The organism is Chryseobacterium sp. PMSZPI, from assembly GCF_002835665.1.
GTDB lineage: Bacteria > Bacteroidota > Bacteroidia > Flavobacteriales > Weeksellaceae > Chryseobacterium.
In genome coordinates this window covers 1-57671 of record NZ_PIZV01000055.1, presented here as the reverse complement: position 1 = coordinate 57671, position 57671 = coordinate 1, and the positions used below count along the sequence as shown (strand labels likewise).

At 34.9% G+C, this 57671-nt stretch carries 44 protein-coding genes (1 of these 44 running past the window's edge); 12 read left to right on the top strand and 32 right to left on the bottom strand.

Features of this window, described 5'->3' with window-relative positions:
• From CW752_RS11035 to CW752_RS11020, 4 genes are all read right to left on the bottom strand, one after another.
• Positions 1–334, bottom strand: partial view of a RagB/SusD family nutrient uptake outer membrane protein gene (locus tag CW752_RS11035; protein ID WP_101239768.1) — the beginning only. Its footprint begins 989 nt before the window's first position; the window shows 334 of its 1323 coding nt (coding positions 1–334); the start codon lies at positions 332–334; the stop codon falls past the left edge of the window.
• Positions 335–346: 12 nt separating this feature from the next.
• On the bottom strand, positions 347–3676 hold the full coding sequence (locus tag CW752_RS11030; protein WP_101239767.1) for a SusC/RagA family TonB-linked outer membrane protein: 3330 nt from the start codon (positions 3674–3676) through the stop codon (positions 347–349).
• Positions 3677–3682: 6 nt separating this feature from the next.
• Positions 3683–6268 carry a zinc-dependent metalloprotease gene (locus CW752_RS11025; RefSeq protein WP_101239766.1) on the bottom strand — a complete coding sequence of 862 codons (2586 nt, stop codon included), beginning with the start codon at positions 6266–6268 and terminating at the stop codon, positions 3683–3685.
• A 113-nt stretch (positions 6269–6381) separates the two neighbouring features.
• Positions 6382–7977, bottom strand: a complete 1596-nt coding sequence (locus tag CW752_RS11020) for a histidine kinase (RefSeq protein ID WP_228401711.1) — start codon at positions 7975–7977, stop codon at positions 6382–6384.
• 295 nt (positions 7978–8272) lie between these two features.
• Here CW752_RS11020 and CW752_RS11015 point away from each other — a divergent pair, with 295 nt between their 5' ends.
• The 3 genes from CW752_RS11015 to CW752_RS11005 are packed head-to-tail and all read left to right on the top strand — an operon-like array spanning position 8273 to position 10302.
• A complete protein-coding gene (locus CW752_RS11015) occupies positions 8273–9448 on the top strand; it encodes a thioredoxin family protein (RefSeq protein WP_101239765.1) in 1176 nt (391 codons plus the stop codon).
• Positions 9449–9455: 7 nt separating this feature from the next.
• Positions 9456–10091: a DUF3575 domain-containing protein gene (locus CW752_RS11010; protein WP_101239764.1), complete on the top strand. Its 636-nt coding sequence runs from the start codon at positions 9456–9458 to the stop codon at positions 10089–10091.
• Between the two features lie 4 nt (positions 10092–10095).
• Entirely contained in the window at positions 10096–10302 is a 207-nt protein-coding gene (locus CW752_RS11005) for a hypothetical protein (RefSeq protein WP_101239763.1), read from the top strand.
• Here CW752_RS11005 and CW752_RS11000 read toward each other — a convergent pair whose 3' ends face one another.
• A complete protein-coding gene (locus tag CW752_RS11000; protein ID WP_101239810.1) occupies positions 10303–11499 on the bottom strand; it encodes an exo-beta-N-acetylmuramidase NamZ domain-containing protein in 1197 nt (398 codons plus the stop codon).
• A 4-nt stretch (positions 11500–11503) separates the two neighbouring features.
• On the opposite strand from CW752_RS11000, the gene CW752_RS10995 reads away from it, so the two are divergent.
• A complete protein-coding gene (locus CW752_RS10995; RefSeq protein ID WP_101239762.1) occupies positions 11504–12733 on the top strand; it encodes an ABC transporter permease in 1230 nt (409 codons plus the stop codon).
• A 107-nt stretch (positions 12734–12840) separates the two neighbouring features.
• Positions 12841–13833 (top strand): PLP-dependent cysteine synthase family protein, encoded by a 993-nt coding sequence (locus tag CW752_RS10990; protein WP_101239761.1) that lies wholly within the window; start codon positions 12841–12843, stop codon positions 13831–13833.
• A 64-nt stretch (positions 13834–13897) separates the two neighbouring features.
• Here CW752_RS10990 and CW752_RS10985 read toward each other — a convergent pair whose 3' ends face one another.
• From CW752_RS10985 to CW752_RS10975, 3 genes are read right to left on the bottom strand one after another with little or no spacing between them, the layout of a single operon-like run.
• A complete protein-coding gene (locus CW752_RS10985) occupies positions 13898–14428 on the bottom strand; it encodes a hypothetical protein (RefSeq protein WP_101239760.1) in 531 nt (176 codons plus the stop codon).
• 34 nt (positions 14429–14462) lie between these two features.
• The gene (locus CW752_RS10980) at positions 14463–14765 is read right to left on the bottom strand and encodes a chaperone modulator CbpM (RefSeq protein WP_101239759.1); all 303 of its coding nucleotides are present in this window, start codon (positions 14763–14765) and stop codon (positions 14463–14465) included.
• A gap of 3 nt (positions 14766–14768) precedes the next feature.
• Positions 14769–15677 (bottom strand): DnaJ C-terminal domain-containing protein, encoded by a 909-nt coding sequence (locus tag CW752_RS10975; protein ID WP_101239758.1) that lies wholly within the window; start codon positions 15675–15677, stop codon positions 14769–14771.
• Between the two features lie 93 nt (positions 15678–15770).
• Between CW752_RS10975 and CW752_RS10970 the strand changes: the two genes are divergently transcribed.
• On the top strand, positions 15771–16976 hold the full coding sequence (locus tag CW752_RS10970) for a dicarboxylate/amino acid:cation symporter (RefSeq protein WP_101239757.1): 1206 nt from the start codon (positions 15771–15773) through the stop codon (positions 16974–16976).
• Positions 16977–17020: 44 nt separating this feature from the next.
• Here the strand turns inward: CW752_RS10970 and CW752_RS10965 are convergent, their stop codons facing one another.
• Positions 17021–17404: a DUF779 domain-containing protein gene (locus CW752_RS10965; RefSeq protein ID WP_101239756.1), complete on the bottom strand. Its 384-nt coding sequence runs from the start codon at positions 17402–17404 to the stop codon at positions 17021–17023.
• A gap of 226 nt (positions 17405–17630) precedes the next feature.
• Complete coding sequence (locus CW752_RS10960; protein ID WP_101239755.1) at positions 17631–19160, bottom strand: aldehyde dehydrogenase family protein; 1530 nt, start codon at positions 19158–19160, stop codon at positions 17631–17633.
• 174 nt (positions 19161–19334) lie between these two features.
• On the opposite strand from CW752_RS10960, the gene CW752_RS10955 reads away from it, so the two are divergent.
• Positions 19335–20261, top strand: a complete 927-nt coding sequence (locus CW752_RS10955) for a helix-turn-helix transcriptional regulator (protein WP_101239754.1) — start codon at positions 19335–19337, stop codon at positions 20259–20261.
• Positions 20262–20336: 75 nt separating this feature from the next.
• Here CW752_RS10955 and CW752_RS10950 read toward each other — a convergent pair whose 3' ends face one another.
• From CW752_RS10950 to CW752_RS10885, 14 genes are all read right to left on the bottom strand, one after another.
• On the bottom strand, positions 20337–21953 hold the full coding sequence (locus CW752_RS10950; RefSeq protein ID WP_101239753.1) for a RagB/SusD family nutrient uptake outer membrane protein: 1617 nt from the start codon (positions 21951–21953) through the stop codon (positions 20337–20339).
• 12 nt (positions 21954–21965) lie between these two features.
• Positions 21966–24812 carry a SusC/RagA family TonB-linked outer membrane protein gene (locus CW752_RS10945; RefSeq protein WP_101239752.1) on the bottom strand — a complete coding sequence of 949 codons (2847 nt, stop codon included), beginning with the start codon at positions 24810–24812 and terminating at the stop codon, positions 21966–21968.
• Positions 24813–25545: 733 nt separating this feature from the next.
• The gene (locus CW752_RS10940) at positions 25546–26994 is read right to left on the bottom strand and encodes a RagB/SusD family nutrient uptake outer membrane protein (RefSeq protein WP_101239751.1); all 1449 of its coding nucleotides are present in this window, start codon (positions 26992–26994) and stop codon (positions 25546–25548) included.
• Between the two features lie 10 nt (positions 26995–27004).
• Positions 27005–29851, bottom strand: coding sequence for a SusC/RagA family TonB-linked outer membrane protein (locus tag CW752_RS10935; RefSeq protein WP_101239750.1), 2847 nt, complete (start codon positions 29849–29851; stop codon positions 27005–27007).
• Positions 29852–30270: 419 nt separating this feature from the next.
• Complete coding sequence (locus tag CW752_RS10930; RefSeq protein ID WP_101239749.1) at positions 30271–31599, bottom strand: hydroxymethylglutaryl-CoA synthase family protein; 1329 nt, start codon at positions 31597–31599, stop codon at positions 30271–30273.
• A gap of 162 nt (positions 31600–31761) precedes the next feature.
• On the bottom strand, positions 31762–34272 hold the full coding sequence (locus tag CW752_RS10925) for a M1 family metallopeptidase (RefSeq protein WP_101239748.1): 2511 nt from the start codon (positions 34270–34272) through the stop codon (positions 31762–31764).
• A gap of 25 nt (positions 34273–34297) precedes the next feature.
• A complete protein-coding gene (locus CW752_RS10920) occupies positions 34298–34516 on the bottom strand; it encodes a hypothetical protein (protein WP_101239747.1) in 219 nt (72 codons plus the stop codon).
• Between the two features lie 83 nt (positions 34517–34599).
• Entirely contained in the window at positions 34600–35394 is a 795-nt protein-coding gene (locus CW752_RS10915) for a thymidylate synthase (RefSeq protein WP_101239746.1), read from the bottom strand.
• A gap of 154 nt (positions 35395–35548) precedes the next feature.
• On the bottom strand, positions 35549–36199 hold the full coding sequence (locus CW752_RS10910; RefSeq protein WP_101239745.1) for a hypothetical protein: 651 nt from the start codon (positions 36197–36199) through the stop codon (positions 35549–35551).
• 20 nt (positions 36200–36219) lie between these two features.
• Positions 36220–36660, bottom strand: coding sequence for a hypothetical protein (locus CW752_RS10905; RefSeq protein WP_101239744.1), 441 nt, complete (start codon positions 36658–36660; stop codon positions 36220–36222).
• Between the two features lie 115 nt (positions 36661–36775).
• A complete protein-coding gene (locus CW752_RS10900; RefSeq protein WP_101239743.1) occupies positions 36776–38125 on the bottom strand; it encodes an alpha-amylase family glycosyl hydrolase in 1350 nt (449 codons plus the stop codon).
• A gap of 307 nt (positions 38126–38432) precedes the next feature.
• Positions 38433–39029: an IS1096 element passenger TnpR family protein gene (locus tag CW752_RS10895; RefSeq protein ID WP_101239742.1), complete on the bottom strand. Its 597-nt coding sequence runs from the start codon at positions 39027–39029 to the stop codon at positions 38433–38435.
• A 134-nt stretch (positions 39030–39163) separates the two neighbouring features.
• The gene (locus tag CW752_RS10890; protein WP_101239741.1) at positions 39164–40195 is read right to left on the bottom strand and encodes a sensor histidine kinase; all 1032 of its coding nucleotides are present in this window, start codon (positions 40193–40195) and stop codon (positions 39164–39166) included.
• A gap of 51 nt (positions 40196–40246) precedes the next feature.
• Entirely contained in the window at positions 40247–40921 is a 675-nt protein-coding gene (locus CW752_RS10885) for a response regulator (protein ID WP_101239740.1), read from the bottom strand.
• 324 nt (positions 40922–41245) lie between these two features.
• Here CW752_RS10885 and CW752_RS10880 point away from each other — a divergent pair, with 324 nt between their 5' ends.
• Positions 41246–44035 (top strand): TonB-dependent receptor, encoded by a 2790-nt coding sequence (locus tag CW752_RS10880; RefSeq protein ID WP_101239739.1) that lies wholly within the window; start codon positions 41246–41248, stop codon positions 44033–44035.
• 46 nt (positions 44036–44081) lie between these two features.
• Positions 44082–45488 (top strand): hypothetical protein, encoded by a 1407-nt coding sequence (locus tag CW752_RS10875; protein ID WP_101239738.1) that lies wholly within the window; start codon positions 44082–44084, stop codon positions 45486–45488.
• Positions 45489–45804: 316 nt separating this feature from the next.
• Here CW752_RS10875 and CW752_RS10870 read toward each other — a convergent pair whose 3' ends face one another.
• The 4 genes from CW752_RS10870 to CW752_RS10855 all read right to left on the bottom strand — a co-directional run bounded on the left by CW752_RS10870 (position 45805) and on the right by CW752_RS10855 (position 50270).
• A complete protein-coding gene (locus CW752_RS10870; protein ID WP_101239737.1) occupies positions 45805–47043 on the bottom strand; it encodes an amidohydrolase in 1239 nt (412 codons plus the stop codon).
• Between the two features lie 79 nt (positions 47044–47122).
• Positions 47123–47968 carry an AraC family transcriptional regulator gene (locus CW752_RS10865; RefSeq protein WP_101239736.1) on the bottom strand — a complete coding sequence of 282 codons (846 nt, stop codon included), beginning with the start codon at positions 47966–47968 and terminating at the stop codon, positions 47123–47125.
• 281 nt (positions 47969–48249) lie between these two features.
• The gene (locus CW752_RS10860; protein WP_101239735.1) at positions 48250–48924 is read right to left on the bottom strand and encodes an ankyrin repeat domain-containing protein; all 675 of its coding nucleotides are present in this window, start codon (positions 48922–48924) and stop codon (positions 48250–48252) included.
• A gap of 11 nt (positions 48925–48935) precedes the next feature.
• Positions 48936–50270, bottom strand: a complete 1335-nt coding sequence (locus tag CW752_RS10855; RefSeq protein ID WP_101239734.1) for an amidohydrolase — start codon at positions 50268–50270, stop codon at positions 48936–48938.
• A gap of 609 nt (positions 50271–50879) precedes the next feature.
• Here CW752_RS10855 and CW752_RS10850 point away from each other — a divergent pair.
• A complete protein-coding gene (locus tag CW752_RS10850; protein WP_101239733.1) occupies positions 50880–52592 on the top strand; it encodes a T9SS type A sorting domain-containing protein in 1713 nt (570 codons plus the stop codon).
• Positions 52593–52652: 60 nt separating this feature from the next.
• Here the strand turns inward: CW752_RS10850 and hemL are convergent, their stop codons facing one another.
• From hemL to CW752_RS17035, 4 genes are all read right to left on the bottom strand, one after another.
• On the bottom strand, positions 52653–53942 hold the full coding sequence (gene hemL / locus CW752_RS10845) for a glutamate-1-semialdehyde 2,1-aminomutase (RefSeq protein ID WP_101239732.1): 1290 nt from the start codon (positions 53940–53942) through the stop codon (positions 52653–52655).
• A 71-nt stretch (positions 53943–54013) separates the two neighbouring features.
• On the bottom strand, positions 54014–55072 hold the full coding sequence (locus CW752_RS10840; RefSeq protein ID WP_101239731.1) for a glucosaminidase domain-containing protein: 1059 nt from the start codon (positions 55070–55072) through the stop codon (positions 54014–54016).
• 15 nt (positions 55073–55087) lie between these two features.
• Entirely contained in the window at positions 55088–55996 is a 909-nt protein-coding gene (locus CW752_RS10835) for a 1-aminocyclopropane-1-carboxylate deaminase/D-cysteine desulfhydrase (RefSeq protein WP_101239730.1), read from the bottom strand.
• 399 nt (positions 55997–56395) lie between these two features.
• The gene (locus CW752_RS17035; protein WP_101239728.1) at positions 56396–56722 is read right to left on the bottom strand and encodes a hypothetical protein; all 327 of its coding nucleotides are present in this window, start codon (positions 56720–56722) and stop codon (positions 56396–56398) included.
• 40 nt (positions 56723–56762) lie between these two features.
• On the opposite strand from CW752_RS17035, the gene CW752_RS10820 reads away from it, so the two are divergent.
• Together CW752_RS10820 and CW752_RS10815 are read left to right on the top strand one after the other, a co-directional pair.
• Complete coding sequence (locus tag CW752_RS10820) at positions 56763–56945, top strand: DUF5522 domain-containing protein (RefSeq protein WP_101239727.1); 183 nt, start codon at positions 56763–56765, stop codon at positions 56943–56945.
• Position 56946: 1 nt separating this feature from the next.
• Positions 56947–57474: a DUF4136 domain-containing protein gene (locus tag CW752_RS10815; protein ID WP_101239726.1), complete on the top strand. Its 528-nt coding sequence runs from the start codon at positions 56947–56949 to the stop codon at positions 57472–57474.
• The last annotated feature ends 197 nt before the right edge of the window (positions 57475–57671 follow it).

The following is a 57671-nucleotide window of genomic DNA, read 5'->3' as shown; positions in this document are numbered from 1 at the left end:
TGATGATCTGATTCAGGTAAAAGATCACGGAATAGAATCTTACCCAAGGATATTCTCCTGTATTGGAATCATAACCGGTATCTTTCCACATGGCAAGTTCACGATTGTAAGCAAAACCACTGGCACTTTCATCCAAACTAAGCTCATCTGTACGTAATGCCAATAAAGATCTGTGTTCCGGATATTTTGAATAGGCAGAGGTAAGCACCTTTCTGTAATCTTCTGCATTTACAGGAACTACTTTACCTTCCGGCTGTATATCTAAAAATCTATCACATCCTATGCTGGTAAAACTAAGAGCTGCTAATGCGATAAATGTTGTTATTTTTCTCATTTTTTTCAAGTTTTAAAAAGAAACATTAAATCCAAGTGTCACTGAACGGGTAATAGGCTGTGCATAAATATTTCCATACGTTTCCGGATCAAAATATCCTTTGTATCCGTTACTGAATACAAAAAGGTTACGGCCCTCAACACTCAATCTCAAACTACTGATTCCCATTGGGCTGGTAAATTGCTTAGGAAGTGTATACCCTAAACGGATACTGCTGATTCTTACATAGCTGATCTCCTTAGCCCAGATATCTAACAAATTGTAAATATTATAGTTGTTATCTGTAAGCCATTTATTGCCCATCCATCCTGGGTTGCTATCCATTTCAGGACTTGTAATCCCCGGAAGTGAAGTTCCTGCCTCGTAGATATCTCTTGTATAATTTCTTCCTCTGTCCAGCTCCATTCCTTTATACGATGGGGTTTTCATCACCGTCTGTTTAAAATTGAATGTTGCAGATACCGTTAAGTCAAAATCATGTATTTTAAAGGTATTAATGATACCTCCGGTAAATTTCGGATCTCTATCTCCTACATAGGTAAACAGATTTCTCATTTCTTCATTGGAAAGCTTTGACTGTGCAAAATAACCAGGAAGGAAATCTGCATAAGGATCATACAATCCAAATAAATCTTCAATTTTCACTTTTTCGTTCCCTTTCCAGAACATTGGGTTTCCATTTTCATCTATTCCTGCAGTCTTTAACGCAAAAACAGCATTTACTGGAAGTCCTTCTCTGGTAGGAAGACGGGCATTATCACGAGGCTGTTCACTTACTACGTTACTTTTGTTATGAGCAAAATTGATCGTAGTTGACCATTTGAAGTTTTCTTTATTGATATTTCTGGTAGAAATTGCCAATTCAAAACCTTTATTGGTAAGACTTCCCCAGTTTGCCATTGTGTATTCGAATCCTGATTCAAGCGGAGTTTCTCTCATACTGATCATATCCGTACCTTTTCTGCTGTAAACATCCGCGGTAAGGTTGATACGGTTCTTGAATAATCCCAAGTCAAGACCAAAGTTCACGTTCGTGGTTTTTTCCCAACGAAGCTTATCATTTGGCGGGCTGATTACATTGATTACATCTTCTCTCATTCCCGGAAGAATATTAGCATAATTGTATTCACCAATGAAGAATGGTGAAGTATTACGGTCAATATTTCCCTGAAGACCATAAGACGCTCTCAGTCTAAGATTGGAAACAGGAGTGATATTCTGCATAAAGTTCTCCTTCGTTACCAGCCATGATCCTGAAACTGCCCATATTGGTAAATACCTGTACTTTTTATTAACCCCAAACAAATTAGTACCATCATATCTTACACTTCCGAAAAATGTATACTTCTGATCGTAGGTATAAGACGCTGTAGCAAACATTGAAGCATAGGCATTTTCTACACGAGGCATTTCACGGTAAGTTTCATATTTCTTTTCCGCAGCATCGTTGGAGCTTGGGAAAACAATTGGTGTTCCGGTTTTTGTAGAAGCATTATAACCAAATGCTCTGGTAAGCGTTGTATTATCATCCGTCTTACGAATTTCGGTACCAGCCATCAAGTCAATTTCATGTACGGAATTGATTTTGGTACTGTATGTTCCCTGTAATTTCCAATTGTATTGGAAGAAATCATTATCCCAGTTTTGTTTTATTCCTCCTACAGGTAAATAATAACGGTATTGTCCGTCCTTATAATAACGCGTTCCTTCTCTGAACTTTCTTGTAAAATAAGTATTTTCAGCAGCATACTTTTCCGTTTTATTGGTATCATATTGAATACCCAACTGAGAAGTAAATTTCAGGCTTTTTGAAACTTTATACTCTAAATCTAAGATCGCTTTCAGAGAGTGATTTTTCAGTGTATAATCTGTATTCTCTCTTTCCTCCAGGAAGTTGAACGGAACATATACATCTTTAAAACCATCTATATCTTTATCATATCTGTAGCTTCCATCAGCATTGTAAGGTGACAGATAAGGATTAGCATTTCTTGAATAATTAACAGGGCTTGCCGCAGCGTCAGCATCTGTCATAAATGATTCTTTCTCACTCGCAGTCCCAAAAACAGAGATCCCAGCCGTTAACTTATCGCTTAATTTATAATTATTCTTTAAAGTCAGGTTATAACGTTTGAATCCTGTACCAATAGTGGTTCCCTGTTCATCAAAATACCCTAAAGAGAAATAGTAATCTGCACTTTCTCCACCTCCGGAAACACTTACTCCATATTGTCTATTGATCGCATTTCTGTACAATAGTTTTCCCCAATCTGTACTGTTGTTTCTTAACGCATTGATTTGGTTACGGGTGAACGGTGTTAAAGCATCAAGACCACCGCTCCTAAAATCATTAAGCTGGTTATTTTGAGTTAAAATCCTCATCACTTCCCCTCTATCTGCACGGTAAGTAAGATCTGAACGCTTGGCAAGCATTAATTCAAGATCTACTTTCTCTGATGCATTCATCAGATTTAGCTTATCGAAATCAGGACGGGCTGTTACGAAAGTATCGGCAGAGAAATTGATTCTCATATTTCCTTTCTTTCCTTTCTTTGTAGTGATGGAAATTACCCCATTGGCTGCTCTTGCTCCATAAATAGCCGTTGCTGCAGCATCTTTCAGAATGGTAATATCTTCAATATCATTCGGATTCAGTCCTGCAATGGAGAAGTTCTGAAGCTGATCGATATTATCCTTGTCACTGAAGTTAGGTACATCATTTCCTTCTAACGGAAGTCCATCAATTACCCATAGCGGATCCTGAGGACCAGACAAAGAAGCTGTTCCACGGATTCTGATTTTTGCAGGTCCACCCGGAGATCCTGTTTCCGGAGTTACCACTACCCCGGCAATCTGTCCGGATAGCATCTGGTCTACACTCGCTACCCCAGCCTGGTTGATGTTATCCATTTTTACCGTAGAAACTGCCGAAGTCTGCTTACGTTTTTCAATCTTCTGATATCCGGTAATGATAACTTCCTGAATTTTATTTTTATCTGAAACTTCAGGAGCCAATCTTACCGTATAATTGGTTTTATCTTCATTAATCAGAATAATACGGGATTCATATCCAGGATAGCTTACCAGAATAGATTTTGTACCTACCGGAATTTCCAGTATAAATTTCCCGTCTTTATCGGCTACCGTACCTACGGATACACTTTCGATAATGCCATCCAGATCGGTTTTTGTAGAAACGGACTGAGTTTCTATTTTTATGGATGCTCCAGCAATTACGCTGGAAGTATTACCATCTTCTATCTTCCCTGTAATGGTCTTTTTTTCCTGAGCCAACGCAACCTGGGCCGCTAAAAGAGGTAAAAGGATTAGAGTTTTTTTCATTGCTGTTTATTTGTTTAAAGCCTCTTCAATACGAATAATTAAATCTGTGTAATGCGCTCTTGAAGCGTCATCACCTCTGTATCTGGTGTTATTCAGTATATTCAGAACTTTTTGCAGCTCTGCTCTCTTGTACGTCGTAACTTCAGATACTCTCTTCATGGATGAATAATTGATGTTTCTTAGGTTTTTACCTTCTTCATGATAGTTACAGATCATTGGCATATTTAATGTCTGATCTGTTTTCAATGTTTTTACGGCTGTTTTTTCGAATAATTTGTTCACCGAAACAATCAATGCATCCACGTAATTTTTCTGCGCCATTTTCTCAAGCATCGTGAGGCTTCCTTTCTTATTAAAAATGGCCGTTCTCACCTGTTCAAACAGGTTTTCAACGGTATAAATTTCCTCTTTGGAACCTGAAACTTCATGCTTCAACTCGTTCTCAAGGAGTCTAAGCAATCGGTCGTCCATAAACAGGGAATAGATGTTGGCATATTGCATTCCTCTTGCCAGGGTATATGGCGTCTGTTCAAACGGTCCCATTGGTGAATTTTTCACCGAATATGTTTTCTCAGTAATCGGGTTAAAGAATAACCACTGCGGAAGATTGATTGAATTTTTAACCAGGTAATCAACCGCTCTTCTCTGGGTTTCAGCAGGCACTGCTTCGTAAGCTTTCTTCTTGTTTCCAAAAACGGTATTGTTCAGGTAAATCCCACCTACATTCGCCATTACATGTCCTGTATACAGATCCCATTGCCCAATAACACCCATGTATAATTTACCTGCATCTGTATAATCTTTACCGTCTTCATACGTCCAGTTTAAAAGATTATTGGATACAACCTTCAGGTTTTTCATTCCGTATTCGCTGGCTTTCATCGCATCATCACCCAAATCTTCCGACTGTGAGCGCGGATCTATTGTTTCAAGGTAGCTCTGTTGCTCCCCATAGAAGTACAAAGGATCATCTTCGTGCTTATCAATCAGATTTTTTAATGCTTTTTTCTCAGCGAATTCATCCTGATACCAACGGTAACCCCATTCAATGGCATATTTATCATAGATTCCGATCTTTGGAGTGATGGCTGTTACCCCATCTTCTGGCTGTGCCACATAGTTGTAACGTGCGTAATCCATGATAGAAGGTGCCGTTCCGCCCATTTTATCTGTGAACTCTTTAGAACGAAGCGATTCTACAGGGAATGCAAATGAAGACCCCATATTATGCTTCAATCCAAAAGTATGTCCTACTTCATGAGACGATACAAAACGAATTGCCTCTCCCATATATTCATCACTGAACTTATTGGCTCTCGCTCTTGGATCTATAGGGCCTATCTGAATTCTCATCCATTCCTGAAGAGAAGTCATTACATTGTGCCACCAGATAATATCTGCTTCAATGATCTCACCACTTCTTGGGTCTACTACGGATGGTCCCATCGCATTAGACTTTGGAGATGCTGCATAGGTAATCACGGAATATCTTACATCATCAATATCGAAATCCTCATCTTTTTCATCCGGCATTTTAGCAATCACTGCATTTTTGAAACCTGCCTGTTCAAAAGCAACCTGCCAGTCATGAACTCCTGCAATGATCTTTTCACGCCATTGTTTTGGGGTTGAAGGATCGATATAATAAACGATCTGCTTTTTAGGCTCTACCAATTCACCTCTCAGATATTTTTCCTTGTCTTCATCTTTAGGTTCCAGGTTCCAGCGGGTGATGAAAAATTTCTCATCCATTTTCTGCTGCTGATCGTTAAAAGACCAATGCTTTTCGCTGAAGAATCCTACTCTTGCGTCTGCAATTCTCGGTTTCATAGGAACTTTAGGGAGCAATACCAGATTGCTGGTTACTCCAAGGGTTACCGGTAAATCTACTCCGCCTTCATTGACTGAAGTGCTCAGCTGAGATTTAACCACAAGGTTTTCCGGGAATGTTTTTACTCCTTCAATAAAGGAAAGACTTGATTTTACTGATCCACCAAGGCCAACATTGGCCAATACATCATTAAAGCTTTTTTGATTTCCGTCAAAAACCTTATTCACTTTGATGGCTACCGAAGTAGAATCATTGTTCTGAGCTTCAATATCAAAAACTTCAATGACAGATCCTGAAAAGTTATCTTTAACAGATTTTGTAATAGCGTCATTTTTAGGAGAAGACACCTTAGCTTCAGAGGTTCTTACCCAAACTTTTTTAGCAACGCTGTCTTTGTAAAAAGAAATGATTTTATTTTCATAGTTCATTCCTTTGTTCAAACCAGCCTCATTTACCTGCAACGGTACCTGAGACAGCTTGTTCACTACCAAAAACTGGCGTCCCATTAAACTGTCCGGGATTTCAAAATAAAGATCTGTTTTTACCTGAATAGTATTGAAAATCCCTTTTTTATAAGTTCCTTTCTTAATCAGTTCATCAATCTTTTTAGCTTTTTTTGATGATGAAACATCAGCTTTTTCGGTTTTGTCCTTGGTCGTTTTTACAGTATCTTTTTTCTGTGCAAGGACAGCCGGCGATGCCATAGCTAATCCAAGATACAGTGCAAGCCTGTAATTCTTCATTAAAATAGTCCGATTCATTCCAAATAGTAAATATCTTAGTTTCAGCTGGCAAAGCTATAGGTATAGTGAATTATATAGGGTGTTTTAGGGAGTGAAAGGTGATTATTCGGGAGTGAATGGATTTTTTCATTTTATTTCATTAATAGCAAAAAACATATAAAGTTTTCACCATCTACAGAAATATGAAGCGGATTTTCTCTAAAATACTCATAAACCTGATTCAAATAATCAATTCCGAATTTTTCTCCCTGCACTTCTTCCGTTTTGGGCTGATACGTATTCTTTACCATGATGCCTTTCCCGTCTACTTCTATTGTAATTTCCAAAGGCTGATCTATGGTAGCAACATTATGTTTAATAGCATTTTCTGTGACAATCTGAAGGGATAAATAAGGAATTCGTTTCTTTAAACCTTCAGGATCTTTTATAATGAGCTGGAAAATAAGTTCTTCATCAAATCTGCTCTTCAAAAGCTCCATATATTTTCGGATAAAATCAATTTCTTTGGAAACAGGTACAATATTTTCCTTTGGCGGGACAATCAGATACCTGTAGATCTTGGAAAGATTCATCGTAAATTTCTGAGCGTTCTCTTTATTAATTCCAATCAGCATATATAAAGAGTTCAGAGAATTGAACAGAAAATGTGGATTGATATTATTCTTGAGCTGTTGTAACTGATTAATTACTTCTGCTTTGTGCATTTTTTCATTCTCAATCAACAGTAGATTTTTTTCAGACTGTATTTTTTCTTTTTCCTTATATGCCATGCTTGTAGATCGCTGAAACAGAATAAAAACAGTAACGATCATAAATAAGGCTGCCAGAAATATATACACCGTATAGGCTTTCACTTTATTGATATTCTCATCGGTAATAAAGTTGACATAATTAACGACTGCATATCCATCAAAATTATCTGTTTTCAAAGGCTTGATAAAGCGTGTAACTTCCATTGCCAGATATTCTGAGTTGGCTAGCCCTTCTGTATATCCTGCTTTTACAGTATTGCATAAAGTATCTTTTGCCTTGATATCCGTGAAATTGAAAACATTTTTCCCAATATACTTTTTTTCAGGATGGGTAATGCAAACTCCTTCCTTAGTAAAAACATAGGCATAGGTATTGGAACTTTTATCTACATTGGTAAAATATTGGTGAAGATCGTCCAGGCTTACCGTAGAGCCATAATACAGAACATTTTTCTCCGGTAGTACAAGAGAATCATAACTTACCCAGAACATACTGTCTCTACGGCTGATTAAAAGATCTTTGAAGTTCCCGGAACCTGTATTTTTTATAGCAATGGATCCTTTTTCATTGTTTCTCTCTTTGAAAACACCAGACAGAGGATTATTACTTTCGTATTTTCCTGTTTTATTATGGTCGTAATAATACCAACTGTAAGTTAACAGGTTTCTTTTTTTATTTAAATCATTTAAAACCAGAGAATAATCTCTATAGTTTTTCAACCCGTCTTTTTGAATTAGCTCACGAAGCAAATACTGATAATCTTCAATATTCCTGAATTCACTTTCTACAGATTCATATTTTCTGAAGAAAGTTTTTTTCGCAAAATCTTCATTATTCTTACGATTATCTTCTGCAATTAAATGACTTAAAACAGCAAAAGCCACTACTGCAATCAGGCAGGTGGATAGTGCGGCAACGTAAATAGATTTTTGGGATAAGGCGTGTTTAAAATTAATACTCAATTTCTTCTGCATTCTATTTTCTTATACAGAAAACCTTAACAATGCTGTAGTAGAGCCTATATTTTAAAGATCGCTTCTGTATATAAATTATTCGTTTGCAAAGATATAACAAAGATCTGAGGACCATTGAGTGAATTATATATATATCATTAAAACACTTGTGAAATTAAAAAGGACTCCATTTTTTGAATAAAGAAGTCTTAAAAAAATTCAACTCTTAAAATTAGTTAATATAGTGATTCAACAATAGATTCATCATTTTATATTTCGAAAATTAAGTATCTTCGCCCATAAATCTTATTTGAAAATGAAGAAGATCATCTCCGGGATATCTATATTTTGCTCAATTGTCATCTCAGCCCAAGAAGCCATCCAATTTCAGGAATTACCATTCAAAGATATTGTCGCAAAAGCCAAAAAGGAAAAAAAATTGGTTTTTATTGATGCCTATGCTTCCTGGTGTGGCCCTTGTAAAATGATGGAAAAAAATGTTTTTACCCAAAAATCTGTCGGAGATTATTTCAATGCTAACTTCATCAATGCAAGGTTTGACATGGAAAAAGGAGAAGGAAGAGAAATTGCGGCTAAATTTGGAGTGCGATCTTATCCTACTTATCTTTTCTTAAATGGTGAAGGTGAACTTGTCTCCCGAAATACCGGATATATGGAAGAGAGTATGTTTGTCACAATGGCACAGGATGTAAACTCTCCCGGGAATGCAAAAGGTTCTTTGAAGGAACGATTTGCCAATGGTGAAAAAAATCCTGAGTTCCTGATCAATATTATGAAGCTGAACTCTTCTACCGATTTTGATTTTGCCAAAAAAGCATCTGAAAGATATTTTGAAAATAAGAAGAAAAACGAAGAGCTCTCAAAAGAAGAAATTGGTTTTCTTTTATATTTCTTAAAATCAACAGAAGATCGTAACTATACTGCCTTTACCTCTCGAAAATCAGAGATTATAAAGTTCCTACCTGAGGAAACCTATAATGAATTTGATGCTCAGCTCAAATTATCCAAAATCGTAGAACAATCTATTGATGATAAAAACAAGAGAATAAATGAAGAATACTTCATGAAAATCGCTGAACCGTTGGTAGGAAAACAAGCTGCGACCACAAAGCTTAATCAAACAAAGCTTGCTTATTATGAACAAAATGCCAATTTCCCGGAATATGAGAAAGCAGCATTAGATTATTACAAAAATGCAGATACATTTGAACCCAATGAACTTTTAAGAGCAGCATGGGTATTTAGTGATCATATCAAAACACCAGCCTCTTTAAAGAAAGCTACAGAATGGGCAGAAAAATCAGTTATGAGAGGAGAAACATCTGAAAACACTTATATCCTTGCCAAACTTTATTTTTTAACAGGAAACAAAGAAATGGCAAAAAATTACGCTGAAATATCACAAAATATCGCCATCCAATCGAACCAAGATTCTAAGCTGGCTAAAGAATTATTAAATCAAATCAAATAACACTTCGATGAAATACGAATTATTAGCAGGAAGTATTCTAACTCTTTTAACAATAGGAACTTTAACTGCCCAGGAGCAGGAAACAAAACAAGAAAATGAAAAGAGTTTATACATAAAGGGAAATGCTGTATTTGCTCCAATAGGGATATTAAATGTGGGCGTAGAAAAACAAATTAGCCCTAAATATACTCTCCAGGGAGACGTATTTATCTCACCGTGGAAATCTTTTGCGGGGCATGAATTACAGATTTATTCTGTTTCTTTTGAAGGGAGATATTATTTTAACGAAGCTTTTAAACACTGGTACATTGGAGCAAACATTGGTTTATCGGCTTACAATCTTCAAAAATGGAATTATTGGAATAATAACGCTGAAATAACTGAAACCGGAGAAATTATCATCAATTCCAATCGTTATCAAAAAGGATATTCTGTAGCATTGGGAATTACCGGTGGGTATCAATTTCAATTGTCAGACCGATGGAATCTTGATCTTTATGCTACTATCGGAACATCGCAAGGCTTTTATAAAGGTTATGATCGTTCAACCGGAAAGCGTTATGATGGAGCAGAAAAACTTAACAAAAGTGGAGAAATTATCCCTTATAGAGGTGGTGTCATGATTTCTTATAAATTAAAATAATACAATGAAACCATTCGGAAAAAATCATATTATTATTTCTGTAATCACATTTGTGATTCTTTTTTTAATGAACTATATAGGCAATGACTTACCCGACAAATTGCAAAGAGCTTTATTAACAGCTTTTGCAGGAGTTGTTGGATTAACCGTTGGCTTGTTCATACTCAACAAAGGGAAAAATGATAAAACCCCACCACAAGATTTTGATTAATTAATCCTCATAAACAACATACTTGGATCTAATTTTTTCAAAATTTTCCAAATCTCTCTTCCAGGAAGATTTAATTTCCGGAATCGATTTACCGGCAACAATTTGTTTTCTGAGTTCATCGGTTCCGGCTAATGTATCAAACCACAGATTTTTCAAAAAGAAATCCAACTGCGGATTTTTATAATTCTTATAAGCTTTGATCACCCATTCAAGATTCAACTCACGCAAATCTTTGGGGTAATTGGAAAGGTTTTCCCCGTAACATAATTTCCCATTCAGGAAAGGATCTTTTGCACCAAAATTTGGTTTTGGCGTAAATTCATAAGGTAAACCTTCCGTCCACGGAGAACCATAAATCTGGAAAGGAAGATCAGTACCTCTTCCTACAGACACCTGAGTACCTTCAAAAAAACATAAACTAGGATACAAATTAATAGCTTTATCATTAGGTAAATTCGGTGAAGGTCTGTCTAATATAGCATAACGTTGTTTTTTATGATAGTTTTTCATCGGAACAAGAGTATATTTTACCTGTACTCCATCCTTTAACCATTTTTCTCCATTTACCATTTTTCCATATTCCCCTATTGTAAGCCCATACACCACAGGAACTTCATGCATACCAACAAAGCTTGACCATTTTTTCTTCAAAACAGGACCGTCAGTATAACCATCATGTGGATTGGGACGATCCATAACCATTACTTCAACATTGTTCTCGGCTCCTGCCTCCATTAAATAGGTTAAAGTAGAAATATATGTATAAAATCGCACGCCTACATCCTGAATATCAAAAACAACAATATCAATACCTTTCAGCTGCTCTGGTTTTGGCTTTTTATTGTTTCCATATAAAGAAATAATAGGAATTCCTGTTTTAACATCTACTCCGTTCTTCACTTTCGCACCAGCATCAGCATCTCCTCTAAAGCCATGTTCAGGGGCAAAAATTGCTTTTACTTTTATATTATTCTTCACTAAAAAATCCACCAAATGGGTTCTGTTACTCATCAATCCTGTTTGATTGGTAACAACTCCAATGGTTTTATTTTTTAAGAGTGGTAAATACACTTCGGGTTGATCTGCACCGGTTTTAAAATCCGATTGATCTTGAGTTTGAGAATAATATTGATTGAATACTCCTAAAAAAATTAGGCAAATAAGAAGTAAATTTTTAATTTTGAAATCTAAATTCATAAGCTTGAAATTTCCTTTATATTTCTCTAGAAAAATAGCATTTTCCAAAGATAACAAAAATAACCTTTCAAGGGTTATCATCTTCATTGGCAGGCTTTCTGTTGCATTAGGGATTATTGTTTCCCTTATTACCGTAGCCACAGGTTTCGGATCCAAAAAAGCTATTAAGGAAAGATTGGCTGATTTCAGCGGGCACATCACCGTAAGATCAACCCGCTCCAATTCCTCTTATAATACTTCGGTACTGGATAACCAGGGGCTGAATATTGCAAAAATAAAAGAGCTATCTGATGTAGAGAATGTTCAAAAATATGTGACTGTTACAGGAATTATGCGTAATGAACATAATTTCGCCGGAATTATATTTAAAGGAATCGGAAAAGATTTTGATAGTTTAAGATTTAAAAAATTTCTTATTGCCGGCACCACACCAAAAGTTACGGAAGTAGGTTTTAACAATAATGTTACGATTTCACAAAAGATTGCCAATGACCTTCATCTTAAACTCAATGATAGTATTGTTACCGTATTTTTAAAAGCCGACCAAAAACCGCTTTATCGTAAATTTCGAATTATCGGAATCTATAAAACAGATATTAAACTGATTGATGATCAATTTGTCATCGGCGGAATTAATCATGCAAGAAAAATTCAGGATATGAAGGCGGACGAAATAGGCGGACTTGATATTTTCCTGAAAAACGTAAATGATATTGACAAAGACTTCCCTGAAATTGAAAAATTGATTGGCTATAAAAATTACGCTGAAAAAGCCACTGAAAAGTTCCCTCAGATTACGGATTGGATCAGTATCTTCGACACCAATATTGCATTAATCATCATCATTATGCTGATTGTGGTAGTCATCAATATTATCATGGTTCTTTTAATCCTTATTATTGAAAGAACAAATTCCATTGGATTACTAAAGACGTTAGGTGCCAGCAATTCACAGATAAGAGCAACTTTTATCAATTATACTCTTATTATCATGATTCCTGGACTTTTATACGGTAATGCTATTGGATTAGGGCTTATTTTAATTCAAAAATTCTTCGGAGTGATAAAGCTCAATCCGGAAAATTACTATGTAAGTACAGTTCCTGTAGATCTTAACCCTATTGCAATTATTTCTATTTCATTAGGAATTTTACTTATTTCAGCCCTTGCTTTAATTATTCCAAGCTACCTGATCAGTAAGATTTCTCCGGTTAAGGCAATTAAGTACAATTAATCATATTGATGATATTGAAAAGGAAAGTTCTTTTCAAGCTCTTTTAGTTTTATCCCGGGCATAGATAATTTTAAAAGCCTTATCTTTGCAGCGCTTATAAAACATTTATGAAATACGCAAAAAATATTCTTGAAACTATAGGGAATACACCTCTGGTAAAACTTAACAATGTATTAGGAGAAGACTTCCCGGCACTGGTTTTAGCAAAAGTAGAAACATTCAACCCCGGAAATTCCGTAAAGGACAGAATGGCTCTTAAAATGATAGAAGATGCTGAAAAAGACGGCAGATTAAAACCTGGAGGAACCATCATTGAGGGAACGTCCGGAAATACAGGGATGGGATTAGCACTTGCTGCTATCATCAAAGGCTACAAATGTATTTTTGTAACCAATTCTAAACAATCAAAAGAAAAATGTGATATCCTTCGTGCAGTAGGTGCAGAAGTAATAGTGTGTCCTACAGATGTAAAACCGACTGATCCTCGTTCTTATTATTCAGTTTCTAAAAGACTGGCTAAAGAAACAGAAAACGGATGGTATGTAAACCAGTATGATAATTTATCCAACAGAGCTGCTCACTATGAATCTACAGCTCCTGAAATCTGGGAACAAACAGAAGGAAAACTAACGCACTTTGTAGTAGGTGCCGGAACAGGAGGTACGATTACAGGATGTGGAACATTTTTCAAAGAAAAAAATTCTGATATCAAGGTAATCGGTGTTGATACATATGGTTCTATCCTGAAAGAATTCCACGAAACAGGAGAATTACATTATGACCATGCCTATACTTACATTACTGAAGGAATCGGAGAAGATATTATTCCGGAAAACTACGATATGTCCGTTATTGATCACTTTGAAAAAGTAACAGATAAAGATGGTGCTATCTATGCAAGAAAACTGGCTAAAGAAGAGGGTATCTTCTGTGGTTATTCTGCAGGAAGTGCAATCGCTTCATTAGTTCAGATGAAGGACCAATTTACTAAAGATGATGTCATCGTTGTTTTACTTCATGATCACGGCTCAAGATATGTTGGAAAAATCTACAATGATGAGTGGATGAAAGAAATGGGTTGGCTGGAAGAAAATAAATAAGCGAAAAAAGTAAATTCGCTAATGCATAATAAAAACGGAGCAAAGTTTTGCTCCGTTTTTATTTTTATTGTTTATTGACATTATCTTTAAGCACGGTTTTGAGTAGACTATACTCTCTTTCGCTCATAGATTTCCTTGGAAACATATAATTGTACTTTCCTTCCAAAGAAATAAATTCATTATTACTGTCAAAATAGTCAAAGTCTTTCCATTCACTGGTTTCTTTTTCTCCATCAATATTGACTGTAAAAAATTGATCATCCAATCTAATTTCGTAGATTGTACAGTTTTCAAGAGAGGTAAGATAGTGATTCACCTGTTTCTTCCATCTTGAAACCTTATTGACACTTACCGATAAAAAAACGGCACAAAGTAAAAATATAAAACTCAGGAAATATAAAATTCCGGCACTTTCTTTACTCAAACTTTCTTTGAAAAGAAATACAATCAGTAGAATAACTGCTGCTGCAATTGTTGTTATTGTTTTACTTTTAGTTGTAGGTGAAAAAAGCAGATTGCCTTGGTTACCACTAAAATAAATATCTTCAAAATTCTTTCTGTCAGGTTTTAATGTAATCACCTTTTCCTCACTCATAGTACATGGTTACTTTAAAAGCTACAAAACTAAACTAAATATCTTCATATTGATCATTTATCGCAGAAAGTTTATTCATTAATTCTCTATTTCTTTTTTTCAGAGCGTCTAATTTTTTCAGCATATTATGAATAACTTCCAAACCCGGAAGATTAATTTCAAGATCATAATGCCAATTGGCAAATTTTTCTAAGTCGGGCAAGTCTTCGTACATCAGGTAGTAAATATTATTCTCTATTTGTACATTCAACAGCCCATAATCTACAAGCTCATCAAAAAAAGTAATTTCGATATTGTATATTTTTACAAGTTCTTCTCGTGATATTCTTTCACTCATAGCTTAGGAATTTTTTAGTTGTTCAAAAAGTTCTTTCTGCTTTTCTGTAAGATTGGTTGGCAGCTTCACTTCATAAGTTACAAAAAGATCTCCGTGCTCTCCTTCTTTTTTATATACAGGAAACCCTTTTCCTTTCAGTCTTACCGTAATTCCGTTTTGTGTTTCCGGTTTTACTTTAAGGTTTACACTTCCATCTAAAGTATTCACTTTTACATCTCCTCCTAAAACAGCAGTATACAGATCAATAGCGACTTTAGTTTTCAGGTCATCTCCTATTCTTTCGAAGTTAGGATCAACAGGAATATTAAACGTAATGTAAAGGTCTCCATTTGGGCCTCCGTTGACGCCTGGATTTCCATGACCTTTCAATTTAATCTGTTGTCCATCATATACTCCTGCAGGAATGGTTATCCTTACCTTCTTACCATTGATCTCAAAAGTTTGCGGATGGGTTTTAGCAGCATCTCTCAAGTTTAAATTGAGTTCGGCTTGTACATCTTGTCCTTTAAATTTCCCGGAAGCACTTCCTCTGGAACTTCTACCAAAACCACCTGACCCGCCAAACATATTTTGGAAAAAATCTGAAAAACCTTCACCTTCCCCAAAATCTGCACCGGAGAACCCACCCCCGTAATTCTGCTGTTGATATTGCCTTTGCTGTTGTTGAGCTTTTTCGTACTCTTCACCATGTTTCCAGTTTTCGCCGTATTTATCATATTTAGCACGATTTTCGGGATTACTGAGAACTTCATTGGCTTCGTTGAGCTCTTTGAATTTCTTCTCTGCTTCTTTATCGTCAGGATTAAGGTCAGGATGTAGCTTTCTTGCCAATTTTCGATAGGCTTTTTTAATGTCATCCTGGGTTGCGCTTTTATCTACGCCTAAAATTTTATAGTAATCTATATAAGCCATAGAAACGATGTTTACTCAAATTTATGAATTTTAGGTCTGAAAATTGTATAACAGAATGTTAAAAATAAACTTATCTTTGATAAAAAGCGCTCTATGAAAGAGATATTGAAAAACTACTCTGGGATTATATTTTTATTATTAGGAATCACTATTGGAAGCATCATCGGCATTGTTGCTCCTAATTTTGTAGAATATATTAAGCCTTTGGGGGATATTTTCCTTAATCTTCTTTTTGTAAGTGTAGTTCCTTTGGTGTTTTTTGCAGTTTCAAATTCTATAGCTTCTTTGGAGCAGCAATCAAAATTTGGAAGGATTATACTTGTAATGGCTCTTACTTTTTTATTCTTCATCCTCACTGCAGCTATTTTCACAATAGTTATGGTCTACTTTTTTCCTGTTTCGGGAGTTTCCGGAAGCTCGGAGATCATTACTGAAGCGGCTAATAATGACACTTGGGGAAATAGAATTGTCAGTTTCTTTACTGTAGGCGAATTTACAGAACTCTTCTCGAGAAGGAATATGCTAGCCCTTCTGGTTTTTGCTTTTTTGACGGGATTTGCAGCAAGGAAAACCGGGGATGCAGGGCAGCCTTTCAGAATTTTTATTGCATCAGGATATGAAGTCATGAAAGAACTTCTCTTATTGGTTATGAAACTTGCTCCAATTGGTTTAGGGGCTTATTTCGCTTATCAGGTAGCTACTTTAGGACCTCAGCTTTTTGGATTTTATGGGAAACCTTTAGGGCTCTATTATATTGCGGGAGTTATTTACTTTCTTGTATTTTTTTCTCTTTATGCTTTTATGGCTGCCGGACAAAAGGGGGTTAAAAATTTCTGGACTAATGCCATTTATCCCTCCCTTACAGCCATAAGTACCTGTAGTAGCTTTGCTACCATGCCTGCCAATTTACAGGCAGCCTCTAAAATTGGAATCCCTAACTCAATTGCTAATCTTGTGATTCCTATTGGAACGACTCTGCATAAAAACGGTTCCTCAATGTCTTCCATTATCAAAATTTATGTTGCTTTTTTGATTATCGGAAAAGATTTCTTTGACCCTGCCAATCTGCTGCTTGCTTTAGGAATTACAGTATTTGTAAGCATCGTGGCAGGTGGTATTCCAAATGGTGGATATATTGGCGAAATGTTGATGATTTCAGTATATAAATTACCTCAGGAAGCCATTCCTGCTGTAATGATTATCGGAACATTGGTAGATCCTTTGGCAACTGTTTTAAATTCAGTAGGAGATATTGTAGCGGCGATGTTTGTCAATCGGTTTGTGAAAGTCACCTCCTGATGTAGCTCCAATCATCAATCTTCTTACGATTGAGAATAAAGATGTTATTCACTCCGTTTTACAGGCTCCAGGTTTTCATATTCTTCAGGAGTAAAAAGTTTGTAATGTACTTTAAAGGTTTTACCTAAAGGTGTTTCCAATGAAAAACCTCCGGGACCGAATCCATCCGTCACATCTAATGTAAAATGGGAATATTTCCAATATTCGAAGAGATCTCGGTCTATCCAAAATTCATATCCGTCAATGGTTCCGATCATAGCATCATTCATCCGGGGGAAAAAGCCTCCTTTTTCAAAACATTGCGGCTGAGTACCTTCACAACATCCTCCTGCCTGGTAAAACATGAGCTCCCCGTATTTATTTTCCAGTTCCCGAATCACTTCAAGAGCCTTTTCTGTTACGGAAAGTCTTTTTGTTTTCGTTTCCATTTCATTTATTTTGATTATTGATAAAGCAAGAATTATTCTTCGTATTTGATATGTACCATACGATGCTAGCTTTTTATTAAAAAATCCGGACTACAATTTTTGCGTGAGGGATAAAAAGGGCGGCGAGGAACGAGCCGGTACGATAGTACCGCAACGAAGTGAAGCCCTGGATAGCCCGACCGTTTTGCTCTGGATTTTCCAGAGCAAAGCGGGCACGCCTTTAGTATTAAAAAAAGCCTAACTTATTTTTATTATAGGAAATCAACATATTTTTCGTCTGACGGTAGTGATCAAGCATCATTTTATGATTTTCTCTCCCAATTCCTGATTGTTTGTAACCTCCAAAAGGGGCTCCTGCCGGATATGAATGATACTGATTCACCCAAACTCTTCCTGCCTGAATCTGACGTGGAATATTATACAACTGGTGTGCATCTCTTGTCCAGACTCCTGCTCCAAGTCCATAAATAGTATCATTGGCTATTTTTATGGCTTCTTCCTCATCTTTGAAAGTCGTAAAAGCGAGAACGGGACCAAATATTTCTTCCTGGAAAATTCTCATTTTATTGTTACCTTTAAAAATGGTAGGTTGGATATAGAACCCTTCTTCAAGATCCTCACCAAGGTTATTAATATCACCTCCTACCAACACTTCCGCTCCTTCATCTTTTCCCAATTGGATATAAGAAAGTATTTTATCTTTCTGGATCTGAGAAGCCTGTGCGCCCATCATCACTGTTTTATCCAATGGATTTCCTACTTTGATCGCTTTCACTCTTTCAATTACTTTTTCAATAAAAGCATCTGCAATTCTTTCCTGAACCAACAGCCTTGAAGGACATGTACAAATTTCCCCTTGATTCAGGGCAAAAAGAACAGCACCTTCAATCGCTTTATCCAAAAATTCATCATCTGCATCCATTACAGAGTTGAAAAATACATTGGGTGATTTCCCTCCTAATTCTAACGTCACAGGGATAATATTTTCTGTTGCATACTGCATTACCAGGCGTCCCGTAGCTGTGGAACCTGTGAATGCTGCCTTTGCCACTTTGGGATTAGTTACTAAAGCTCTTCCTAATTCTGCTCCAAAACCGTTTACAATATTAATCACTCCAGCCGGTAATAAATCTCCAATCAATTCCATTAAAACCATAATGGAAACCGGTGTACTTTCTGCAGGTTTTAAAACAACACAATTACCTGCCGCCAGTGCCGGAGCCAACTTCCATACTGCCATTAGTATAGGAAAATTCCAAGGAATGATTTGTGCAATTACTCCCAGCGGCTCATGTACGATAAGTGATACGGTATCTTTATCCAATTCGTTATGCGATCCCTCTTCTGCTCGAATCACTGAGGCAAAATACCTGAAATGGTCAATCGCCAGTGGTAAATCAGCTGCTAACGTTTCTCTCACTGCTTTACCGTTATCAATGGTTTCTACTATGGCCAGATATTCCAAATTTTTCTCAATCCTATCTGCTATTTTATTCAGAATAATGCTTCTTTCTGTAGATGAAGTATTTTTCCAAGTTTGAAATGCCTTATCAGCAGCATTCACTGCGAGGTCCAGATCTTCTTTTGATGAATGGGCTACCTGAGTAAAGTTTTTACCGTCAACCGGAGAAACAACATCAAAATATTGTCCATTAACCGGTGGGGTAAATTTTCCATCAATATAATTATCATATCTGTGTTTGAATTCCGGACGCTGTAAAAGTGTCGTTGATCTAGGTTCTGTAATTGTACTCATATTCGTTTTTATTTTCTGTTATGCCAAATTACATGTCCCTACGAAAAACCTATAGCACAATCGTACAAAAAAAGTGTAAAATAATATAGGTTTTCAATTTTATCATTTTATTAACAGCAACATACTTTCAAATTTTCTATATTTGATTAAATACTTGATTAAAAATATTTAGAAATGAGTAACAATAGCAAGATTTTATTAAACACTCCTGAATTACGCAAGGAAAGTCAGTTATTAAGTCTTGTTGAAAACCAGACAAAGTTCAATCTAAACAATTGTGAATTCAGTATCTATGAAACTCATAAAACAGCTTTTGGAGTAAAACTTCATTTCGAAAATCTTGCATTTACAGCAATGTTAAGAGGGAAAAAACATATGAAATTGGAAAATAGAACCAATTACTTTGACTATCTTCCGGGAGAAAGTATTTTAGTTGCTCCCGGTGAAACAATGGTTATTGATTTCCCTGAGGCTGATGAAACTCCGACACAATGTATCTCATTAAGTCTAAATCCGGTTTTTATAGAGGACTCTTTAAATTATTTAAATTACCATCTTCCTAAAATAGATGAAACCTCACAATGGAATATTCAGTTGAGTGAATATTTTCTATTTAATAGCCAGGCATTGGTCTCTGCCACTAATAATATCATGCGAATTGCCATGGATGATAATTCTCAAAAAGATATTATGGCAGATTTTGCATTGAAAGAGCTTTTGATAAGGTTAATGCAAACCCAGGCAAGAAGCATGGTTGAAAAAAATATGGTAAAAAATAGATCAAGAATGGGATTTGTTGTAGACTATATCAAAAGAAATCTTCATCAAAAATTGTCTATTGAAAGTATTGCAAAGCTTGCTTATGTAAGTAAGTCCAATTTTTTTAAAATGTTTAAAGACGAATTGGGCACCTCTCCTAATGATTTTATTTTGCAGGAACGAATTAACAAAGCCAAAGAATTATTGGCAGGACAAAATACCATTAAAGAAACCGCTTTTCAGACTGGTTTTTCGGATACTAATTACTTTACCAGAGTATTTAAGCAAATAGAAGGAATAACGCCTAAAAGTTACCAAAACAGAATTATTTTCCGTGAATAGTATATGATTGGATATTACAATAGAAAGAGCCCCGTTGTAGACGGGGCTCTTATATATATATTAAAAAATTAATTCTTAATATTTGTCATTCTGTTCAACATTTGGGTTAGCAGAAATTTCTCTGATTGGAATAGGTAATGTATATCTGTAATCACCATTTGGAAGATTGTTAACCGGGATAATATCATCCGTGGGGTTTCTGTCCATGCTTACATTAGCCAATGCACCAAGTCTCTTCAGGTCAAGAAAACGGTGTCCCTCAAGTGCTAATTCAATTCTACGTTCTTTTAAAATATCAGCATAAGCAAATTGTGCATCTGTATAAGTAGGAGTAGTAGCAGATCCTTCATAATTTCTTGCTTCTCTTACTTTCTGAATCAGATCATGAGCAGCTGAAAGATTTCCTGCAGCTACTTCTGCTTCTGCCAAGATGAAATACATTTCTGACAATCTGAAAACTTTTACATCGTTTCTGGTTGCCGTACTTGTTTTACCAGGGTATTTATCAATAACCAATGCATCATTTCTAGTTGCCCCTGCTGTTGCACTGGCATAATTAGCATTAACCTTGGAAGTAGGATCAACGTAAGCATACTTTCTGACATCTCCAGGAATATTCTGGAACAGGTTATATAGGTTTCTTCCCCAGAACCACATTGGAGTACCTGTAATATTAGACTGGTTTGTATTCCATCTTGAACCAATGGTACCTCCGGCTCCTAATGGAAGTCTGTTTAGAGAGAAGATAATTTCACCTCTTGATGAGTCATTCCAAAGATTCCTATATGGATTGAAAGAAGTTGCTACATTGTAAAATTCTTTAGACCAAGCACTTGCAGGATCATTCGCTGCAATAACAGGAGCCGATGTTGTTACAATAGGATTAGCCACAGTAAGCTTTAAATTGGTTCCAGTAATTACTTCATTTGCATATTGTTTTGCCAAAGGCATATTTCCTCTATACAAGTTAAAACGAGCAGTTACAGCGTTCACAAATCCTTTATCAGCAAAATATCTTGCTCCTTGGTCAGCAGTAGAATAAGCTAATATTCCTCTTGCGTAATCTAAATCAGCATTAATGAAATCATACACCTCTTGGTTTTTAGCTCTTGGTAATTGTGCATCCGTAGCAGGAACATCCTTCAGAAGAATTACTCCTAACGCATTAGGATTCTTCATATCTTTAGAAAAATAAGCTTCTAACTGTACATAACAATATGCTCTGATTGCTCTTGCTTGTGCAAGGATCGCATCGTATTGTTTCTGTTCGTCTGAATTGGCAGGTGTAATTTTCTTTGCCCCTTCAAGAAGTCTGTTAACTCTGTTTATTACTTTATAGTTATTCAACCAAATTCCATCACTTGAAGAAGTACTTACTGTTCCTCCTGTTACAACAGCACTGGATGGATCAAGGAAATATCTGTGTAGTGAATATTCCTGTCCTCCACTTCCAGATCCCGGCTTTACTTCATCTGTAAATACAGCAGTGAAATAAATTTCATCAATCGGATCTAACTGAGCATATACAGATCCATTTAAAACTTCGCTTAGATTAGCAACACTAGTATACAGGTCTTGCTCCTGTAATTCTCCTGGCTGCTTAATATCAAGAGCATCCTGACAGCCGGTTAATGTAAATGCAGCAGATGATAAGGTTGCTACAACTAATATTGTATTTATAATTCTTTTCATAACTTTTCTCTATTAAAAATCAACATTTAAACCTACAGATACGGTTTTTGGGTTAGGGTAAACATTTAGTGAATACGAGGTAATTGGCTCTGGATCGAATCCTTTCCAATCTGTCCAAGTGTAAAGGTTTTCTGCCTGAACAAATACTTTAATACCTCTTACCGGCAGCTTGCCCAATTGATCTTTGCTAAAGTTATATCCTAAAGTAATATTTTTCAGTCTTATGAAATCTGATCTGTGTAAGAACCTGTCTGAAGAGCCTAAGCTTAAGTTATTGGCTTTTAATGCTGGTACATCCGTATCTCTGTTATCGGGAGTCCAAGCATTCAATAAGTCAGCAGAAAGATTTCTATTAGCGGCTGCACTTGGGTCCATAATCCATGATTGTAAGTTATCATAGATCCATCCTCCTTGTTGGAAAGAGAATAATGTATCCAGGAACCATCCTTTGTGTTGGAAGTTGAATCCGAAACCACCTGTAAACTTAGCGTATCTTGATTTTCCGGTTAGTACTCTGTCTGCAGATGTCGGAGCTTCAGTGACATTTCCATTTTTGTCAAGGAATTGTAAATTTCCATTATCACGATTTACTCCCACATATGTATATAGCTGATATTGACCAGCAGGTCCACCAATAGCATTTACCACATCTCCTGCAAGATTTTCGCTGTTCATAGAAACGATCTTGTTAGAGTTGTATGCAGCGTTGGCGAAAATGGATAATTTTGTATTTTGGTTTCTGATCACATTATATTTGATCAATCCTTCAATACCTTTGTTATCAAGAATTCCGTCATTTCCTCTGATTGAATAGTATCCTGTAACTGCCGATCTTTGAAGATCGTTGAACATTCTTGATGTTCTTTTTTGATAGTAATCAACACTACCTTCGATCAATCCTTTAAAATTAAAATCCAACCCGATGTTACTTTGTTTCACCTGTTCCCACTCTAGGTAAGGGTTTGATAAGTTAACAAAATTGTATCCTAACATATTCTGATATCCTGAAAAACCGCTATATAGATCAAGGAAGTTATTCGGAAGTAAAGCTAATGGGTTAGCATTATCTGTTACTATTCCTAAATTCTGGTTACCAGTAGTACCAATGGAAGCTCTTAATTTAAGCAGTCTGAATCCAGAATTAGCCATGAAGTCTTCTTTATCGATATTCCATCTTCCTGCTACTGACCAGAAAGTCTCCCATCTGTTGGTAGGAAGGAAACGGTAAGATCCATCTCTTCTTACCACCCCACTTACTCCGTACTTATCTTTGTAATCGTAGTCTACTGTAGCAAAATAAGCTAATGTACCTGCAGTTACTTTTGAAGCACTGTTAGAAGGTCTGTAAATGTTTGGGGTATCCGGGTTAAAAGGAATATAACCTGTTCCTGCACCAAACTCCCACTGCAATGGATTCAGACCATTTTGTCTTTGGAAAGTTGAACTGACATGAGCCTTGATGTAATCCATGTATGCTGCAGCAGTAATTGTATGATCTCCAAAAGATTTATTGAATGTAATATTCGTAATACTGTTGAATGTTAAATCTCTTGTAGTCGTAAAATCTTCATTACCTCCATATCTGGAACCGTCTGAATTAGCAACACTTATAGAAAGATATCCTAGTGGAGATCTTGCGAAAATTCTCTCATATTGCTTGTACTCGATACCTGTTCTGTTTCCAACGCTTAAATAATCTGTAATTTTATAGTTTACATTAGCATTAGCAGAAATACTTAATTCTGTAAATCTGTTTCTGATTCCTCCGTTGATGTTGTCTTGAAGAACCCATTGTCTGTTATTTGTTGCATCGGTCTTAATGGCATTAAATAGCTCCTGTCCGTTAGCATATGGAGAAGGTCCGATATAAGGTCTTGAAAGGATTCCTCCAAATAAAGGATTCTGAAGTGTATTGTTGGCAATACCTGAATTCGTTTCATCATCCAATTGGTTTCTCTTAGAGTATCCTAACCCCACGATAGCCCCAAAAGATAGTTTTCCATCTTTAGACTTACCATTAAGGTTGTTTCTCATTGTAAATCTTTTGAAATCTGTAGATCTTACAGTACCTTCACTATCAAGATATCCTAATGAGAAAAAGTTATTGATGTTTTCGCCACCTCCAGTAATGGAAAGATTATGTTGTTGAGAAATTCCTACACGGGTAAACTGTTTGTTCCAGTCCGTATTAACTCCCCAGTTATTAATCTGATCGTTAGATAGAGTAGCTCCTAAACCTGTCTGTAAATTCTTCTGAAGTAATAACAATTGTTGGCCATTTGCCATATTGTAATCAGCATTAGGCAATTTACTAAATGAAGAAAGAGCATCATAAGAAACTTTTAATCCAGAATTAAATTTCCCTCCTTTTGTTGTAATTACCACAACTCCATTTGCTGCTCTGTTTCCATAGATTGCTGTTGCCTGAGCATCTTTCAAGATACTGAAAGTTTCAATATCATAAGAGTTTAAATTTCTAAACTGAGATCCAGAAGTAATCACCCCATCTACAACATACAAAGGATCTGTAGATCCATTAAGGGAACTGGCACCTCTAATTAGTATATTGAATTTACCAGAACCTGGAGAACCTGACGCAGAGTTCACTACAATCCCTGGGGCTGTCCCTTGAATTGAGTTTAATACTGAGATATTAGGTCTATTTTCTAAAGTTTCAGCACCTACTGTTACAGAAGATGTTGTAGTTTTAGCTTTTGTAGCTGTTTTACTATATCCTAAAACAACGACTTCCTCAATCTTAGTTTCTTTGTCTTTTTTAGAATCTTTCTCCTGAGCGAATACAGCCTGTCCTGTAAAAAACAAAACTCCGGCTGTCAAAACACGTAACTTCACATTCATATTAACACATTTTAATATATTCAAGTGACAAATATGTTAATAAATATCTACAACATCAATTTATTAAAAGCCGAAAACCCACATCCAGAGCAGGCATATTCATAAGGATCTCAAAAAAAAGATAAAGAAAATTTTTTATTACTTTTAAAAAATTAACAAAAACAAAAGCAATTTTAAAATTAACAGAATTTTAATAAATAGTAAAATTAAAATCAAAGTAAATCATTTTTACAAAACAACGAAAAAAAATAAACCAAATAAATTAAAAATAACGAAAAATATAAAACAAAACATTTCTGTTTTTTTGAATAAATAGAGAATTTTAACGCTAATTTTAGTTAAAAAAGAGAGTAAAAAGCGTTAAAAAAATCTACCTCTGCCAACTGTACTAAAGTTTGAATTAAATTTTTGTTAATTATCCAATCCTGTTAATGTATTTATTCTGTTAGTTTCTGATTGTGAAACAAAAAGCGAATTTATATATTCCAAAATAGTTCATTATGGAAACTTTGCTATCTCTTATCTATTACAAACAGTCGACATTTGCTTTCATTATTATGATTTCTGAAAATATATACAGATTTACAAGTTTTTTCAATATGTATTAATTACTTCTTCAATAAAAATTGATTGATAATATTATGATTAACAGAGTTAAATAATACTTCCCTATCATAAGTAGCAAAAAAAGCTCTACTAAGTAGAACTTTTTTATTATTAATTAATCATTCTTCTAATATCCGGGGTTTTGCTTAATTCCAGGATTTATATTGATTGCCTCAATTGGAATTGGCCATTGCCATTTATCACTTGTAGATGACAGCATAAGTGTTGGGGCCGGACTCCCTCCTCCGCTACTTAATGCACCTTGATTAGGCCTTGTTAAACCTAATCCTAATCTTTTTAAAGTATACCATCTGTCAGCTTCTCCCATTAATTCCAACCTTCTTTCTTTTTGAATCTCATCCCATAACGCAGTTCCTGTTATATTTAATGGAGTATAATCAGAATATCTTGATTGTCTTAAAATATTAAGTAAAGCCAAAGCTCTAGCCGGGTTGGAATCAAAAGCAGCTTCAGCACCATTGAGGTAGACTTCAGCAGTTCTAAGGTATTTATAATTTACAACATTTGGCAAAGAACCTCTCGTATTATATTTAATTACATTGACATAACTTTGTCCGGAATAAGCGCTCACCTGAAAATAAGTATTTTTTCTAATATCAGTGTCTTTATATAAATTATAGAAATCTCGATAAAGTACAAACTCCGATCTAATGGCTCCTCCCACAATCTGATTATAAGAAACTCCCATAGTAACTCTTTCTGCATCTGAATTTAATATTTCAAATAAAGTTCCATCCTGATTGGTACTATTCCAAACTAAAGGAAAATTATTGATAGATCCTACACTTGGAGATAACGTAATAGATTCTTCTGCTGCAGACAAAGCTTTTGCTTTATCTCCCTTAAATAAATAAACTCTGGAAAGTAATCCTGCTACAGCTGCTTTATTCAAACGACCTTTTGAGAAAGGTGCGGGCGTACTATTAGTAGTTGGAATATTTGTTTTTGCAAATTCCAAATCATTGATAATCTTATCATACACCTGTGCAACATTTAAATCCCTGGTAACCGGATTATTAGATGTAGTAGTCATATAAGCAATTCCAAGAGAGTTATTTGCATCTGTGGATTGTGTTGGGATTTTACAATATGCTCTAGCAATATCAAAATGAAGAATTCCTCTTAATGCTCTCGCTTCAGCTTCAACCTGCAGTGTTTCAGCAGGAGAAAGAATTCCTTTATTTAAATTTTCCAAAACAAAATTAGCCCTAGAAATAGCAAAATATGCGGCTCCATATAAAGTTGTAGTTTGACCATCATCCGACCCAAACTCTAAAAGCCAAGCCCTATTATTTGTTAACCTTCCTGTTGGGCTCTGAATCAAATTATCAGAAGTCAAATCAGCCAAAATATTCTGATTACCGGAATCTCCGGAAAAATATCCAGGACTTTTCATAGCATCATAAATACCATCTAAAGCAAACCTATAATCTGATGATGTTTTAAATGCTGCATCAACAAATGTATTTGTATTTGAAAATTGATCCAATTCTCTTTCACACGAAACATTCGCAAAAAGAGTAAGTACTAAGCACGATATAATTATTCTTTTCATTTTTTAAATTTTAAAATTCCACTTGAACACCAAACATAAATTGTCTTACAGCAGGATAACTAAACAAGGCATATGAACCAGAAACATAAGTCTGAGAAACACCTAATTGATTTTCTCCCGAACCGACAGCTACTTCAGGATCTCCTTTGAAACTTGTCCATGTTAATAAATTTTGTCCTTGCACATATACTCTAATTGAATTTACAGGAATACTCTCACCTAAAGTTTGCTTACTAAATGTGTATCCTACCATCAATGTTCTAAATCTAAGATAATCTGATTTCTCTAAAAATTGGTCAGAATCCCTTAATCCCACTGCCGTTGGTTTAGGTAGAACATTAGTATCTCCAGGATTTTTCCAATAATTAAAAGCATCTGTACTCATATTATTTGTTCTGGATGATGCACTTTGTAAAATTTTCGTTTGATAATTGTAAGTGTAAGCTCCCGTTTTAAATGAAAAATCTGCAGAAAGATCGAACCCATATGCCTCTAAAGTAAAACCAAATCCTCCAAAGAACTTTGGAATAGGGCTTTTATTAGTAAGATCTTTAATATCTGCTGTCGCATTATATACATCTGTTGCTGTCCTTCCGTTGATGGTATAAAAATTCTCACCAGCATCAGGTGTAGCTCTGTCCGTATAATATAATGCTTTTCCATCAGCCGGATTAACTCCTGCATATTCTACCAATCTGTAGAAATATGGAGTTTCTCCTACTTTTAAGCTTGTCTCACCAAGATTTCTTTGTGTACTAACCCCATCGAGGGACGTTATTTTAGATCTTTGCCATGTAGAATTTCCTCTTAATGAAAGTTTCAGATTCTTCTTTCTGATTACATCAAAAGTAAATTCCGTTTCAAGTCCTTCATTACGCATATCTCCAAGGTTCCGATAGACAGAATAATTTCCCGATTCATATGGTAATGGTAACAATTGAATAAAATCATTTCTATCTGCTCGGTAAACCTCTATAGCACCTCTGAACCTATTATTAAGAAATGCAAAATCAATTCCTAAATCCGTTGTTTTATTAGTTTCCCATTTGATATCCGGATTTCCTGCTATAGTGGTTGGAGTCATTGTTGCTCCAGTTCCATAATCTCCATAAGAAACATAACCAACATTGGCAAAATTTGGAATACTTCTATCATTTCCCACGGTCCCATAAGATCCTCTTAATTTAAGTTCATTGAAAAAGCCACCATTAAGAAATTCTTCTTTAGCTATATTCCATGCTAAACTTCCACTCCAAAATATTCCAGATTTATTGTTTGCACCAAATTTCGAACTTTTATCCTGGCGAATAGATCCGGTAATCAAATATTTCTTTTTATAATTATATTCAAATAACCCCAATAAAGAAAACAAAGTGCTTTTTACTTTATCTCCGGTAAATGTATTTTTATCTGAAGGTATTGTATTTGAAGGAGCATCGGAATTAGGGTTTTTATAATTAGTCCCACTTGCTGCAATATTTTCGGTAAATTCACTATTAAACTCTACAACCCCTGTAGCACTAATAAAATGATCCTCAAATTGTTTTTTAAAATCTATTCTATTCCCATAAATATAGTTGAATGAATAAAATGTAGTTTTCCTAAGGGTACCTAATCCAGCTGCTCCGTTTACAATAACATCAAGCTGAGATCCTCGTTTCAAATTATTTGTATTCACTAAGTTATCATACAATGTATTAAAATACATTCTATAAGATAAATTCTTATTAATCTTATATTCTCCGAAGACATTTCCCGTTAATCTTAATCTTTGCTCATAATCAAGATTATTCCTTAATGCTTCAATAATGTTAAAACCCTGTCTTAAATTATAATTATATGATCCATCAGGATTATATACAGACTCAAAAGGGTTATATCGATACATTGAACCAAAAGGACTCTGAGCATTATTTCTATCTCTAACATTTTGTGTATACTGATAAGCTATTCCAAGATCCAACCCAACTTTTAATTTATCACTAAGATTATTTTCAAAATTAAATCTTCCAGTATATCTATCCAGTCCGTTAATATCACGAACAATACCATTATCTTTATCATACCCTAAAGAGTAATAGAATTTATTTTTTTCACTTCCACCCCTTGCTGAAAACAAATAGCTTTGTAAAAATGAGGTTCTTAAAATATCTTTCTGCCAATTATGGTCTAATTTTAAGAGCTCTTGCTCCTGATTTGCAGTATAATTTGGTAGTCCAGACAAACCTAAAGCTCTCATTTCTCTTTCATATTGTAATTTCTGAGCAGAATTCATCATTTCAAAATTCAATTCTTTATCGGAAATCTTTTGAGAAAACCCTAATCTATTTTCAAATGAATATTGTGTTCTTCCATTTCTTCCTTTTTTTGTCGTCACTACAACAACCCCATTCGCTCCTCTGGAACCATATTGAGCTGTTGCAGCAGCATCTTTTAAAACAACCATATTTTCAACGTCATTTCCATTTACGGCGTTAAATTGTCTGGCAGTCATATAAATACCATCCACAACATATAGTGGCTCCGAATTCCCACTAAATCCGGAAATACCACGAATATTAATCTCAGCTGTTGATCCGGGCTGCCCATTTCTTGATTGAACAAATACTCCCGATGCCCTACCTTGAAGCATATTCCCCACAGAAGTAGTTGGTGTTTGTGTTTTTAATTCATCAGCAGTAATAGTAGATTGGGCTTGAGCAATTTCATCCTTTGCCTTTTTCTGATATCCTGTAACAACAACTTCATCAATTTTATTTTCTTGAAGAACAGTATCCTTTTTCACTTTTTGTGCCCAGGCTGTTTGTCCTATAAAAAACAATGCTCCGGCACTTAATACACTTAGTTTCACATTCATATTTAACAAATTTTAATATATACCATCAACAAATATGTCAATAAATACCAATATTTTCAATTTATAAAACACTGCAAAACAAGCTATTAACAAGCACTAATTTCATTAAAAAACAATAAAAAGGTTAGACTAAAAAGTGATAATTTAGAAAAAAGTAAAAAAATCCTTAAGTACTTAATATTAACAGAATTTTAACAACCATTAAAAAATTCGTTAGGTTAAATCAAATTCAAGAAAACAATAAAAAATATAAACAGAATACATATTTTTAATAAATAAAATATAATATTTTAAATTTTCAATTCGCATAAAAATCACCAAAATCATATTAAATTATTAAAAAAACATACAAAAACACTAATAAAAAAGAAAGCACTCCATTATCCGGAGTGCTTTTTATCATTTTAGAAGTAAAAATATTAATCTTGGTAATTATAATATCTGGCTCCATCTAAAACAGGATTTTCCGATTCTATAGATACTAATCCAAATCCTTTATATTTTGAATTCACAGACTGATCCAATTGTTTTCTATGCAGCTTCTCATACGTTTCAAAATTGATAGGAATTCTGTTGTTTAAATTTTCAAATAAATTCCACTTTTCAACAACTTTTTTCCAATTCTCTGATATTTTCCCCGCAAAAACTTTTGACTTTGAACCACTTCCATATCCAAAGAAACCTATTTCCTTACCGGATAGTTCTTCATTCTCATTAAAAGAGGTTTGTAATGCTGAAAGAAGTGCCATAAAAATAGAAGCCGTATACATATTCCCAATTTCGGAAGATGCTCTCTGTGTTCTTTCTATTTTGTTATTGATAAGTTGAAGATAATTTTCTGATTTTGCCACTGCCTTTTGTTCATCCGGAGTCACATAGGAAAGTCCGTTTTCAATACTATAAATTTCTGTAAACACTCTTTTTCCGTGAAAAGCATAGGGTAAATGGAAAATAAGATATTCCCAGTTTTCATATGGGTTGGCCTTATGTGTTATTTCTTTATAATGCTGATAAGCTTCTCTTATTCTATCCTGATAGCATTGATTGGAATACTGTCCATCAAAAACAGGCTCATCAGTAAAAATCTCAATGTTGTCAGGATAAGCTTCGGGAGCATTTCTTAAATCTTCTTTTTTATATTGTCTTCTTGGTTTAAAAAAGTCAAAAACGCTTTCTGAAGCAATTCCCCACTGGTTTTCAATTTCCAGTAAATCCGGTTTTGAAGAAATCAATAGTGCAACAGCACCTCCACCTTGTGTATATTCTCCGGAAGATGCCAATTCATATTTTGCATAATCACTGGCAATAACTATTGCTTTTTTATCCGGATTTACCCTTACAAAATCAAGAGAGTTGTGTAAAGCATCTACCCCTCCCACACATGCAAAAGTCATATCTACAATATCACAGTTTTTGAAACTTCTTTCCCCAAACTCTTTTTCCAATACTTTTTCTACCATCTGTACAGCGTAAGAAGCTGTAGGTTTGGCAGCATCCAGTGCACTTTCTGTACCCAGATATACCCTTGCAATTTCTTTCGGATTAATATTATAATCTTTAATAAGTTTCAATAGTGCTTCCGCCGCAAAGGTTGCCGAATCTTCATGAACGTCAGGCAAAGCCATTTTATGCAATCCTAATCCTTTTTCCAATTTTGCCGGTTCTATTCCTCTTTTCTCCGCTAAATCCTTAATCTCCAAATATAAACCAGGCACATAATAGCCCGCAGCCTCAATTCCAAAAGTCATTTTATATAAATTTTTATACGAATTTATAAAATGTAGTCTGAATAACCTTTCAATATCGCCACTTTTTAGTTATCTGTTAATAACTCTACTTTTTTCAATAACAAAAAACAGCATTACAAAAATTGCAATGCTGCTTTTATATTTTAAATAAATCGCTTGAAATTATTTAAAGTTTTCAATTGCTTTATTCAGAGCATCAATTTGTTTGTTGATACTTTCTGCTTTCTGAGGATTCTGTTTCAGTAATTCCATTTTTTTACTTAAGCCGTCTTTAAGCATTTGAACTACCATCATCTTTGCCTGTGGGTTATCCGCCATCTGGTTTTTTGCATAGCCTAACATTTTGGTAATGTTTTCCACTGCTTTCAGGTTATCTGAAGCCATGATCCAGTTATAACCTTCCTCTGCAGTTTTACCTAATTCCGGATTCTGGAATTTAACAAATGGATAAAAAGCGGCTAAAGGAGCAATATACTCCATCTGAGAAGTTACTTTATTTTTAACAATAACCGGAAGGAAAGTAGCCAATAATTCGTCTGAAGCACCTTCCAGGTTAATCTTATCTACAAAGGCATTAGCCCTTGATGGATCAATCGTAATAATAGCACTTAGAGAGTTTCCTTTAACGGCATTGGAAACCGCATTAACTCCTTTTTCAAATATCGGAATGTATTTTTTATCTTTTGTTTTAGCTAAAGCAGCAATTGCAGCAGCCTGAGTCAAGGTTTTAGGGTCATTGGTTGCTAATTTTTCTACTTCTGTCCCTAAAGCTTTCATTTGTTCCGCATTGGTAAGGTCTATTAATTCCAATGCTTTATTTCTTATTCTAAAAAACGGATCTTTCAAAGCTGCAGCCAATAATTTTGTTACAGCCGGACTTTTTCCTGTCTGATCTTTTATTCCTGTTAAAGCCTTATACCTGCTTTTAAATTCTTTAGAATTTGTAAACTGTAATAAATTTTGCTCCGGAGTTTTATTATCTGTGACTTCAGCAACTAAAACTCCATCCGCATTAATATTAACCAGATCTGGAGTTTTGGAAACATCAAAATTAAAGGTATTTTGAGCATTCGCATTTACCCAAACATTATATCTTTTAGGCTTTCCGTTATCATACACATCGATGGCCAATGGAAACTCAAACATTTGATCCTGAGTCTGGTTAATAGTTACCGCCACCTGTTTTTTCACAGGTTCAAATGTGAATGTATAATTGATTTTCGGATTTCCACTTCCAAAATACCATTGATTAAAGAACCAATTTAAATCTTTACCGGATACTTTTTCAAAAGAAAGTCGTAATTGATGTGCTTCTGCATTCTGGTATTCATTTGTTTTCAGATAATCATTCATTCCTGCAAAGAAAGCATCATCCCCCAGATAATTTCTTAGCATATTAAGGATTCCTCCTCCTTTTTGATAAGTTACCAAATCAAAAACATCTTCACGGGAACCGTAATTGAATCTTACCAGATTTTTCTTAAAATCTGTCGGATTATGAAGATACATATTCACGTCAGACATCAGGTGATAATCTGCCTGATCTTTTCCATACTTATATTCATTCCAAAGATATTCGGAATAATTGGCAAAGGACTCGTTTACGGTAAGGTTACTCCAGCTTTCTGCTGTCACGAGGTCTCCAAACCAATGGTGAAATAATTCGTGCGCAATGGTATCTTCCCACTTATTTTCATCAATTAATTGTCCCGGTTTTTGAAGAATATCACTACCGTGAAGGGTTGCCGTTGTATTTTCCATGGCACCACTTACATAATTTCTTCCGGAAATCTGCGCATATTTTGGCCATGGGAAGTCATAGTTCATTTTTTTAGAGAAAAACTCTATCATTTCAGGAGTATTTCCGTAGATCTGCTTTGCATAAGGCTCGTATTCTTTTTCGATATAATAATCTACCGAGATATTTTTCCATTTATCTTTTACGATAGCATATTCTCCTACTCCCATGAAGAACAGATAAGTAGAGTGTCTTTTATCCATCACCCAATGATCGGTTCGCAATCCGTTGGATTCTTTCTGAGATTCTTTTAAAATACCATTGGAAAGTGTAACGTATTTATCAGGAACCGTCATGTAAATTTCCTGAGTGGTCTTTTGATTTGGTTTATCGATTGTAGGGAACCATGCAGATGAGGATTCCGTTTCTCCCTGTGTCCAAATTTGTGTTGGCATATTAGGTTCCGTTCCCTGAGCATTGATAAAATAAAGCCCTTTTGCATCATTAATCGCCATACTCCCCTGTTGTTTCACCTCATTTGGACGGGCGGTATATTTAATGTATACAGTATAATCCTGATTTTTCTGATAAGTCTTGTCCAGATTAATTTTTAAAATATCATCCTTGTACTCATATTTTAAAGGAGATTTTTTTCCATTATTATCAAGAGCAACTTCATGAATCAACATTCCTTTAGCATCAAGTGTTAATTCGTTTGTAGGATAAAAATAAGGAGTAGCAGTAAGCCATTCCTCCCCGTTCATTTGCTCTTTTTGATAATCGAAATTTACTTTTAACTTGGTATGTTTAAGTTCTGTTACCTTGGTATGAGTAGCTCTGTATATTTTTTCTCTTCCCGAAGTCTCCGTCTGTGCTGATACGTTTGTGGAAAATAAAATTCCAAGTATAGCAATCGATAAAATGGCCTTTCTCATCTGTCTACTTTATTATTTTTTAGAATTATTTTTTTATGATTATATCAAAAATATCATTAACAAGCGTTTCATAATCTCCTTTCTTCAACTGTTCTTTTGTTTTGGCAAAAGCTTTCTTCAGTTCACTTTCAGGGTTTTCTTCGTCAATAATATCTACGGAAGCAATTCCTTTAATCTGCAGTAAAATTTCTTTCAATTTTTCCACATCTGTATTTTCTTCAATACTAATTTTAAGTGATTTCATGATAAATAGGTAGATATTTCGTTCTTAAAGTTACAAAAAAAGTGGAGTTCATCGCTCCACTTCTATACTTTTATATATTGATATTAAACAGCTACAGGAGCTTTAATCCCCGGATGTGGATCATAATTCTCCAACGTAAAATCTTCAAAATTGAAATCGAAGATATCTTTAATCTCAGGATTTAGCCTCATTGTTGGAAGGGATCTTGGCTCTCTTGAAAGCTGTTTTTTCACTTGTTCAAAGTGATTATTGTAAATATGAACATCACCGAAACTATGAACATAATCTCCTACTTCCAAGTCACAAACCTGTGCAACCATCATTAACAATAAAGCATAGCTTGCAATATTGAATGGAACTCCAAGGAAAACATCCGCACTTCTTTGATAAAGTTGCAAAGACAATTTTCCATCTGCAACATAAAACTGAAATAGTGCATGACAAGGCGCCAGAGCCATATTAGGAATTTCTGCCACATTCCATGCTGATACAATTAATCTTCTGGAATCAGGATTCTTTTTGATCTGGTCAATAACTTCTGTAATCTGATCTACTATTTTTCCATCAGCTCCGGTCCAACTTCTCCATTGAGCACCGTAAACAGGCCCCAAGTCACCATTTTCATTAGCCCATTCATCCCAGATACTTACTCCGTTATCGTTAAGATATTTGATATTAGTATCTCCTTTTAGAAACCATAACAATTCGTAAATGATTGATTTTAAATGCACTTTTTTAGTCGTTACCAAAGGAAATCCTTTCGACAAATCATATCTTAACTGATATCCGAAAACACTTCTTGTTCCTGTACCGGTTCTATCGGTTTTATCGGTCCCGTTGTCTAAAATATGTTGTAAAAGGTCTAGATAGTTTTGCATTTTGAATGGAATTTTATGGTTCAAATTTAGTGAAAACCATCAAAAAAAGCATCCATTTTTATGAATGCTTTTTATAATAGCCATATCCGTTTTCTATTAAACATTTGTATACCTGCCAACTACGGGATATTATTTTTTTTATCATTTGACGACATCATAACACGGAAACACTTATCTCTTCACTGTTTCCATTGATGGATTTCAATTGGCCATATTTAGCTTTTTCAGTATACTTATCATTCCAGTAATCAAGGCGTACAGGACCAAACTTTATTAGTTTTTGATATTTACTATCATCAATAATATCTTTGGTTCCGTAATCAATTGAAATATCACCTATTGACTTCAGTTTTCCATACCGGCTGTTATCGATAATATCGTTCTCCCAATAATTGATAGCAAAGCTTCCAATTCTTTTTACTTTACCAAATTTTTCTTTATTAAAAACCGGATTGTCCCAATATTCGATCTTGATGTCTCCAATACTTTTTAATTTCCCATATTTCTCACTGTTTTTATCCATATCATCCCAATAATCTATTTTGACGTTACCAATACTTTTAAGTTTTCCATATTTATACTGATCAAAATATTTATCATCATAATATTCATATTTCCCATTCAGTTCCGGAGCATGAAAATCTACAATTTCGCCCTGAGAATTGAGGTTAATTACAAAACCGTCTATGGTCAGGTTTACAGATGTCAGATCGTAGGTCTTAGCTGAAACACCGGCACGAATTTGTGCATGAAGGAATAAGTTTCCCAATAAAAAGGCAAAGAGAAGTATTTTTTTTAATTTCATAATGGTGATAAAGTTTAATTCTACCAGATATTTTCAATATTCTGATTGATATTATTGATGGTAAATGCATCTCCCATTTTCTTGCCAAACATAGCCTTCACCAGTGGAGATTCTGCTGAAACCGTCATTATCTTCTGATTTTCAACAATAATTTCTCCCAGAGAAGCAGAAATATAGAACAATCCTTTATTGGTTTTCACCAACGCTCCGTTTTGAACTTTATCGGAAGGTTCTGATGAAATTTTTTGTAAAATAAATTGTTGATTCAAGACTTCGTTAAGCTGTCTTTGTAAATTATTGATTTCCTGTTGAAGCATTTCACGCCCAGTTTCATACTTATCTCCCATTGAACTCTTGGTATCGTTATTGGAAGCTCTTGTTTCCGCAATCAGGTTTTCAAAATATTGGATTTTATCTGTGATTTTTGATTTGACTATGTTTATTATTTCTTGTTTGTTCATTATGCAATACTGGATTTTTATTGGGAGTAAAAACACCATCCCACCAAAGAAGAGGAGTATATTACCTTTTAAAAATTGGTTGTTAAAACTATCGAATCTTTTGTGGCTTTAATTTTTATTTTTCAAAAACGGCATAATCAGAAACCTGGAAATTGAAATCTTTTCCATTATTGAAGTCTCTTTTTGTTTTATCAAAAACATTTCTGAACGTTCCTGATACCTGTTCATCATCAATACGAAAGTTCACCGGTTCTTTTGACATATTCAGAACCACAAGGACCTCATTATTTCCATTTTTTCTTTTATATGCCAAAATCTTATCATTGGCGGTTGTATTCAACAGGTAGGTTGTTACATTAGAATCACCCCCTCTCAAAGCCGGATTAAGAGTTTTAAGATCTAATAATGTCTTATAAAAATCTGCAACCTGATAAGTATTGGTCCATTTGATAACATCTTTTTCAAAGAACTCAAGTCTTTTCATATTGGGAAGCTCCTGCCCCGAATATAGCAATGGGATACCATTCCATGTTGCTGAGAATACAGCCATAGGCTTGGTAATAACTCCATATTTTTCATATTCCGTTCCATTCCAAGAGTTTTCATCGTGGTTGGAGGTAAACCATGCTCTCATAGAAGCATCTCCGATATTGGAATATTGCACCAATAAATCTTTCAATTCCTGAAGAGGCTCATTATTTTTATAGTAATCCGCAGATTTATGCATCCATTTCCAGGAATAGCTGGCATCGAAAACTTTTCCATACTCCGGACTTTCCAATTCATCAAATTCTCCCAGCCAGAATAATGGCTTTAGTTGTTCTACTGCAGGACGGGCTTGTTCCCAAAAATCCACTTCTACCCAAGAAGCCAAATCACACCTAAAACCATCAATATCGGTTTCTCTAACCCAAAATTTCATTGCATCAATCATTGCCTGACGCATTTCCTGGTTTTTATAATCCAATTCTATGATATCATCCATACCTGATGCTATATGAAATTTCCCATCCGGATCTTTTAAATAAAACTCAGGATGTGTTTTGGTCCAGATATGGTCCCAACCTGTATGATTGGCTACCCAATCAATAATCACCTTGAATCCTAATCGATGAGCTTCATTCACCAAATCTTTAAAATCCTGTAGAGTTCCAAACTCCGGATTGATAGAAGTATAATCTGCAGCCGCGTAAGGACTTCCCAAACTTCCTTTTTTATTCTGTTGGGCAATCGGAGTAATAGGCATAAACCAAAGGGTTCTTATTCCCATCGACTTGAGGCGGGGCATTTCTTTTGCAAATGCTTTGAAAGTTCCTTCCTGGGTATATTGTCTGATATTAACTTCGTATATATTGGTGGAATGTTTCCATTCTTTCGGTAATTCTGTCATTTTGGAGGTATTTCTTTGAGTGGTACAGGAAACAATTCCCAGACCAATTATAGCTAATAAAATTAATTTTTTCATTAATCTATTTTTAACAAAAGTAAGGAATTTGGATAGGAGGAAAAAGAGTGGAGAGACAAAAGGGCTAAACCGTAAAGGGAGCAAAAAAGCGAAGAAAGCTGAGGAGGCGAAAATGCGAAGATGCGAAAAGGTAAAAGGTAAAAGGGCGAATGACTGGAAAGAACTCTATAACTAACTGTCTTTACTTTCTTTACTTTCTCAGCCTCCTTAGCCTTCTCAGGCTTCTCAGCCATTTACACTTCCACCGTTTAGTCCATAAAAAACCCCGGATTAAAAATCCGGGGCTGTATTTGTATATCTTTACCTCTTATCTTTCATCATCGTTATCCTCCTCATCATCGAAGACATCGTCGTTGTAGTCGTCTTCTTCCTCGTCATCAAAGCTATCGTCTTCATCAGAGAAGTTTCCACCACCTCCGAAATCTTCATCAAAACCAAACTCATCATCTGCCAGAGGCATTGCTGATTTCTTTTTAGATCCTCCTGCATTACCGTTTTTGCTAGGAGCTTTCAAAGGAACATTTCCAAATCTATATACTGTAATTGGGTAGTTTACAGCTTTTGTTTCTTCAATTACTTCTACAAGCTCACAGAAGAATTCCCAAAGATCAAGAAGTCCATATTGGAATTGTGCTTTGTCACCTACATTTTCAAAAGCTTCATCAATGTAAACATCTGACATAATCTCACCATCACCATCATCACTCATATCTTCCAATGGGACACTTTTTACTATTGTTCCGTCATTTTCTAACAGATTAAAAGTAGAAAGCTCTTCACCTTGCAGACTGAATGCACTTTTTATTCCTAAATGTAAGTTCCATAACGATTGCTTTCCCTTTACTTCAATATCACGGAAAATATCCTCTTTCGCATCTAATATTACGCGGATTTTGTAAACCATATCAGTTTCTTAAATTACTTTTTTGCCTTTATAATTATGATAAATCTCTGGTGCAAATATATAATAAATGACATGTGACAAAAAAATATTTCTGAATTTTTTAAAATATTTTTTTTTCTTACATTTTGCCGAAATTATTTGCTTTTTTCGAGCATAAAACTGAACTTCGTCCCTTCAAGGTAAACACTCTCCACTGTAATGTTTTCATTGTGTGCTTCAAGAATGTGCTTCACAATGGCCAATCCCAATCCGGAACCTCCTTCTCTCCTGCTTCTGCTGGTTTCTACACGATAAAATCGTTCAAAAATCCTTGGAAGGATTTCAGACTTGATTCCCATTCCGTTGTCTATCACTTCAATCAGTACTTTATTTTTCAATACACTGGTCTTTACAATCACTTTAGCTTCTTGTCTGTTGGCATAGTGAATTGCATTTGAAATAAGATTGATAAAAACTTGGGAAATTTTCTGTTTATCGGCTTCTACAAAAATTTGCGGATGTAAGGTTTGTATTTGTAATGTTGTATTTCTTTTTTCTGCTTCAAGATCGAGAAGATCAAAAATTTCTTTGATTAAAAGATTAACATCAAATTTTGAAACGGTAAGATTGATTTCTCCGGCTTCCAATCTATTGATCATATCAAGATCTGTAACAATAGCAATAAGCCTTTCAACGGATTTATCAATTCTTTCCAGATATTTATCCCTAATGGTAAGGTTATCGACTCCCCCATCTCTTAAAGTTTCTACATATCCCTGAATGGAAAACAATGGTGTTTTAAGCTCATGGGAAACATTTCCGATATATTCTTTACGGTAGCTTTCCATTTCCTTCATCATATCAATCTCAGTAGCTCTCTGCTGATTAAGGTCTGAGAACCTTTCTCCTAGTTCTTTAATGGTTATATTTTCGTCATTATCATGAACCATTTCCTGAGGAAGAATTCCGGAAAGCCCTCTTACCTGCTTTCTTCCATAGTATTTGAAAAGGAGTTCCAATACTACATAATTGATAATGAAGATCAGGATAACACAAATTAAGAGACCCGTTTTAAATTGAGGGGTCTCATAATAGATATCTTTTAGTGAGTCGAAAACAACTACTAAGAATAGCATTACCAACGTCAGCAGACAGGAGGCAACGAACGTAAGCCTGTAAAATTTCAATTTTACAAATTTTTAAAGATTATTGTAGGTAAAGTTAGGATTTTTAAGTAATTAAACGATAAGTTTATATCCTATTCCTTTTAATGTCTGGATAGTGTTGATTCCTAATTTTTCTCTCAATCTTCTGATGTGAACATCAATGGTTCTTTCTCCAACAATCACATCATTACCCCAAACTTTTTCCAGAATTTCTTCTCTTTTGAAAACTTTCTCCGTATTGGAAGCCAAAAGATAAAGCAAATCAAACTCCTTTTTAGGAAGCAGAAATTGCTGTCCGCTTTTGGAAACTCTGAAGTTGTCTTTATCAATAACCAGATCTCCAATTTCAATTAATTTTGCATTATCGGAAACCTGAGAAGTTAGCTGTAATAATGCATTTACTTTAGAGATAAGAATTTTCGGTTTGATCAGCTTTACAACATAATCGTTAGCACCTGCCTGGAAGCCTGCCAATTGAGAAAACTCTTCGCTTCTCGCTGAAAGGAAAACAATAAGTGTCTTTTGAAGTTCTTTCACTTTACGAAGTTCCTGACAGGTTTCAATGCCGTCTTTTTCAGGCATCATCACATCTAGTAAAATAAGATCCGGAATAATTTCCTTTGCTTTTTCTATTCCCTCGTTACCATTGGTTGCTGTATAGATATCGTAACCTTCTTTTTCCAAATTGTAAGAGAGTATCTCTAAAATGTCCAGTTCGTCGTCTATTAAAAGAATTTTCTTGTTCATCTTCTAGTTTAAGAATTCCCACAAAATTAGTTATTTTCATTGGTCTTATCTATCCTCACAATGTTAACTAATTATTAAAAAACAGAATCATTGTTTTTAATTTAAAAATTAATAAAAATACATCAGAATAGATATGAATAAAACAAATATACGAAACAATATTTAAAACAAATAAAAAAAATACACGAATAAAAAACAAACATCCATAATAAAAACCACCCCATTCTTATTAATACAAACTTCATAATTAATTAAAATTATCCTAAAGTTTTCTTAAAAACTTAGCCTTTATTTTGCCCTTGAAAAAGAAGTAAAAGAAGTAAAATGAAAAAACAACTCCACAAGAGCATTGTGCTACTTGCCTTGTTTTCTGCTGGCTATGCTTTTGCACAAAGTCAAATTTTAGAAGGTAGGGTATTGGATGAGAAAGATAACACTCCTATAGAAGGAGTAAAAGTAAAGGTAAATGATCAGGAAGCAACCACCGACATTTCCGGATACTACTCTATCAATCTGTCCCCCGGAACCAACTACGTTATCACCGTAACTTCTAGTGGATACAACAGAAAAGAAATCAGTGAAGTTATTGTAAAAAATGATGCAAATACTCATCTTGACATTGTTTTAAACAAGCCAACCGCCAAGGAAAAGGAAATCGAGGGAGTTGTCATCAGATCTAATGCAAGAAAAGAGACCATAGCTTCTACCATCGGTTTACAAAAGAATGCAGGGGTAGTTTCACAGGTTATTGGAGTGGAAGCCATTAAAAGAAGCCCGGACAGAAATACCGGAGAGGTTCTGAAAAGAGTTTCGGGGGTAAGTTTATTTGATGGAAAATATATTGTAGTAAGAGGTTTATCTGATCGTTATAACCAAGCCATGCTGAATGGTATACAGTTGTCCAGTACAGAACCAGACAGAAAAACTTTCTCTTTCGACCTTTTCCCGGCTAACGTCATTGAAACCCTGGTGATCAACAAAACATTCATCCCTGAATACACAGGTGAATGGGGAGGTGGACTGATTCAGGTAAATACTAAAGATATTCCTAATAAAGATTTCTTCAATGTACAAGTAGGTGTAGGCGGGAATACCATTACCATGGGACAGGAATTCTTAATGCAAAAGGGTGGAAAATGGGACTTCATAGGTATTGATGATGGTTTCAGAAAACTTCCTACCAATATGCCGGCAAAGAATGCCTTCAGTACTCTGAATGAAGCTCAGAAAACTGAAATCGGTAAGGGATATACTAAAAACTTTGGGTATAATAGCGTTGGCTATCCTGAGAACTTAAGCTTACAATTAGACGGAGGTTTCAATACCAAAGTTTTTGGGAAAGATTTAGGAGTAATTGCTGTTCTAAACTATAGCAATAACAAAAGAAGAACCGAGTCTACCAACCGTTTTTTTACCATCAACGACCAGACTGCTGATACCAATTTCGATTATTATACTGAAAAATATAGCAATGATGTTATTTTAGGTGGAATGTTGAACCTTTCCTTAAAGTTCAATAGCAACAATAAAATTTCCCTAAAAAATATCATTACCAATAATACCACCAATCACATGTCCTTCAGAACAGGAAAGGACTTTGAATTTGATCCGGAAAACGGAACTAATATTATTGCGAGAGAGATCGGGTTTAAACAAACTACTTTCTACAACTCAACCATTAATGGTACTCATAAAATAGATGCTTTGGGTGGACTTACTTTTAACTGGTACGGAAGTTTCGGAATCCTTGATCAGTATATTCCATTATTGCAGCGTTTACAATACAATCAACATCCTGAAATGGCAGGTAGCCCTTACCTGGCTTTGATCTCTAACGGTCTTTCTCAAAAATCAGGAAGTGTTTTCTATTCTACATTGAGCGATTATTTATATAATGCAGGTGGAGATGTATCCAAAACGTTCACTTTATTCGGGCAAAAACAAACCATTAAAGGTGGATATTTGTTTCAGGTAAAAGACAGAATTTACAACTCCAGACCTTTTTCTGTAAGACTTGAAAAATATAATCAGGGATTACTTTCTCAACCTTTCGAAACCATTTTCAATCCTGAAAACTTCGGAACAGATGGTAAATTTACATTTGACGAAATTGCCGGAAACCAGTACAGATATATTGCCAATACAATCCTTAATGCAGGATACTTACAGTTTGACAATAACTTTACACCATGGTTGAGAGCTGTTTGGGGATTAAGAGTTGAAAATTTTGATCAGTTAGTAGGAAGTACAAAGAAAAGTGACGATCGCTTTGTAAACACTCGTGTAACAGACTTTTTACCAGCTCTTAACTTAACTTTCAAAGTTGATCCTAAAATGAATATTCGTCTTGCAGGTTCACAAACTGTTGTAAGACCGGAATTCAGAGAGGTTTCTCCTTTAGCTTATTATGATTTTGATTTAGGAGCTACCGTAATCGGTAACAAATTTATTGAAAGAACTAAAATTACCAGCGTGGATCTTCGTTGGGAATATTACCCAAGAAACGGAGAAATCCTTTCTGTAGCAGGTTTCTATAAAAACTTCAAAAAACCAATCGAATTATACTTCAATCAATCCGGAGTGGGAACGAGTAATACGTTCAACTACCTTAACGTAGATAAGGCTGATGCTTATGGAATTGAAGCTGAATTCAGAAAAAAACTGGATTTCGTAAGTGCTCTTAAAAACTTTACATTCGGTGGAAACTTTGCTTACATCAAAAACAGAGTAACGGATGAGGCTACTAAAATTGACAGACCAATGCAAGGGCAATCTCCTTACACCATCAATTTGAGTCTTCAGTATGATACTGAAAAATCCGGATGGTCTTCTACAGTACTTTTCAACATGATCGGAAGAAGGATCCTTTATGTAGGAAATGATCAGGTTCCGCCAATCTGGGAAGCTCCAAGACCACTTTTAGATTTCCAGCTTGCTAAAAAGATATGGAACAACAAAGGAGAGATCAAACTTAATGTTTCAGATATCCTGAACCGTCGTGCCAAGTTCTATCATGATCTTAACGACAATGGTAAATATGATAGTAAAGATGCTCTTGCTATAGAAAGAATAACAGGAACCAACATCAGTTTAACACTGGGATATCAATTTTAATACACTCAATCAATAATCTAATAAAAATAATTTAATTCTTTATAACATGAAAAAGTTCGTTTTATATTCTTTAATGCTTGGCGCTCTAGTATCCACTACCGCATGTAGAAATATAGAAGAAGATGGACCAACCATCATTCAAGATGGTGGTAACGGAAACGGAAATACTGAAAATCTTATTCTTTCAGGAAAAATAACATCCAATTTAACACTTAAAGCTAATAAGATTTATAAGTTAAGAGGATTAGTATACGTAACTAACGGAGCTACTTTAACGATCGAACCAGGAACAAGAATCGTAGGTGAGGCTGATAAAAATGGTGCTTTAATCATCACACGAGGAAGTAAAATCATGGCAGAAGGAACTGCTGCCAACCCAATTATTTTCACTTCTGAGAAACCTAATCCCAAAAGAGGTGACTGGGCAGGTGTTGTTATCTTAGGAAATGCTCCTACTAATGCATCTTTCAATAACCAACAAGGAGTTGGAGAGATTGAAGGTGGTATCAACAACACTGAAGGTCTTGGACTTTACGGAGGAAATAATGCTGCTGATAACAGTGGTATTTTAAAATATGTAAGAATTGAATACGCAGGATATGCTTTCTTACCGGATAAAGAAATCAATGGACTTACTTTCGGGGGAGTTGGTAACGGTACTACTGTAGATTATGTAGAAGTTGCCTACGCTAACGATGATAGTTTTGAATGGTTCGGAGGAACGGTAAACTGTTCTCACCTTATTTCTTACAAAGGTCTTGATGACGATTTCGATACAGACAACGGTTATTCAGGAAAAATCCAGTTCGGGATTGCTGTAAGGGATTCTCAGGTTGCTGACGTTTCCGGTTCAAACGGATTTGAATCTGATAATGATGCCAACGGATCTGCTTTAACGCCTCAAACATCGGCTACATTCTCCAATATGACGATTATCGGACCAATCAATTCTGCAAGTGCAGGTTCTATAAACCCTCTATTCCAGAATGCTTTACACATCAGAAGAAATTCGTCTATTTCAGTATTTAACTCTGTTTTCACAGGATTCCCGGTTGGTTTATTCATTGATGCAACTAAAGGTACCGCAACAGATAAAAATATTACGAGCGGAAGTCTTGCTTTCGAAAACAATATTTTAGCAGGAAATACAACTCCATTAAAATATGCGGGTGTAGGAAATCCTCCGCCATATAGCTTGGATAACCTTACCACATACTTTAATTCTAAAGGAAATACAATCCTTGCTTCTACAACTGAAGTAAAATTAGCCGGTGCATGGGCTCCTGCCGGAACAACTCCAAACTTCTCTCCTGCTTCCGGTTCTCCACTATTGTCAGGAGGAACATTTACACATCCTAAATTAAGTTCTTGGTTCAAACCGGTAACTTACAGAGGTGCAGTAGCAGATGCTAGTGACACTTGGTATGCGGGTTGGACAAACTATAATTTATAAAAATATAAGTAGTTAGATTTTATTTTAAAGAGAGTCTCCGGAAGTATTTTCGGGGACTTTTCTTATCTAAATGGTCTCCATAACCAGATATTCAAATTTTCATTATTAACAGCTTGTAATATTGAAAAAAATTAATTGATATAATGAGAATAATTTTTCATCTTTAAGCCCACTCCTATTGATGGAAACAAACAATATTGATACTTAACTACAATATTATTCATTACTCATTATTTATCAATTATAAAAAATGCCACCGAAAAAATTCGATGGCGGATTCACAAAAAACAAGTGTATATAAAAAATATATATTCTACTAATTTCTCCAAAAAAGATTCCCGTCACTCATTAAGGCTTCTATTTTAGACATTCTGGACACTGCTTCTGCAGAACATGATGCATCTGTAAGAACAATGGCAGCTTCATCTCCCGCTTTAGGCCATTGTTGTTTTCCTTTTTCATCTAACGGAAGTGTACTCTGAGTAGCAAATTGCAATGCTCTTGATAAAGCAAATTCTGTTGCATAGCCATATAATTCGGCTATAAGATTAGCTTTTTGAAGCATATTTCCTGATCCGAAAGTACTCCAGTAATCTTGTACATTATCATTTCCGATCAGAACATTCACTCCGTATTTTTTTAATGTCGGAATAGGCATTACGGTACCTTTAAATGGTACAGAAGAGGCAATACCAACCTTTCCCTGAGCCAATCTTTCTGAAATTTGCTCTGTTTCTTTTGGGCTAAGATGCGCCAAAGCAAAAGCATGGCTTACAAAAGTTTTTCCCTGAAGTTCCGGATTTTCAATAGCTTTATCGATCAGATAATTGATTGTTTTCATTCCTGATTCTCCGACTTCGTGTAAGTGAATATCAATTCCTTTTTTATGATCCAAAGCTAATTGAACCGTAAAATCCATTACTTTTTCGATACTTCCGTCAATGCTCAAAGGATCCAATCCACCGATAAAGCTTACACTTTTCAATTGTGCAGCTTCCCTCATTAAAGGAGCAGTATCTGTATAGTATACTCCATGTTGTGGAAAAGCAACTAATTCTGCTTTAAAAGAATTCTTTTTATTTTGGAGAGCCCGTTCCAAATGCTCAAGTGATTGTAATCCTGAAGTAGGATCAATATTGAAATGAGTTCTTGCAAAATGAGTTCCGTAATGTTGCTGCAAACTGATCAGCTGTTCGGCTCTTTCCACAGAAGTTTTCAGCAATTCAGGAATAATTTCCTGTTCGTAAGCGATCATGTCCTTGACTGTTTTTCTTTTTGGGGAAAGCGCCTGCCATGGAAGACCATATAAAGTTTTATCCAAATGGATATGCATATCTCTGAAAGCGGGAAGCATCAGATAGCCTTTAGCATCTATTGCATCAGAAGCAGGATCATTTGCTTTTACCGCTTTGATTTTTCCATCTTCAATTTCAATACTGAAAAGATCTGTTTTTGTTCCGATAACCTCTTCATTTTCGTATTCAAAACCTGTTTCCAGACGGACATTTTTTAGGGAATATTTTCCTTTTGCAGTTAATTGATATGGGAATTGCATGTTTTAAATTTTAACAATACAAAATTACATCAGCATCTGTTTAAAACCGGTGTATCAATTATGTCTTGTGTTGTACAAATTATTCTTTGAATTGGGACGGAGTCATTCCGGTTTGAGCCTTAAAGAATTTCGAAAAACTGGCATGATCATAAAAACCAAGATCATACACAATATCTTTTACAGACATTTCCGACACTTTTAAAAGACGTTTGGCTTCCAGCAGAATTCGGTCCTGAATAAGTGAAGATGCGGAAGTATTGAGATTTTTTTTGCAGACAATATTCAGGTAATTGGCAGAAATATTAAGCTTATCAGCATAAAACGAAACAGACCTTTCCGTTTTAAAATGTTCGTCAATAAAATGCAGAAATTTGGAAATAATGGGATTTGAATTGTATACTTCAAAGTCTTTAAAAGCGCCTTCTACGGATTGGCTCACCAATAGGCCTATTAGTTCACTTCTTTTTTGAATCAGCTCCCAAAAGACTTTCTCTTCTTTTAATTCTTTTTGAATGGCCTGGAATTCATACAAAAATGTTTCAAAGGCCTCGTTAGAAAGATTGATGACAGGATGATTTTGATAATAAGATGCAGAAAATCTCAGCGAAGGCAAAAAGCTTTCAAACCAATCTCTGCTGATCATCAGTTGATAACCTACAGTTTCCTTTTCTATCACCCATTGATGAACCTGATCCGGAAAAACCAAATGAATCTGATGGTCTTTCACCTGATATTCAGTAAAATCAATAGTGTGAGAACCTACTCCATGATCAAAAAGGTTAATGATAAAAAAGTCGTGTTTATGAGGATCATCTATAGAACGCGCCCCGTAGAGTTCATTGAACAACAAATTACAGCCTTTAAGCTGATTTTCACTAAACTCCTGAATTCCTAAAATGGGAAAATGATCTGTATGATAGCTCACATTACCTAATTTCTTTTAAAATTAATAAAATTCTCCGGAGAAAAAATTAAAATAACCACAAAAGGAACAAAATTGAAACTTTTGTGGTTAAAAACACAACTAAACTACATCTCTAAATTTATACTTCTCCTCCCATATTTTCGGAGGTAAAGATTTTATAAACATCAGTATAACTTCATGAATCTGCGAGAGATAAGAGCTATAACCATATAAGCAATTTCACATTATTAAAAAGTCTAGATTCCCCGCTCCACTTTGTTCCGCTCTGAATGACAAAAAAATTAATTCCTGCTTCTTAATATTCTGACAATATCTTTGAACCCTAATGCTTCGGCATGTTGTAAAGGTGTCTTCCCTGAATGATCCGGAATATTGATATTCGCTCCATTGTCTTTTAAAATCTGAACAATTTCCTGATATTTTTGGGTACCATTTCCGAGAATAACAGCTTCCATTAAAGCAGTCCATCCCAGGCGGTTTACATGGTTGATCGGAAACCCTTTTGCGGCAACCAAAACCTTCACTGTCTCCACATGACCTCGTTCACATGCAGGAATCAAAGCTGTTCCGTTATAACGGTTAAACAGATCGAAACGGGCACCATTTTTTAAAAATAATTGTACCAAGTCGGTCTGACCACTTGCTCCGGCATATAAAAAAGGACTGTCCAACTGATTATCCTGAAGATTAACATTGGCTTTATAAGACACAAGCAATTTTGCCATTTCAGTTTGTTTTTCTATTGTTGCAATCAACAATAAAGACCGGCCTCTTTTATCTTGAATATTGACATCCGTACCATTATCCAAAGCAGATTTTACAGCGGTAATATCATTTTTCTTAACCCAGTTGATTATATCTTTTTCCTGCATCATATCTTCTTTTGGAAAATCTGTTGATTTCATTTCACAAGCAGTCAGGCTTCCAAATGTTAAAAGAAATAATAAGACTTTCATATTTTTTGAATTTAAAAGACAACATTTCCATCATGCACCAATGATTCCACATTTGAAATTCTTGATATCGCTTCTGCCGAACAGCTTGCATTCAGCAATACAAAATTTGCCTGATCTCCTTTCTTAGGCCATTGCTGGGTTCCCTTATCATCCAACGGAAGTATGTTTCCTGTTGCCAGTTTTAAACTTCTTGACAGCAAAAATTCTGTTGAATATCCATACAATTGAGCCATTAAATTAGCCTTCTGAAGAACACTTCCCGTTCCGAATGTATTCCAATGATCAACAATACTGTCGTTCCCTGTCAGCACTGTTACGTTATGTTTGTATAATGTCGGAATCGGCATAATCAGTTTGCCAAAAGGAATTGTAGAAACCACCCCGATCTGAGCTTCAGCTAACTTTTCAGCAATTTCTTCCTGTTTTGCAGCTTCCAATTTGGCTAATATAAAACAGTGGCTTAAATATGTTTTCCCCTTTAAAGCTGGGTTTTCATTAACTTTTTTAATCAGATATTCTACCGTTTTCAACCCGGAATCTCCTGTTTCATGCAGGTGAATATCTATTCCTTTTTTATTATCTAAGGCCAGCTGAACGGTAAAGTCCATTACTTTTTCAATATTCCCGTCCACATTGAACGGATCTACTCCACCGATAAAATCAATATTCATTTTTGCAGCTTCTTTCAGATAGGGTACTGAATCGGTATAAAACACTCCGTGTTGTGGGAAAGCCACTAATTCAGCTCCAAAACCTTTCTTTTTGTTTTCTAAAGCTTTTTGCAAGTTTTTCAATGACTGCAGTTTTGAAGTAGGCTCAATATTCACGTGACTTCTGGCATATGAAGTCCCTTTTGATTGTAATAGTTCAATCAATTTTTCAGCTTTGAACGTGGAATTCTTCAGCATTTCGGGAAGCATTTTCTGTTCCAGTTCTATCATTCCTTTAATTCCTCCTGTCCTTTTTCTTACAGCTTGCCATTTATCGCCATAAAAGGTTTTATCCAGGTGAATATGCATATCTTTAAATGCCGGAAGCATTAATAATCCTTTTGCATCTAAAACTTTTGCATTGGGTTGATTCGGAGCAATTTTTGTAATTTTTCCGTTTTCAACTTCTATATAAAAAAGATCTGTTTTTGTTGAAGTTACTTCCCCATCCTGGTACTCAAATCCGGTTTCCAGACGAACATTTTTAAGGCTTAGTTTTCCTTTTGTCAAAATATTTTTCTCATCAAAAAGAGGTGATGCTGCCATAACATTAGGTATTAAAGTTAATCCGGCCATTGCCAACGCTGAACTTTTGATAAAATCCTTACGGGATATATTATTGTCTGAAGTCTTCATTTCCAATCTATTTGTAACAAAAATAAGAAGAACTCTACATGAACAAAGTGTATGGTTTATTACAAAATCTGTATGATTTATACTTAAAGTAAACAGCTTTGAAAAATCAGTGAATATTAAAAATAAACATTAACCCATTTTGAGGTAAAATTACCTAAGTTCGACGTAAGGAAGTCCGTAAAAAGGTTGGAAGCTGGAAGTTACTTTCAGTTATAATGACTGACAGCCTATAGCATCATTAATTTTTGCCTCAAGATCGATAAAAAAGATGAATCGTTATTCTTTATGACCTTCATTACTTCCAGCCCTTAGCTTCAAAAACTGTTTTATTCCGAACTGACATTAAAATATCAACATACATAATAATCATTTAGAATTCTTCAAATTTCAGTATTGATCAGCACAGTTGTTATTCTTAAATTATTATTTCTAAATACTATCGGATTCGCTAAATAAATTAACAATTTTATTCAACCCTAAAAAAAAACATCATCAAAAATCAAAAAAAATATAAATCCATCAGTGCATTAACGAAATTTAACACACTATGCTACAGTATTTTATATAGTTTTACAAGTAAGACAATATTAAATCCAAAATAAAAAGCACATGTTAAACAAAAAATTATTTTTTGCCTTTGCATTTATTATTAACGTAATAATGTATGCACAACTCTCAGAAGTCAACTTAGGCAATCCCAACAATGGTTCCCTTTCCGGAAATGATCAGGAAAAAACAATTTATTATGGTAGTAAACCTGCTAACTGGAATGGAAAAACAATTGTATTTACCCATGGTTTTACATCAACAAGTAGTGTATTTATTGACGGTTCTATGTATAAATGGGCATATAATGATGGTTATAGAACGGTTTTTGTCACTACAACGAAAGGTGGCTCAATGGAAACCAATGCTGATTTATTCGCCAAAGGGCTGGAGCAAATAAAAACAAAATTGGGAACATCCAAATTCTATATGTTAGCACACAGTAATGGCGGAAAAAGTATCGACTTAGCATTAACCATTCATGGTAAAAAGGATATGGCTATAAAAGTTGTTACTTTAGGAACTCCATTTAAAGGTACCCAGATTGCCAATGCAGGACAATGGCCCGTATTGAATTGGGTAGCTTCTCCTTCCTCTACCGATGAAGGTATGAAAACATCAACTACTTACTACATGGAAAACGTTAGAAAAACGATTGACAATCATCCTGACAATAATCCTGATCTATTTTATCACTTCGGACACACAGGTTATAATCAGTTTACCAACGTTCCTTTCTCAAATTTCTTAAAATACTCAGCTAGCGGATTATTAATCAAATCATTAGGCGGAGGAAACAATGATGGAGTAACCCCATATTACAGCCATTCTAAACCGGGAGGACATATTATGGTTCCGGAAGGAGAAGGTAAAGATAATCATAGCTACTTATATGAAGATTCCCAGTTGTGGAAAAAGGTTAATCAGATTTTTACAGAAAACACTTCTTCACCTGTAAGTAAACAAGCAAATACCAGTTCTTCATCTTTTACCGAATATTCTAATTATCAGCTTATATATAATGAGAAACCTGATCTCATTATAAAAGACAACAAGGAAAGCTATGAAGTAATCAGTTTAAGAGAAAAAAGCAGAGATGTAAGAGAGCCTTATACAGAAAGCTATTCGAAAGGAAAACACAGTGTAAAAAATGGTGATGAAAAGTTCCTTAATATCTATGTCAGCAAAGAGAATACCGGATTTCTCTTAGAAAAAGATTCAGATAATAATAAACTGACTATTAAAGACATGCAAAACACTGATATTAAAAACAGTCTTATCAAAACTGAAATCTACAAGTTACCAGAAAATGGAACGAACGATTCCGGTAAAATGCAAATGATTAATTTCACTTATAACAATTCTCAAAATTCATATTCAGTCTCTCTTAAGGATTTACCAAAAGGAGTTTACGCAATGAACATCCATGTAGAGAACAGTCATTACTCAAGAGATCTGATTTCAGGATTCGTCATTGGAGATATAGAATTAGGACAAACAAAACAAGAGCTGACCGGTACTATCAAAAGTACTAAAAGAGGAGAAGCTATTATTGTGAAAAATCCGATAACAGGTAATGGGGCTATCAAAATCGATGAAACCGTTAATACACCTGTGGAGGTGTCTATATTTGATACATCCGGTAAAATAGTATCTCAAAATACATACAAGAACTTTTCGAATGTAACAGATCTTCCTTTATTGGAACAAAAAGGAATGTATATTGTAAAAGTAACTTATAATGCTAAAGATGTTAATCTAAAATATATTCCATAATAAATTAATACGATTATTAAAAAAGGCCATTTTCGTTTTCCGAAAATGGCCTTTCTTTTTTTATTGATTAGAATATTCAAATTTTCTTACAGCTTCCAGTGTCATATCAATTTCTTTCTCCTTGATAGCATCACTGATGAAATATGTTTCATAGCCACTCGGCGGAAGATACACTCCATTGGTCAACATTTGATGGAAGAAATTATTGAACAATGAATGGTTTGCCTCCTGTGCTTCATCAAAGTTGGAAACTCTGTTGATATGGAAGAATACAGACATCATTGATCCTTTTCTGTTGATTTTATGAGCAATTCCTTTTTCATTTAAAATTTTTCCGATTTCAAAATCTAAGGTTTCTGTTGTTTTGTTCAATCTATTGAAAAATTCAGGATCATTTTTTATCAGTTGAAGCGTTTTTAATCCTGCTCTCATTGCTAACGGATTTCCGCTTAATGTTCCGGCTTGGTATACACCTCCTTTTGGAGCCAGGTGATCCATAATTTCATTTCTTCCGGCAAAAGCTCCTACCGGCAGTCCTCCACCGATTACCTTTCCGTACGTTACCAAATCAGCTTTCACATTGAAAAGTTCTTGTGCTCCTCCGAATGCTAATCTGAAACCTGTCATAACCTCATCAAAAATTAATAAGGCTCCATTTTCATCACAAATTCTTCTTAGGTTTTGCAAGAAATTATTTTCAGGAAGTACACAACCCATGTTTCCGGCTACAGGCTCAATGATTACTGCCGCAATCTCTCCCTGATTATGGCGGAACAAATCTTCAACCTGTTCAAAATCATTATAACGTGCCAACAAAGTATCTTTAGCTGTTCCCGAAGTTACTCCTGGAGAATTTGGATTACCAAATGTTGCGGCTCCACTTCCCGCTTTAATCAGGAATGAGTCTGAATGTCCGTGATAACATCCTTCAAATTTTACAATCTTATCTCTTCCTGTATATCCTCTTGCTAGTCTGATGGCACTCATACATGCTTCTGTACCTGAAGATACCATTCTGATCTGATCAATATTCGGAACATTTTCAACAATGAATTTGGCAATCTCAGTTTCCAGCTCTGTAGGAGCACCAAAAGAGAATCCTTTCTCAGCCTGGATTTTCAATTCCTCCAAGACTTCAGGATGAGTATGTCCTAAAATAGCCGGTCCCCAAGAATTAATGTAATCGATATAAGTATTATCGTCTGCATCAGTAAGGTAAGCACCTTTTGCTGATTTCATAAAGACAGGTACACCTCCTACTGATTTGAATGCTCGAACCGGCGAGTTTACTCCTCCCGGAATGTATTTGTAGGCTTCATCAAATAAAGCCGAACTTCTTTGGTATCTCATATATACTTAGTTGCTGTTTGACAGTTGTTTGGTTGGCATTTAACTGTCAACGGTAAACTCTCAACAAAAAATTAGTTTCTTGGTTTTTTATCTATTAAATAAATCAATTGCCCGGTAGAAGGCTGTTGTCCTTCGTCCATTCTGTTTTTGGCATATAATTTATGTAATTTGATTCCGAATTTTTGAGCGATATCATGCATATTTTCGCCCGATTCCGCTTTATAGGTTGCGGTATTTCCCGAAGAGTTTTTCGATTCAAGGAAGACAATATCACCTTTCTTCAAGGTATTTCCTTCCAATTCATTCCACTTGATGAGTCTCCCTTCACTTACTTTGAATTTATTGGCAATAAACTGAACATTGGTATCTTCAGGAATCACAATATATTTCAAACCATCATTGGGATGGCTTTTTATAAGAATGGAATTAAGAATTTCTGCTTTTGTTTTGATTCTTTCCACTCTTTTCTGCTGTTGTGCATAAGAGGTTTGTTTGTAAGGAACTTCTACCGTTACAGGCTCTTTAGCTTTTTTCACCGTTTTTGAAGGATCTAATTGAGCCATGAAAGTTCTATCGTCTTTCAGATCCGGATACATTTTAAGAACAGCATACAACACTTCATTAGAATTGGTATTATCGTATTCGTATAATTTATACTTTTCGATTTTAGTAATCAGAATGGAAGCATAGCGTGGGTTGGTTGCATATCCTGCCTTTTTCAAACCATAAGCCCATGCTCTGTAATCTTTCATATCAAGATTGAAAAGATTGGCATAGTACTTTCTGGTAGATAAGAAAATAGAATGATCTTCGTAAGACTGTCTAGGATCTTCATATACACGGAAGCATTCATTAGGAGCATCATCCGTATGTTTCATTGTTTTCCCCGTCCAGTCTTCTTTACATTTTATTCCGAAGTGGTTCTTTCCTTCCAGAGCCAGCCTGCTTTGTCCACCTCCGGTCTCTAAAAGACCTTGAGCAAGGGTAATAGAAGCCGGAATTTTATATTTTTCCATTTCCTCTACCGCATATTTAGCAAATTTCTGAATGTACTGATCTTCGGTTGCCCAAGTCTGGGCTGAAAATTTTGATAAAACTAAAAGGCTTATTGATAGGAAAAGTCTTTTCATGTTTTTCAATTTTACTTATATAATTAAATTTCTACACTGTTTTTCTAAAAGCAGATTAGCTCCCTCAATCCCTTGCAACCCACCTGTATGAAAGCATAAAATCCTACTGTTCTCAGGAAAGTAATCTTCATCAATCAGTTCAAAAACCTTTTGCATCATCTTTCCTGTATAAATCGGTTCTAAAGGAATATCATATTTCTCTTTGAAATCATTGATAAAACCGACATTCTCATCATTTATTTTACCATAACCTCCAAAACCTGAATCTATTAGATCAAAGTTTTGTTTCAAAGTTAATTCAAATATTTTATTTTCCAATGATGAATCATCAACTGCCTTGAATCCTATAACTTTCTGATTTTCTTCACAAAACTTTAAAATCCCGGCAATGGTTCCTCCAGTTCCAACTGCGGTGCAAAGATAGTCAAAATCTTTTGTTTGCTCATTGAGCATCATTTTTACACCTTCTACAGCCTCCTGATTGGTTCCTCCTTCCGGAACGATCAGTGCTTCAGGGAATTCTTGCTGTAGAAATTCTGTAAATTTTTCTTTATGGCGATATTCTTCACGGGTGACAAATTTCAGGTTCATTCCGTTTCTTTTTGCAAAAAGCAAAGTCGGATTGTCACGCCACTTATTTTGTAATTCTTCACCTCTAATAATTCCCAATGTAGGAATACCTGCCAAATTTCCTACCGCCGAAACAGCAGCAATATGATTGGAAAATGCCCCACCAAAAGTGATGATATATGGTTTTTCCGGATTTTTTTCCAGATAATGGTTCACATTATAAAACAGTTTCCAGTATTTATTCCCGGAGATCTGAGGGTGAATGAGATCTTCTCTTTTCATGAAAAGTCTTACCTTTTTATCGATAGATATTTCCTGAATGGGAATAGATTCTGTTGGAAGTTTTAATAGCATTGTATCGGACTATTCAATATTATATACTGCAAAAATAGAAAAAGATTTATTGAGTGTAGATATTGTAGGCAATGACGTTATTTTTAATTGGCATTTTAACCACAGACGGCCACACAGAGTTGCACAGATAATTGAAGGAAACAAAAATGAAATAGTAGCATAATAATGATTGTGAAATTTGTGAAGATATTTGTGAGATTTGTGTTTTGATAATAGAATTTGGCTGAAGCCAGAGGTATTTTGATTTATTTGAGCAGACTAAAACTCCCATTGATTTTATTCTCGCAGATCTTGCTGATTGGGCAGATCTGCTAGCTTCGTTGAGATTTCTACCGGAATGACAAAGATGCTATAAAATTCAACTCTACTCTATTGAGCTTTAACGACAGCATCTGTATTCTAAAGATATTTTCTAAAGCTCCAGAATTTTCTTTTTCGAAGATAATTTAAATCATTTTCCTTTGCATAGGCTTCTCTTTCAAACGAAATTCTTTTATAAGCCCTATCTGTATCTTTAAGTTTAAAAAACCAATAATAATATTCAATGACATAAAAAATATAAAAGAAAATGATAAGCATTTCCAATTGTTGTCTCAAATGGATTTTTTCGTGGTTGATCAATACTTTATTTTCCTTATCTTCGGGTTTCCTAATGAAGATAAAGGGAAAGAGAGCAATGCCATTAATTTTTAATTTATTTAAAGGCTTTTGGCATACAATTATCATACTAACAAATATAAAAAGTTTTTTGACTAACGTTTAACTTATGGCCCATTTTGATATCAAAGAAGGTGAGGACTTTTACTATAATGAACAGGGATACAAAGTTTTTACGGAAAAATTCCATCTGAAAAGAGGATATTGCTGTAAAAGCGGTTGCAGACACTGTCCTTACGGGTACGATAAAAAGACTGATACATTCATTAAAAGTGATAAAAAAAATAAATAAAATGAAAAAATATATTTTTATCTTGTTGGCAGCGGCTACATTAGGCTTAACTTCATGCAGCCCTTTTCAGGTACGTTCAGACTATGCTGATACAGCCAATTTCAATTCTTACAGAACTTACAAAATAAGAATTGACGATTTAAAATTGAATGATATTGATAAAGACAGAGTTTTGAATGAGTTATCAAGACAACTTCAAAGCAAAGGGCTTCAGTCCGGAGAGAATCCGGATTTGATTATCAACGTAAAGGCCAATCATAAAAAAATCACGGATATCAATTCCAGTTCCCCTTACGGAATGTGGGGCTGGGGCGGTCCTTTTGGCTGGGGTGTAGGAATGAACAGAACATGGACAAGCAACTATAATGAAGGAGCTCTCATTGTTGATATGATTGATGCCAAAACCAATAAATTGGTATGGCAAGGGATCGGAAGCGGAATTTCCGTAGATTCACCAAGATCTAAACAAAGACAAATTCCTGAAATCATGGCTGAGATCATGAAAAATTATCCACCGCAAAGAAGATAGAATTTAAAATAATTATTATAGATGCCGATACATTTTTGTATCGGCATTTTTTATTATTATCAAAAGATAAAAAAAGATTTTTTTCAGATTTTTTCATAACAAATCATTTTTTATTAGACAATTTATCTAAAAACATTCAATACTTCTTTCAATTTTTAGACAAACCATCTATTTCATAGGATTATATTGGACATATT

Bases quoted from the DNA above. Each gene is read 5' to 3' on its own strand.
- CW752_RS11030 (WP_101239767.1), bottom strand. From the start codon at position 3,676: ATGAAAAAAACTCTAATCCTTTTACCTCTTTTAGCGGCCCAGGTTGCG.
- CW752_RS11025 (WP_101239766.1), bottom strand. From the start codon at position 6,268: ATGAATCGGACTATTTTAATGAAGAATTACAGGCTTGCACTGTATCTT.
- CW752_RS11020 (WP_228401711.1), bottom strand. From the start codon at position 7,977: ATGCAGAAGAAATTGAGTATTAATTTTAAACACGCCTTATCCCAAAAA.
- CW752_RS11015 (WP_101239765.1), top strand. From the start codon at position 8,273: ATGAAGAAGATCATCTCCGGGATATCTATATTTTGCTCAATTGTCATC.
- CW752_RS11010 (WP_101239764.1), top strand. From the start codon at position 9,456: ATGAAATACGAATTATTAGCAGGAAGTATTCTAACTCTTTTAACAATA.
- CW752_RS11005 (WP_101239763.1), top strand. From the start codon at position 10,096: ATGAAACCATTCGGAAAAAATCATATTATTATTTCTGTAATCACATTT.
- CW752_RS11000 (WP_101239810.1), bottom strand. From the start codon at position 11,499: ATGAATTTAGATTTCAAAATTAAAAATTTACTTCTTATTTGCCTAATT.
- CW752_RS10990 (WP_101239761.1), top strand. From the start codon at position 12,841: ATGAAATACGCAAAAAATATTCTTGAAACTATAGGGAATACACCTCTG.
- CW752_RS10985 (WP_101239760.1), bottom strand. From the start codon at position 14,428: ATGAGTGAGGAAAAGGTGATTACATTAAAACCTGACAGAAAGAATTTT.
- CW752_RS10980 (WP_101239759.1), bottom strand. From the start codon at position 14,765: ATGAGTGAAAGAATATCACGAGAAGAACTTGTAAAAATATACAATATC.
- CW752_RS10975 (WP_101239758.1), bottom strand. From the start codon at position 15,677: ATGGCTTATATAGATTACTATAAAATTTTAGGCGTAGATAAAAGCGCA.
- CW752_RS10970 (WP_101239757.1), top strand. From the start codon at position 15,771: ATGAAAGAGATATTGAAAAACTACTCTGGGATTATATTTTTATTATTA.
- CW752_RS10965 (WP_101239756.1), bottom strand. From the start codon at position 17,404: ATGGAAACGAAAACAAAAAGACTTTCCGTAACAGAAAAGGCTCTTGAA.
- CW752_RS10960 (WP_101239755.1), bottom strand. From the start codon at position 19,160: ATGAGTACAATTACAGAACCTAGATCAACGACACTTTTACAGCGTCCG.
- CW752_RS10955 (WP_101239754.1), top strand. From the start codon at position 19,335: ATGAGTAACAATAGCAAGATTTTATTAAACACTCCTGAATTACGCAAG.
- CW752_RS10950 (WP_101239753.1), bottom strand. From the start codon at position 21,953: ATGAAAAGAATTATAAATACAATATTAGTTGTAGCAACCTTATCATCT.
- CW752_RS10945 (WP_101239752.1), bottom strand. From the start codon at position 24,812: ATGAATGTGAAGTTACGTGTTTTGACAGCCGGAGTTTTGTTTTTTACA.
- CW752_RS10940 (WP_101239751.1), bottom strand. From the start codon at position 26,994: ATGAAAAGAATAATTATATCGTGCTTAGTACTTACTCTTTTTGCGAAT.
- CW752_RS10935 (WP_101239750.1), bottom strand. From the start codon at position 29,851: ATGAATGTGAAACTAAGTGTATTAAGTGCCGGAGCATTGTTTTTTATA.
- CW752_RS10930 (WP_101239749.1), bottom strand. From the start codon at position 31,599: ATGACTTTTGGAATTGAGGCTGCGGGCTATTATGTGCCTGGTTTATAT.
- CW752_RS10925 (WP_101239748.1), bottom strand. From the start codon at position 34,272: ATGAGAAAGGCCATTTTATCGATTGCTATACTTGGAATTTTATTTTCC.
- CW752_RS10920 (WP_101239747.1), bottom strand. From the start codon at position 34,516: ATGAAATCACTTAAAATTAGTATTGAAGAAAATACAGATGTGGAAAAA.
- CW752_RS10915 (WP_101239746.1), bottom strand. From the start codon at position 35,394: ATGCAAAACTATCTAGACCTTTTACAACATATTTTAGACAACGGGACC.
- CW752_RS10910 (WP_101239745.1), bottom strand. From the start codon at position 36,199: ATGAAATTAAAAAAAATACTTCTCTTTGCCTTTTTATTGGGAAACTTA.
- CW752_RS10905 (WP_101239744.1), bottom strand. From the start codon at position 36,660: ATGAACAAACAAGAAATAATAAACATAGTCAAATCAAAAATCACAGAT.
- CW752_RS10900 (WP_101239743.1), bottom strand. From the start codon at position 38,125: ATGAAAAAATTAATTTTATTAGCTATAATTGGTCTGGGAATTGTTTCC.
- CW752_RS10895 (WP_101239742.1), bottom strand. From the start codon at position 39,029: ATGGTTTACAAAATCCGCGTAATATTAGATGCGAAAGAGGATATTTTC.
- CW752_RS10885 (WP_101239740.1), bottom strand. From the start codon at position 40,921: ATGAACAAGAAAATTCTTTTAATAGACGACGAACTGGACATTTTAGAG.
- CW752_RS10880 (WP_101239739.1), top strand. From the start codon at position 41,246: ATGAAAAAACAACTCCACAAGAGCATTGTGCTACTTGCCTTGTTTTCT.
- CW752_RS10875 (WP_101239738.1), top strand. From the start codon at position 44,082: ATGAAAAAGTTCGTTTTATATTCTTTAATGCTTGGCGCTCTAGTATCC.
- CW752_RS10870 (WP_101239737.1), bottom strand. From the start codon at position 47,043: ATGCAATTCCCATATCAATTAACTGCAAAAGGAAAATATTCCCTAAAA.
- CW752_RS10860 (WP_101239735.1), bottom strand. From the start codon at position 48,924: ATGAAAGTCTTATTATTTCTTTTAACATTTGGAAGCCTGACTGCTTGT.
- CW752_RS10855 (WP_101239734.1), bottom strand. From the start codon at position 50,270: ATGAAGACTTCAGACAATAATATATCCCGTAAGGATTTTATCAAAAGT.
- CW752_RS10850 (WP_101239733.1), top strand. From the start codon at position 50,880: ATGTTAAACAAAAAATTATTTTTTGCCTTTGCATTTATTATTAACGTA.
- hemL (WP_101239732.1), bottom strand. From the start codon at position 53,942: ATGAGATACCAAAGAAGTTCGGCTTTATTTGATGAAGCCTACAAATAC.
- CW752_RS10840 (WP_101239731.1), bottom strand. From the start codon at position 55,072: ATGAAAAGACTTTTCCTATCAATAAGCCTTTTAGTTTTATCAAAATTT.
- CW752_RS10835 (WP_101239730.1), bottom strand. From the start codon at position 55,996: ATGCTATTAAAACTTCCAACAGAATCTATTCCCATTCAGGAAATATCT.
- CW752_RS17035 (WP_101239728.1), bottom strand. From the start codon at position 56,722: ATGATAATTGTATGCCAAAAGCCTTTAAATAAATTAAAAATTAATGGC.
- CW752_RS10820 (WP_101239727.1), top strand. From the start codon at position 56,763: ATGGCCCATTTTGATATCAAAGAAGGTGAGGACTTTTACTATAATGAA.
- CW752_RS10815 (WP_101239726.1), top strand. From the start codon at position 56,947: ATGAAAAAATATATTTTTATCTTGTTGGCAGCGGCTACATTAGGCTTA.